51 protein-coding genes, 11 tRNA genes and 1 riboswitch (1 of these 63 running past the window's edge) are annotated in these 57,671 nt (G+C 33.0%); of the genes, 52 read left to right on the top strand and 10 right to left on the bottom strand.

Features of this window, described 5'->3' with window-relative positions:
• From glmM to AN960_RS24655, 11 genes are all read left to right on the top strand, one after another.
• Positions 1-851, top strand: partial view of a phosphoglucosamine mutase gene (gene glmM, locus AN960_RS21455; RefSeq protein WP_056476153.1) — the 3' portion only. The gene continues 493 nt to the left of window position 1, outside the view; only the last 851 of its 1,344 coding nucleotides appear in the window; its start codon lies off the left edge, out of view; its stop codon occupies positions 849-851.
• 535 nt (positions 852-1,386) lie between these two features.
• Complete coding sequence (gene glmS, locus AN960_RS21450; protein WP_056476150.1) at positions 1,387-3,189, top strand: glutamine--fructose-6-phosphate transaminase (isomerizing); 1,803 nt, start codon at positions 1,387-1,389, stop codon at positions 3,187-3,189.
• A gap of 705 nt (positions 3,190-3,894) precedes the next feature.
• The gene (locus tag AN960_RS21445) at positions 3,895-5,184 is read left to right on the top strand and encodes a spore germination protein (protein WP_056476147.1); all 1,290 of its coding nucleotides are present in this window, start codon (positions 3,895-3,897) and stop codon (positions 5,182-5,184) included.
• 17 nt (positions 5,185-5,201) lie between these two features.
• Complete coding sequence (locus AN960_RS21440) at positions 5,202-6,287, top strand: GerAB/ArcD/ProY family transporter (RefSeq protein WP_056476144.1); 1,086 nt, start codon at positions 5,202-5,204, stop codon at positions 6,285-6,287.
• 14 nt (positions 6,288-6,301) lie between these two features.
• Positions 6,302-7,372: a Ger(x)C family spore germination protein gene (locus AN960_RS21435; protein ID WP_286131776.1), complete on the top strand. Its 1,071-nt coding sequence runs from the start codon at positions 6,302-6,304 to the stop codon at positions 7,370-7,372.
• Positions 7,373-7,530: 158 nt separating this feature from the next.
• Complete coding sequence (locus tag AN960_RS21430) at positions 7,531-7,944, top strand: hypothetical protein (protein ID WP_056476138.1); 414 nt, start codon at positions 7,531-7,533, stop codon at positions 7,942-7,944.
• A gap of 1 nt (position 7,945) precedes the next feature.
• Positions 7,946-8,614, top strand: coding sequence for a PspA/IM30 family protein (locus tag AN960_RS21425; RefSeq protein ID WP_056476135.1), 669 nt, complete (start codon positions 7,946-7,948; stop codon positions 8,612-8,614).
• A gap of 340 nt (positions 8,615-8,954) precedes the next feature.
• Positions 8,955-9,629, top strand: coding sequence for a response regulator transcription factor (locus AN960_RS21420; protein WP_056476131.1), 675 nt, complete (start codon positions 8,955-8,957; stop codon positions 9,627-9,629).
• On the top strand, positions 9,619-11,046 hold the full coding sequence (locus AN960_RS21415) for a sensor histidine kinase (protein WP_056476128.1): 1,428 nt from the start codon (positions 9,619-9,621) through the stop codon (positions 11,044-11,046). Before AN960_RS21420 ends, AN960_RS21415 begins: the two co-directional genes overlap by 11 nt.
• A 143-nt stretch (positions 11,047-11,189) precedes the next feature.
• Entirely contained in the window at positions 11,190-11,606 is a 417-nt protein-coding gene (gene mgsA / locus AN960_RS21410) for a methylglyoxal synthase (protein WP_056476125.1), read from the top strand.
• Between the two features lie 88 nt (positions 11,607-11,694).
• Entirely contained in the window at positions 11,695-11,859 is a 165-nt protein-coding gene (locus tag AN960_RS24655) for a hypothetical protein (RefSeq protein ID WP_156339746.1), read from the top strand.
• A gap of 55 nt (positions 11,860-11,914) precedes the next feature.
• Here AN960_RS24655 and AN960_RS21405 read toward each other — a convergent pair whose 3' ends face one another.
• Both AN960_RS21405 and AN960_RS21400 read right to left on the bottom strand, forming a co-directional pair.
• Positions 11,915-12,997 (bottom strand): CopD family protein, encoded by a 1,083-nt coding sequence (locus tag AN960_RS21405; protein WP_056476122.1) that lies wholly within the window; start codon positions 12,995-12,997, stop codon positions 11,915-11,917.
• Positions 12,994-13,536 carry a copper resistance CopC family protein gene (locus tag AN960_RS21400; RefSeq protein ID WP_056476120.1) on the bottom strand — a complete coding sequence of 181 codons (543 nt, stop codon included), beginning with the start codon at positions 13,534-13,536 and terminating at the stop codon, positions 12,994-12,996. The genes AN960_RS21405 and AN960_RS21400 overlap by 4 nt, the downstream gene beginning before the upstream one ends.
• A 296-nt stretch (positions 13,537-13,832) precedes the next feature.
• Between AN960_RS21400 and AN960_RS21395 the strand changes: the two genes are divergently transcribed.
• Together AN960_RS21395 and AN960_RS21390 are read left to right on the top strand one after the other, a co-directional pair.
• The gene (locus AN960_RS21395) at positions 13,833-15,197 is read left to right on the top strand and encodes an alkaline phosphatase (RefSeq protein ID WP_056476117.1); all 1,365 of its coding nucleotides are present in this window, start codon (positions 13,833-13,835) and stop codon (positions 15,195-15,197) included.
• A gap of 65 nt (positions 15,198-15,262) precedes the next feature.
• A complete protein-coding gene (locus AN960_RS21390) occupies positions 15,263-15,937 on the top strand; it encodes an META domain-containing protein (RefSeq protein ID WP_056476114.1) in 675 nt (224 codons plus the stop codon).
• 43 nt (positions 15,938-15,980) lie between these two features.
• On the opposite strand, the gene AN960_RS21385 is transcribed toward AN960_RS21390, so the two are convergent.
• Positions 15,981-16,346: a winged helix-turn-helix transcriptional regulator gene (locus tag AN960_RS21385; RefSeq protein ID WP_056476111.1), complete on the bottom strand. Its 366-nt coding sequence runs from the start codon at positions 16,344-16,346 to the stop codon at positions 15,981-15,983.
• 394 nt (positions 16,347-16,740) lie between these two features.
• Between AN960_RS21385 and AN960_RS21380 the strand changes: the two genes are divergently transcribed.
• The 3 genes from AN960_RS21380 (at position 16,741) to AN960_RS21370 (ending at position 19,988) form a co-directional block, all read left to right on the top strand.
• Positions 16,741-17,943 carry an MFS transporter gene (locus tag AN960_RS21380; RefSeq protein WP_056476108.1) on the top strand — a complete coding sequence of 401 codons (1,203 nt, stop codon included), beginning with the start codon at positions 16,741-16,743 and terminating at the stop codon, positions 17,941-17,943.
• Between the two features lie 41 nt (positions 17,944-17,984).
• A complete protein-coding gene (locus AN960_RS21375) occupies positions 17,985-18,815 on the top strand; it encodes an aldo/keto reductase (protein WP_056476105.1) in 831 nt (276 codons plus the stop codon).
• 288 nt (positions 18,816-19,103) lie between these two features.
• Positions 19,104-19,988: a TVP38/TMEM64 family protein gene (locus AN960_RS21370; protein WP_056476101.1), complete on the top strand. Its 885-nt coding sequence runs from the start codon at positions 19,104-19,106 to the stop codon at positions 19,986-19,988.
• Between the two features lie 118 nt (positions 19,989-20,106).
• Here AN960_RS21370 and AN960_RS21365 read toward each other — a convergent pair whose 3' ends face one another.
• Together AN960_RS21365 and AN960_RS21360 are read right to left on the bottom strand one after the other, a co-directional pair.
• Positions 20,107-20,415 carry a magnetosome magnetite crystal formation protein family gene (locus AN960_RS21365; protein WP_056476098.1) on the bottom strand — a complete coding sequence of 103 codons (309 nt, stop codon included), beginning with the start codon at positions 20,413-20,415 and terminating at the stop codon, positions 20,107-20,109.
• 112 nt (positions 20,416-20,527) lie between these two features.
• Complete coding sequence (locus tag AN960_RS21360) at positions 20,528-21,172, bottom strand: TVP38/TMEM64 family protein (RefSeq protein WP_056476095.1); 645 nt, start codon at positions 21,170-21,172, stop codon at positions 20,528-20,530.
• Positions 21,173-21,347: 175 nt separating this feature from the next.
• Between AN960_RS21360 and AN960_RS21355 the strand changes: the two genes are divergently transcribed.
• From AN960_RS21355 to AN960_RS21345, 3 genes are all read left to right on the top strand, one after another.
• Positions 21,348-21,734: a DoxX family protein gene (locus AN960_RS21355; protein WP_056476092.1), complete on the top strand. Its 387-nt coding sequence runs from the start codon at positions 21,348-21,350 to the stop codon at positions 21,732-21,734.
• A gap of 174 nt (positions 21,735-21,908) precedes the next feature.
• Positions 21,909-22,376 (top strand): DinB family protein, encoded by a 468-nt coding sequence (locus tag AN960_RS21350; protein ID WP_056476090.1) that lies wholly within the window; start codon positions 21,909-21,911, stop codon positions 22,374-22,376.
• 226 nt (positions 22,377-22,602) lie between these two features.
• The gene (locus tag AN960_RS21345) at positions 22,603-23,259 is read left to right on the top strand and encodes a VC0807 family protein (protein WP_056476087.1); all 657 of its coding nucleotides are present in this window, start codon (positions 22,603-22,605) and stop codon (positions 23,257-23,259) included.
• 74 nt (positions 23,260-23,333) lie between these two features.
• Here the strand turns inward: AN960_RS21345 and AN960_RS21340 are convergent, their stop codons facing one another.
• Positions 23,334-24,272 (bottom strand): cation diffusion facilitator family transporter, encoded by a 939-nt coding sequence (locus tag AN960_RS21340; protein ID WP_082459629.1) that lies wholly within the window; start codon positions 24,270-24,272, stop codon positions 23,334-23,336.
• 307 nt (positions 24,273-24,579) lie between these two features.
• A riboswitch (Lysine riboswitch) is annotated at positions 24,580-24,753 on the top strand.
• 133 nt (positions 24,754-24,886) lie between these two features.
• Here AN960_RS21340 and lysA point away from each other — a divergent pair.
• Positions 24,887-26,206 (top strand): diaminopimelate decarboxylase, encoded by a 1,320-nt coding sequence (lysA, locus tag AN960_RS21335; protein WP_056476084.1) that lies wholly within the window; start codon positions 24,887-24,889, stop codon positions 26,204-26,206.
• A 212-nt stretch (positions 26,207-26,418) separates the two neighbouring features.
• Positions 26,419-27,627 (top strand): C40 family peptidase, encoded by a 1,209-nt coding sequence (locus AN960_RS21330; RefSeq protein WP_056476081.1) that lies wholly within the window; start codon positions 26,419-26,421, stop codon positions 27,625-27,627.
• An 83-nt stretch (positions 27,628-27,710) separates the two neighbouring features.
• Here the strand turns inward: AN960_RS21330 and mscL are convergent, their stop codons facing one another.
• Positions 27,711-28,100 carry a large-conductance mechanosensitive channel protein MscL gene (mscL, locus tag AN960_RS21325; protein ID WP_056476078.1) on the bottom strand — a complete coding sequence of 130 codons (390 nt, stop codon included), beginning with the start codon at positions 28,098-28,100 and terminating at the stop codon, positions 27,711-27,713.
• 150 nt (positions 28,101-28,250) lie between these two features.
• On the opposite strand from mscL, the gene msrA reads away from it, so the two are divergent.
• The 13 genes from msrA (at position 28,251) to AN960_RS21260 (ending at position 43,167) form a co-directional block, all read left to right on the top strand.
• The gene (gene msrA, locus AN960_RS21320; RefSeq protein WP_286131775.1) at positions 28,251-29,198 is read left to right on the top strand and encodes a peptide-methionine (S)-S-oxide reductase MsrA; all 948 of its coding nucleotides are present in this window, start codon (positions 28,251-28,253) and stop codon (positions 29,196-29,198) included.
• A 266-nt stretch (positions 29,199-29,464) separates the two neighbouring features.
• Positions 29,465-29,692 carry a hypothetical protein gene (locus AN960_RS21315; RefSeq protein ID WP_056476072.1) on the top strand — a complete coding sequence of 76 codons (228 nt, stop codon included), beginning with the start codon at positions 29,465-29,467 and terminating at the stop codon, positions 29,690-29,692.
• Between the two features lie 170 nt (positions 29,693-29,862).
• Positions 29,863-31,134 carry an MDR family MFS transporter gene (locus tag AN960_RS21310; RefSeq protein ID WP_056476069.1) on the top strand — a complete coding sequence of 424 codons (1,272 nt, stop codon included), beginning with the start codon at positions 29,863-29,865 and terminating at the stop codon, positions 31,132-31,134.
• Between the two features lie 232 nt (positions 31,135-31,366).
• Positions 31,367-32,467, top strand: a complete 1,101-nt coding sequence (locus AN960_RS21305; protein ID WP_056476066.1) for a D-alanine--D-alanine ligase — start codon at positions 31,367-31,369, stop codon at positions 32,465-32,467.
• An 80-nt stretch (positions 32,468-32,547) separates the two neighbouring features.
• Entirely contained in the window at positions 32,548-33,930 is a 1,383-nt protein-coding gene (locus tag AN960_RS21300) for a UDP-N-acetylmuramoyl-tripeptide--D-alanyl-D-alanine ligase (RefSeq protein WP_056476063.1), read from the top strand.
• 419 nt (positions 33,931-34,349) lie between these two features.
• Positions 34,350-35,900: a degradosome RNA helicase CshA gene (gene cshA / locus AN960_RS21295; RefSeq protein WP_056476060.1), complete on the top strand. Its 1,551-nt coding sequence runs from the start codon at positions 34,350-34,352 to the stop codon at positions 35,898-35,900.
• A gap of 125 nt (positions 35,901-36,025) precedes the next feature.
• Positions 36,026-36,991, top strand: a complete 966-nt coding sequence (gene uvsE / locus AN960_RS21290; RefSeq protein ID WP_056476171.1) for a UV DNA damage repair endonuclease UvsE — start codon at positions 36,026-36,028, stop codon at positions 36,989-36,991.
• A 25-nt stretch (positions 36,992-37,016) separates the two neighbouring features.
• The gene (gene acpS, locus AN960_RS21285; RefSeq protein WP_056476057.1) at positions 37,017-37,370 is read left to right on the top strand and encodes a holo-ACP synthase; all 354 of its coding nucleotides are present in this window, start codon (positions 37,017-37,019) and stop codon (positions 37,368-37,370) included.
• Between the two features lie 344 nt (positions 37,371-37,714).
• The gene (locus AN960_RS21280) at positions 37,715-38,734 is read left to right on the top strand and encodes a LolA family protein (RefSeq protein ID WP_156339745.1); all 1,020 of its coding nucleotides are present in this window, start codon (positions 37,715-37,717) and stop codon (positions 38,732-38,734) included.
• A 170-nt stretch (positions 38,735-38,904) separates the two neighbouring features.
• Entirely contained in the window at positions 38,905-40,071 is a 1,167-nt protein-coding gene (gene alr, locus AN960_RS21275) for an alanine racemase (RefSeq protein ID WP_056476052.1), read from the top strand.
• A 144-nt stretch (positions 40,072-40,215) separates the two neighbouring features.
• Complete coding sequence (locus tag AN960_RS21270; protein ID WP_056476050.1) at positions 40,216-40,497, top strand: CopG family ribbon-helix-helix protein; 282 nt, start codon at positions 40,216-40,218, stop codon at positions 40,495-40,497.
• Between the two features lie 4 nt (positions 40,498-40,501).
• Entirely contained in the window at positions 40,502-40,852 is a 351-nt protein-coding gene (ndoA, locus tag AN960_RS21265) for a type II toxin-antitoxin system endoribonuclease NdoA (protein ID WP_056476047.1), read from the top strand.
• A 116-nt stretch (positions 40,853-40,968) separates the two neighbouring features.
• The gene (locus AN960_RS21260; RefSeq protein WP_286131774.1) at positions 40,969-43,167 is read left to right on the top strand and encodes a Tex family protein; all 2,199 of its coding nucleotides are present in this window, start codon (positions 40,969-40,971) and stop codon (positions 43,165-43,167) included.
• Here the strand turns inward: AN960_RS21260 and cmpA are convergent.
• On the bottom strand, positions 43,157-43,267 hold the full coding sequence (cmpA, locus tag AN960_RS24650) for a cortex morphogenetic protein CmpA (protein WP_088044329.1): 111 nt from the start codon (positions 43,265-43,267) through the stop codon (positions 43,157-43,159). The genes AN960_RS21260 and cmpA overlap by 11 nt on opposite strands.
• 302 nt (positions 43,268-43,569) lie before the next feature.
• Here cmpA and AN960_RS21255 point away from each other — a divergent pair, with 302 nt between their 5' ends.
• The 15 genes from AN960_RS21255 (at position 43,570) to AN960_RS21185 (ending at position 54,334) form a co-directional block, all read left to right on the top strand.
• Complete coding sequence (locus tag AN960_RS21255; RefSeq protein ID WP_056476041.1) at positions 43,570-44,022, top strand: SprT family protein; 453 nt, start codon at positions 43,570-43,572, stop codon at positions 44,020-44,022.
• 83 nt (positions 44,023-44,105) lie between these two features.
• Positions 44,106-44,180: transfer RNA gene (locus AN960_RS21250), tRNA-Asn, on the top strand.
• A 7-nt stretch (positions 44,181-44,187) separates the two neighbouring features.
• Positions 44,188-44,278: transfer RNA gene (locus tag AN960_RS21245), tRNA-Ser, on the top strand.
• Positions 44,279-44,288: 10 nt separating this feature from the next.
• Positions 44,289-44,363, top strand: a tRNA-Glu gene (locus AN960_RS21240).
• 73 nt (positions 44,364-44,436) lie between these two features.
• Positions 44,437-44,512: transfer RNA gene (locus tag AN960_RS21235), tRNA-Asp, on the top strand.
• Between the two features lie 213 nt (positions 44,513-44,725).
• A tRNA-Gln gene (locus AN960_RS21230) sits at positions 44,726-44,800 on the top strand.
• A gap of 261 nt (positions 44,801-45,061) precedes the next feature.
• A tRNA-Gln gene (locus AN960_RS21225) sits at positions 45,062-45,136 on the top strand.
• A 126-nt stretch (positions 45,137-45,262) separates the two neighbouring features.
• Positions 45,263-45,335: transfer RNA gene (locus tag AN960_RS21220), tRNA-Lys, on the top strand.
• A gap of 13 nt (positions 45,336-45,348) precedes the next feature.
• A tRNA-Leu gene (locus tag AN960_RS21215) sits at positions 45,349-45,431 on the top strand.
• Positions 45,432-45,768: 337 nt separating this feature from the next.
• Positions 45,769-49,281, top strand: coding sequence for an SIR2 family NAD-dependent protein deacylase (locus tag AN960_RS21210; RefSeq protein WP_056476038.1), 3,513 nt, complete (start codon positions 45,769-45,771; stop codon positions 49,279-49,281).
• Between the two features lie 445 nt (positions 49,282-49,726).
• On the top strand, positions 49,727-50,185 hold the full coding sequence (locus AN960_RS21205) for a TIM barrel protein (RefSeq protein ID WP_056476036.1): 459 nt from the start codon (positions 49,727-49,729) through the stop codon (positions 50,183-50,185).
• A 24-nt stretch (positions 50,186-50,209) separates the two neighbouring features.
• Entirely contained in the window at positions 50,210-51,580 is a 1,371-nt protein-coding gene (locus AN960_RS21200; RefSeq protein WP_056476033.1) for an amino acid permease, read from the top strand.
• Positions 51,581-51,684: 104 nt separating this feature from the next.
• The gene (locus AN960_RS21195; RefSeq protein ID WP_056476030.1) at positions 51,685-52,698 is read left to right on the top strand and encodes an SIS domain-containing protein; all 1,014 of its coding nucleotides are present in this window, start codon (positions 51,685-51,687) and stop codon (positions 52,696-52,698) included.
• Between the two features lie 64 nt (positions 52,699-52,762).
• Entirely contained in the window at positions 52,763-53,545 is a 783-nt protein-coding gene (gene frlD / locus AN960_RS21190) for a fructoselysine 6-kinase (protein ID WP_056476027.1), read from the top strand.
• A gap of 60 nt (positions 53,546-53,605) precedes the next feature.
• Positions 53,606-54,334, top strand: a complete 729-nt coding sequence (locus AN960_RS21185; protein ID WP_056476024.1) for a GntR family transcriptional regulator — start codon at positions 53,606-53,608, stop codon at positions 54,332-54,334.
• Between the two features lie 49 nt (positions 54,335-54,383).
• Here AN960_RS21185 and AN960_RS21180 read toward each other — a convergent pair whose 3' ends face one another.
• Positions 54,384-55,202: a M15 family metallopeptidase gene (locus AN960_RS21180; RefSeq protein ID WP_082459628.1), complete on the bottom strand. Its 819-nt coding sequence runs from the start codon at positions 55,200-55,202 to the stop codon at positions 54,384-54,386.
• A gap of 131 nt (positions 55,203-55,333) precedes the next feature.
• Entirely contained in the window at positions 55,334-56,776 is a 1,443-nt protein-coding gene (cls, locus tag AN960_RS21175; RefSeq protein ID WP_056476021.1) for a cardiolipin synthase, read from the bottom strand.
• 579 nt (positions 56,777-57,355) lie between these two features.
• On the opposite strand from cls, the gene AN960_RS21170 reads away from it, so the two are divergent.
• The 3 genes from AN960_RS21170 (at position 57,356) to AN960_RS21160 (ending at position 57,592) form a co-directional block, all read left to right on the top strand.
• Positions 57,356-57,432: transfer RNA gene (locus AN960_RS21170), tRNA-Arg, on the top strand.
• Between the two features lie 5 nt (positions 57,433-57,437).
• Positions 57,438-57,514 (top strand) — tRNA-Pro (locus AN960_RS21165).
• A gap of 4 nt (positions 57,515-57,518) precedes the next feature.
• Positions 57,519-57,592, top strand: a tRNA-Gly gene (locus AN960_RS21160).
• The last annotated feature ends 79 nt before the right edge of the window (positions 57,593-57,671 follow it).

Genomic DNA, 57,671 nt, shown 5'->3' with positions numbered 1-57,671 from the left:
ACACAATTGATGAAGATTTCTCAGGTCTATTAGTTGCTCTAGATTGTGCACATGGTGCTACTTCTTCATTAGCGCCATATTTATTCGCAGATTTAGAAGCAGATATTGTTACCATGGGAACGAATCCTAATGGATTTAATATAAATGATGGCGTAGGTTCTACACATCCTGAAGCTTTAGCAGCTCTTGTAAAGGAAAAAGGTGCTGACATCGGTTTATCATTTGATGGAGATGGAGATCGTCTAATTGCAATCGATGAAAATGGTGAAATCGTTGATGGTGACCAAATAATGTACATTTGTGCAAAATATTTAAATGAAAAAGGTCGTCTAAAACAAAACACAATCGTATCAACTGTTATGAGTAACTTAGGTTTCTACAAAGCAGTAGAAACGAATGGGATGAAAAGTGCAGTTACAGGTGTTGGTGACCGCTATGTCATGGAAGAGATGAGAAAGAATGGCTTTAATCTTGGCGGTGAGCAATCTGGACACATCATCTTTTTAGATCATATTACGACTGGTGATGGTATGTTAAGTGCGATTCAGCTCGTAAGTATTGTTAAAGAAACAGGTAAAACTTTATCACAATTAGCTGGAGAAATGAAAAAGTATCCTCAATTATTAATTAATGTTCGAGTTACAGATAAAAATGAAGCACTTAATAATGAGCGTATTAAATCAATCATTTCAGAGGTAGAAGAAGAAATGAACGGCAATGGTCGTATTTTAGTTCGTCCTTCTGGTACTGAGCCACTTATTCGTGTAATGGCTGAGGCTCCTTCTGAAGCAGAATGTAAACAATATGTAGAACGCATTGTTGCTGTTGTAAAAGAGGAAGTTGGAGAATAATATAAATTTAAAAAATATGCATTGATGAGCACTTTTGTGTAAGTCTATGCATATTTTTATTATATACAGCTATTCTATAACTTTTTTTCAACATATTTTTGTTGACCATTTTTAACACGGTATAGTATAGTTGTTTTATTGTTTTCCTAACGGGGAAGGAGTATAGAAATAAAAAAGTATTAAAAAAGCGCCAGAACTACACTAGACGAGAATGTGTAGTTGACGAGGTGGAGTTTTATCGAAGTTTCGGCGGATGACTCCCGGTTGCTGTATCACAACCGAAATTATTTATGTAAAACACATAGGTGACTGTGTGCACAAACGTAAATAATCTGATACACCGTTTAAAACAAAAAAATGAACTCGCTAATGAGCGGAATATGAAAGGTAGGTGGATATTGCTTGTAAGTCCTCTACCATTATTAAACATGACGAGGGAATAGAAAATTAAATAGTTAAACGGTTAGGAAAACAGCGTTCCATTCCTATACATTTTTGTATGTCTTGTTTTAGGACTTACTAAGCAATAGTTATTATGTGTGGAATCGTTGGATATATTGGAAATGATAATGCGAAAGAAATTTTATTAAAAGGTTTAGAGAAGTTAGAGTATCGTGGATACGATTCTGCTGGGATATCTCTTTTAACTGATAATGGTGTAGAAGTTTATAAAGAAAAAGGTAGAATTGCAGTATTACGTAAATCAATCCCTACAAAAACGGACGGAAACGTTGGAATTGGTCACACAAGATGGGCAACACATGGTGCTCCAAGTAAACGTAATGCGCATCCTCACCAAAGCTCTACTGAACGTTTTACACTTGTTCATAACGGCGTTATCGAGAACGATGTACAATTAAAAAACGATTATTTAAATGATATTGAATTTACAAGTGATACAGATACTGAAGTAATTGTTCAGTTAGTAGAGCTTCATATTAAAAAAGGTTTATCAGTTCTTGATGCTTTTAGAGAAACACTTAAGCTTCTTAAAGGTTCATATGCAATTGCATTATTAGATAAACAAAACGATGATGTGATTTATGTAGCAAAAAACAAAAGTCCATTACTAGTTGGTGTTGGAGAAGAATTTAATGTTATTGCATCTGATGCGATGGCAATGTTACAAATCACTGATCAATTTATTGAATTAATGGATAAAGAGGTAATTATACTTACTAAAGATCAGGTTCAATTAATGGATCTTAACGGAAATGTTAAAGAACGTTCTCCATATACTGCAGAAATTGATGCTAGTGATATCGAAAAAGGAACTTACCCTCATTTCATGTTAAAAGAAACAGATGAGCAACCATTAGTAATCCGTAATATTATCCAAAAGTACCAAGATGAAAACGGTGAGCTTGTAATTAACTCAGAAATTAAAGCGGCTTTAGCAGAAGCTGATAGATTATATATTGTTGCTTGTGGAACTAGTTATCATGCTGGACTGGTTGGAAAGCAATTTATTGAAAAAATGGCTGGAGTGCCTGTAGAAGTACATGTTGCAAGTGAATTCTCTTACAATATGCCACTGCTTTCAGAAAAACCATTATTCATTTATATTTCACAAAGCGGTGAAACTGCTGATAGTAGAGCATGTCTAGTACAAACAAATAAATTAGGTCATAAAGCAATTACACTTACAAACGTTCCAGGATCAACATTATCACGTGAGGCTGATTTCACTCTTCCTTTACACGCAGGTCCTGAAATCGCTGTTGCATCAACGAAAGCTTATACTGCACAATTAGCAGTACTTGCTATTGTTGCAAATGCTCTTGCGAAAGAAAAAGGAAAAACGGTTAACTTTAACCTAGTTAAAGAACTTGGAATTGTAGCAAATGCAATGGAATCAATTACAAACCAAAAAGAAGAGTTTGAAAAAATTGCTACAGAATATTTAGCTACAACTCGTAATGCATTCTTCATTGGTCGTAACGTAGATTACTTCGTTTGCTTAGAAGGCGCATTAAAACTAAAAGAAATTTCTTACATCCAAGCAGAAGGATTTGCTGGTGGAGAGTTAAAACACGGTACAATTGCTCTAATCGAAGAAGGAACTCCAATCTTCGCATTAGCAACACAAGAATCAGTAAACTTAAACATTCGTGGAAATGTAAAAGAGGTTGTTGCTCGTGGTGCTAACCCTTGTATCATTTCAATGGAAGGATTAAATATGGAAGGCGATCGCTTCATTTTACCTAAAGTACAAGAAGAATTATCTCCAATCCTTTCAGTCGTACCATTACAATTAATCTCTTACTATGCTGCATTACATCGTGGTTGTGATGTTGATAAACCACGTAATCTTGCAAAATCAGTTACAGTTGAATAATCAAATTAGTAATCTTAAAGTTTATTAAAAAACAGATTTGAACATAAAAACTGAGCAGGGAGTGTAAAATGATGATCAAGTTTAACGATGAAAATATCATTCCTACAAAAGACGACTTTCACGTTAGTGAAGTTGATGAGCGTGTTGTAATAAGAAAACCAATTAAATAACTTTAAATATAAAATACAGGGGACTAGTGGTGCTGACCATTAGTCCTTTTTTTATTTGAACTTGACGACACATCCAATCTTCTCCACTTCTGAAGTTAGCCATAGCAAAAATTTTCAAAAACTAAGAATAAACCTATTCTAATCAAGCCAACTTAAGGATATGGAAAAAATTTGCTATTAAATAATGAGCAGGAGTGAAAACGATGATAAAAATTTACGATGAAAACTTCATTCCAACAAAAGATGACTTTCATGTTAGTGAAGATGATGAGCGTGTTGTAATAAAAAAACCAAATCAGGTTGAATTTTAATAACAAAAGAGGCTACTAAAAATTTACAGTAGCCTCTTTTTTGTTGCATTCTTATTCGCTTCATTTATCTTCTTAAATCTGACATTCTTATGCTAAACATAGTTCCGTTATCTGACCAAATGATGATATTTATAAATTTGATTTCCATACATAGTTTTACTTAATGCAAATTATTTACGAATATCCACATGATATTCGTACAAATTAGTAGAGAGGTGATGTATATGAAGTTTAAATCAATTCAAGATAATATTGATTTTCAAAAACGTAGCCTAAAAAAATTAAATAAAACGATCACTCTTTTCTATTTAAATTCAGTATGTGATGGGAATAAAATTACTGAACTTCTTATTACACCTTTTTATGAATTTGAATCGTTTGTTTTATATAAAAACTATCTTAAAACATTAAGTGATTGGGAGATCGTTTCAGAAGAATCAGTCATGATTGAAAAGATTCTAAACGGTAATATTATTATAAATTTAGATGAAATAAACTACTCAATTACGATTAGCGAATTTAGTGCAAGTTCTGTTGGAGTGTCAACCGAAGAAAATGTTCTACAAGGACCAAAGGACGGATTAAATGAAAAAATTGATGTATCTTTAAACTTGATTCGCAATCGGTATAGAAAGAGTACTTTAAAGGTTGAAAACTACATTGTAGGAAATCTATCAAAAACAAAAGTACTTGTGTTATATGATGAGAACTTAATAGATAGTAATGTATACAATCATCTCATTGAAAAAGTTAAGAGCATAAATATTGATGTAATGCAATCCTGCGGTCAACTTCAAAAATTACTAATGAATAATAAGTGGAGTTTATTTCCTCTTTTTCTAACGACTGAACGGCCAGATCGAGTGGTATTTAATCTATCAACTGGAAAAATAATTTTACTTGTTGAGGGAACGCCATGGGCGCTAATTGGTCCTGCGACTTTTTCCGATTTTTTTAAATCGATGGATGATACAGTGGAACTAACGGTAGTGTCAAAGTTTTTTCTTTCAATCCGTTATATAGCTTTAATGATTACAGTGTTTTTACCAGCTATTTATGTCGCAGTTATTTCCTATTCTCCAGAAGTTTTACAAGTCCAATTCGCTTTACTTGTTGCCGGAAGTAGAATGTCAGTACCGTTTCCTTCTTATATAGAAATTCTTTTTCTAATGTTAATGGCAGAATTTTTAATAGAAGCAAGTTTGAGACTTCCTAAATCAATTAGTTCGACAGCTACTACTGTAGGGGGATTAATTTTAGGACAAACTGCATCACAAGCAGGTCTAGTAGCAGACATCATGATTATCGTTGTTTCATTAGTTGCCATCTCTTTATTTAGTATTCCAATTAATGCGATGCATCAAGCAATTAGAATTGTTCGATACCCGATTATACTATTTGCCTCATTGTTTGGGATGATCGGAGTTATAGTAGGGACGCTAGCTATTCTTTGTCATTTATGTAATTTAAGAAGCTTAGGAAAACCATATCTGACTCTTTTTAATAAAAATTAAATAATGGGGTGTATTTTTTGCTAGGGAAAAGATATATTACATACCTATTTTATTTAAATACGGTTATTAGCATAACTGCATTCGGGCCACAAATATTGTATAGGAATAGTTTAAATGGAAGTATCACAAGTATTGGCTTGGCCATTATAGTAGGTGGCTTTTTTATTTATATTTTACAAAATTTATTTAGAAGATTTCCTGAACAAAATATTAGTCAAATCATAAAAAATGTAGTACCTGACTGGTGTCGAAAATGCTACATAATATATAACTTAATTTTTTGGTATTTGACGGGTGCTTTATTTATTATTGCATTAATTCACGTTGTAAATATTTTTATCAATCCAAATACCCCTATCTTAATAACTTATATTGTATTTCTCTTAGTCATAATTTTTGCGATTTTACTAAATACTGAATCATTGTTATATGTTACAGAAATACTCGTCATACTTCATATTCCAATTGTTTTATTTGTCCTCATAAGATTTTTGACTGATCGTTTTGTTATAGTTGATTCCCTATACCAATCTGTTAACTATTTTAAACATTTACCGAAAATCAGTGCGTTCACTGCTGCTCTATTTGTCTTTACGGGCTTCTCTAATTTAATTATTTTTAATGAAAAAGTAAATTTAAATTTTATAAACAAAAAATTTCTTCTCTGGATCTTTCTATGTGGGATGTTTATAATCAGTAGCAATTATTTAATTCCAATTGGATACTTAGGCATAAAGGGTGTTAGAAAAGAAGTATTTGTTTGGTTAACGACGGTTGATAGTATGCATTTCGACTATTTGATTGTAGAGAGAGTTATTTATATTGTACTATTTGGCCAAATCGTCATCTCATTAATATACATTATACTTAGCTGGCATACTTCATTAGAGCTTTTTAAAACACTCAATTTAAGCTATGGAGGAACTTATAAATGGATATTAATTTCCTTCTTTATTTGTGCAACCACAGTTATTCAACTACTGATAAGAGAAACAGACTTAGTAAAATATTTTACTATGTTTTTCAATTTAAATGCCTTCTCAAATTTCTTATTAATCATTTCGTTATTGTATGCGTCAATAAAAAAAAAGCACGTTATTTAAGTCTTAGTTTTTTAGTGATTGGTGCAATGCTCCTATTATCTGGATGCACCTTTAAAGATATTGATAAGAGAGCATTCGTAACTTCTATTGGAATTGATCAATCAGAGAAGCCTGATAAAAAATATAAAGTGATGATTAAAGTAGCAATTCCTAATGGAGATCCGAAAATACCGAAATCAGAATTTCTTATTCTTACAGCAAATACTGACTCGGTGTCAGAAGCTCTTAACATAATGAAGTCACAGATTGATAAAGAATTAGTATATGGACATAGTAGTACGATTGTAATTGGAGAAAAATTAGCCAAAAGTAATATACAGCCGTTATTGGAGTTTTTTGTAAGAAGACCAGATATTCAAATGACTTCTTATTTAAGTGTTGGTAAACCTAATGCATTTGAAGTGCTTAATTTTAAACCGATACAAGAACAAGTATCAGGCGGTGTTTTGAAATCATATTTTGATTTTAGTAGAACCGAATCGCCATACATAGATCAAGTTTGTCTATTCGACGCATATAGGAGAGAAACAGAAGACGGTATAGATATCGTCATGCCTATAATTGAATCAAATAAAAAAGATTTATTAGTAGATCGAATCGCATTATTTGATAAGAGTAAAATGATTATGGAACTCAGTCCAAGTGAATCAGAAACCTATCGCCTTTTAACAACTGGAATCTACGATGAAAGCTTAAAGGTCAAAAACAAGAAAGTTATGTTTGTAATGAATTTAGAAAAAGGTAAGGCAAATTACAAACTAAAACATCAAAATAAAAATATAGTTGCTTATTATACGATTAAGGTGAGAGCGGTTATAGAAGAAAAGATTGATGACCTTGATACGATTAAAGAAAGTGACATATCAGAATTGAGTAAGCATATGGAAGATAAAATTAATGCAGAGACGAAAGCTTTACTTAATAAAATAAAAGAAAAAGACATTGATCCAATTGGTTTTGGTTTAAGATACTTATCTAGGCATAGTGAGAATAGAAATTTATCATTATGGAACAAAAAATACGCTAACCTAGCATTTAAGATTAAGTCTGAAGTGAAAATTAAAGGGACCGGATTAATTAATTGAGGCCTATAAATAAATATACGTAAAAAGAGATAGGAAAGCAGATGAAAACCTGTTACCTATCTTTTTTTGATGAACAAAATTAATTTTTTGTTTTCACCATAATTTCACCATCCTCTATTAGAATTCAATTTATTAAGAAATGAGAGGAGGGAAATAACATGAATAAAAGAGTAAAGAGAATATTTACATGGGTCTCTATAACAGCAGTTTTTGTTTTAGGGGTACAGTTTTTTCTTAGATTTCTAGGTGGTTTTCATGAAAGACGTTTTGCTGATTATCAACATTCCATGTTCATGGATCGAGACGGTCGAAACGAATTTAGGTCACATCAGATGATGCATGGTCCACACCATTTTCATGATTTTTCTTGGATTGGTTTAGTATTATTCCTTTTAATCGCATTTGCGGTTGTGACTTTTATCTTTAAAAAGTTAGTTAAAAAGGGACAAGCTAGCCCGGTTAATCAAATTTCATTAGATACAACTAGTTTTAACACACCTGTAAACAGAACAAACGCAGATTTATTGGATAAATGGGAAAAAAATCTACTATCAAAAAAGGAGAATAAATAAAATGGGCATTTTTAAAAGAATGAAATCAATATCGTTGGCTAAAGTGAATGGAGCACTGGATGGTTTAGAAGATCCAATTTCAATGTTGAATCAATATATTAGAGAAATGGAAGAAGATCTTTTGAAAGGTCAGGAAGCACTCTCTCGTCAAATCTATCTAGAGAATAAGCAAAAAGCATTGATCTTGGAGACAGAAGGACTGGTAAACAAAAGAAGTGGACAAGCTAAGCTAGCAGTTGAAAATGGAGAAGATTCCATTGCAAAACTGGCTATACAGGAAAAACTTGTTCATGAAAAACAATTGAGCCTCTATACAGAGCAGCTTAATACAATTCAAAATCAAACTCAGTCACTATATGAAAAATTAGATGAACTGAAAGGTAAATATAATGAGTATCTGCATAAAAGACTATTACTAGTATCCAGAGCAAATATAGCAAAATCAATTAAACTAATTCAACAAACATCTGTTTCATTTAATTCAGAAACAATCGCAAATGGAATCGCACGTGCAGAAGATCGAATACTTATGATGGAGGCAGAAGTACAAGCTCAAAATAAATTTGCATATCATAGTAACCTATCTAATGGATATAAAGATAATGTAATGAGTGAAGAAATAGAAGAAGAACTACAAAAGCTAAAACAGCATGCTGTGGAAACTGCCTAAGGTCATGATTTAAAAGAAATATCGGGGAGCACCGTATTAATTAACGGGTGCTTCCTTTTATTATTATCCGACGGAAGACTCCTTCCTCAATTCTGTAAGGTGTGATAACACTAGTAATAGGTGGGAGATGAATGTCGGTTAGTGTGCTTAAGCTTAAAGGCTTTTTTGTTGTCTGCTTCATATCTCAATGATATGCTCAGTTCCCAAGAATCTCCCACTTCAAACAACCTGTAAAGTGTTAAGTGGTGAGTAGTTCAATTTATAATTGATTTGAAAATGGAAAAGATGAAGAAGACAAGCGAAAAATATAGAGATATAAAACGAGGGAGTATTTTTGATAATGAATATACTACTAGCTGAAGATGATTTGAAACTTGGTGAGCTAATCATTTATATGTTAAAGAAAAAAGCAGGTTATAAAGTGGAGTGGGTTACAGAAGGAGAAGAAGCTTACTATTACGCTACGAACACCCATTATGATGTATTAATATTAGATTGGATGATGCCAGGTGGAACAGGAATAGAAGTATGTCGTAGGTTACGAAAAGAAGGATATTCAGGAGCGATTCTAATCCTTACAGCTAAAGACGCCTTAGAGGATCGCATTGTAGGACTGGACTCAGGAGCTGATGATTATTTAGTTAAACCTTTTGAAATTGATGAGCTACTTGCTCGATTAAGAGCACTTTCTAGGCGTAATTATGCTCCTATACTAGAGGAAGAAATTCTTATTAGTGATATGATTCTAAATCGTACAAGCCAATCAATCAGAGGTGGAGATACTGAAATACAATTAAGCCCACGCGAATTTCAATTAGTTGATTTTTTAATACAGAATAAAGGGCAAGTATTACCTCGTGAAATTATTTTGGAGCGTGTATGGGGCTTTGATTCAGATGTTGCAATGAAAACGATTGATGCCACTGTTAAACTTCTTCGAAAGAAACTAGATTTGCTTGGTAAACAAGATTTGCTACAAAGCATTAGAGGGGTAGGATATAAATTTGATCACTAATCTTATATCTTATTTACGTGATTTTCGAAATCGCGGAGGAAAGGATGTTTTTAAGCGTACGCAAAATCGCTTAACAGTACTATATAGCGGCCTTGTCATGCTTTTTCTAATTATATTCATCATTATAGTCTTTGCAGTGTTATATGTAGTCATAATGAATGATCAAAGACGTACAGTTGAATCATTGGCTAGCCAAGAATCAAAAATTATCGAAAATTATATGATTCAAAATCAACAAGGAAACCTAAGGGACGATAACCAAGAAGTAGTTTTAGCAGGTGTGGACCAATTTTTTTATTATGTAGTTAATCCAAATGGCGAATTAATAATGGGACAGGAGGATATCCCTCAAATAAGGACTAGATTGTTTGGGCAAATAAAAAGTTGGATTCCTAAAGGGAATGAAACCCGAAAGGTAAAAATTAAAATAGAGCATGAAGAGTTTGAAAAGGACATGAGAAAATTTCATGATCATGAAATACATGTTCCTTCAAATCGAAAAGAGATTAGTTTGATGGTATCAGGTAAACCGCTATTTTATAAAGGAGATTTTATCGGTACAATCTATGTTGGAAAAGATATTTCGGATGTTTATCATTTATTCAAATTTGTTGTCATCATACTAGTTGGCTTAACAATCGTATTTTCTGGAGTTGCACTATATATTAGTTTTTTTATGTCAAAAAAGGCGATGATCCCAATCTTTAAATCATTTAATCGACAGCGCGAATTTGTTGCAGATGCATCTCATGAATTAAGAACACCATTAAGCGTTTTGTTATCGTCAATCGATGCAATGGAAATGACAATCGATACAGAGAAAGATGATTTTTCTCGAAAGCTTTTATTTAATATGAAAGACGAAGTAAAAAGGATGACAAACTTAGTCAGCGGATTATTAACATTAGCTCGTTCAGACTCAGATAAAGTTGAAATTAAATTAGAAAAGTTTGAGTTTCGCTCCATTGCAGAAAAGGCGATTGTATCTCTACAACCGTTAGCAGCATCAAAACAAATCAATTTAAACTTAACTGCTCCAGAGAATGTAATCGCCCAGGGAGACTCTGAAAAATTATCACAGCTCTTATATATATTAATAGATAATGGGATTAAGTATACACCTATTGGGGGAGAGGTCCGGTTAGTTCTCTCGGATAAAGAAAATGAACTATGCATCCAAGTAACAGATACTGGTATTGGGATTAAACCGGAAGACCATGCCCGAATATTTGACCGTTTTTATCGATCTGACAAATCAAGATCTAGACAAATTGGAAGCCATGGTTTAGGCTTGGCAATTGCAAAATGGATCGTGGAAATTCATAATGGAACTATTCAAGTAAATAGTGAAGTTGGAAAAGGAAGTACGTTTACTATTGGGATTCCAACTTCTAATATGAATAGTAAAAAGGCATAAGCTTTTAAGAGTAGAATAACCGATACAAAGAAGTAAAAAATATAAAAGGTTAATTTTTTGAATGGAGTCGTTTCCTATTGTTTAATACGAAACAATTGCTGAAATTGGAAATCCATTTTTCCTAAAAGAGAGGAATGTTGACGTTGAAAATTGCTTTCATTGCACACGATCAAAAGAAAAAAGATTTAGTAAATTTTGCAATGGCATATGAATCTATTTTATCTAAACATGAATTATATTCAACAGGAACAACTGGAACAAAAATAATGGAAAATACAAATTTAAAAATACATCGATTTAATTCCGGACCACTTGGAGGAGATCAGGAAATCGGTGCGTTAATAGCTAAGAATTTAATGGATATTGTTATCTTCTTTCGCGATCCACTAACAGCGCAACCGCATGAACCGGATATTTTGGCTTTAATTCGTTTATGTGATGTTTACTCAATTCCTTTAGCAACGAATATGGGTACAGCAGAAATTTTAATACATGGTCTAGAGCGTGGGGACCTAAAGTGGAGAAACATCGTACATGATAAACAAATTCGTGAAAGATAAACAAAATCTTAAAAAAGATAAAGTAATCGAATAATTAACTATGATGAAGGAAAAAGTAATTCTAGTTCAGTTGAAAAGGAGGTTTATGATGGATAATCAAGAATTTGGACATACACATGATACAGGTGAAACAGTAAAAATCTCGGGCTATTATACTGATAAAGACGGAGAGCATATTGAATTACAAGCAGGACAAAAGTTCCCTAACTGCCCTTCATCAGGAAAGCCAACTAAATGGAGACACGGACGGTAAAACTAGATACAAAAGAAAAAAGATTGTACTTTAAAACTAATAGTACAATCTTTTTTTATTGAACTGATACGTTATACATTAGACCAAGATACATTGTAATCACAAAGCAAAGACTAAATGCAATCGATAGCATGATTGTTGTCTTTTTCATATAGCTGATGACTAATAACACTAGGAAAATGATCGACATACTCATTAACATTGTACCTTCTACCGAAAAAGTAAAAGCTATTCTAATAGGTAAAGTAATATCAATCCCCATAATCCATTCAATCCATTTAGATGGCCCTTCATTTTGCAAAGTCAAATTAATATTATGTGGCGGTGACTTAGTACCCATTATAGCCGTAAAAAAGAACAAAAGTGTGATGGTAATATACTCTGCCTTTAACCAGCTACGAATGCCATTTGAAGAATCTTCAACGGATTTTCTCATTAGTACGCCATTGAAAAAAGCAAAAAACAATACAGGAATGATACTAATGTGCTTCAATACTAACATTTGTCCATATGGCAGTAACCAAGCATTCGTATAATCTTTTAAATTAACGACTTCTAGCATTAAGACTACGCCACTAATAAAAATAATTAACACGCAGCTGATGGCTAAAGGTGTAAACCATTTTAAGAATTTACCATAATTATTTGGATCTTTAGCTAGCCAAGTGACATTAAATAGAATTCCACTCCAAATAGAAACCATTAGAAAATGACTACTTTGAAAAATAAAACCCGTCCAAAAATGCATAGAGGTAATATGACCTGCATAACCGATACTTAAAATCATCATGAATAACCAAAAGAAATTAAATAACTTTTTCCCATCGCTATAAATATTAATGACAAGCATAATGGCAAACATACTCGAGTAGATCCATGCATTACCTATAGCTGTTTTTATGAAAACTGAATAAATGGCTGTTTTAAGTTGAACATCATCTAGGAAAAAAGTAATAATTCGTAGAGCAGGAAATAGTGAAAAGAACAATATACCGACAATAACCAAATAAACAGTACCTTTCGAAATGCTGATTGTTGGTTTTTTATCTGACGGTACAAAATCTAATACAAACTTTCCTGCCAATATCGAATAAAGGATATAGGTTATAAACTCAGTGATTGGAACGATGTAACTCATCTTCTATTCCAAAGAACAACTCCACCAACCATTAATGCAATTCCAAATAGCCCGATTGCAATTAATGGAATAAGATATTTAGATCTTTCTTTTTTAGGAGTAGCCTCTTTTTGTTCTTCTTTTGTAGGCGTTTGATCCTTAACTGCCTTGTCAGTTGTTTTATTTTCAGTTGTCGTTTTAGTTTCAACTTGCTTTAATTGCACTTTGAAAGGAATTTGACCTGTTACCGGATGACCATCTTCACTTACTACTTTCCACTCGACCTTATAATCACCATTTTCTAAACCGTTTGGTAGATCAGCAATTAATTTATTACCTTTAATAGAAACATTTGTAACAGCTGTAGCAGTTCCAGCTTTAAATAATTTGATTGTACCTAATTGCTCAAGAGCCTCTTCGAATTCAAGCGTAATTTGTTTAATTGGTTCAGTGATTACTTGCCCATTTGATGGATTAGAAGAAACAAGCTTCGTATGCGCACTCGCCATAGTTGGGAATAAAAATAGCAGTAAAATAATGATTGATAAACCTTTTTTCATATAAATCTCCTTCTTTATGTAAATATTTGTGCTTAATTTAATATAAGGTAAAAGCTTGTAATTATGAACTATTATTATCTTAGTTAAATTAGGCACTCTATTCCATTAGACATTTTAGTATAAAATTGTGAGATATTTGTGAAGTTGTCGTAACTACTCAGTTTAATTAAGAAAATTAGTTTTTTTAAAACAATTCTTTATACTTTATTTACATAACCTCCAAAGTAAATTAATAAAATTTCATTAAAATTAAGAGGTGGAATCTAATGAAATTTTAATTTATGGGAGGTTTTTTTATGTTTAGAAACAATTTTAAGAAAAAGTTAATTCCAGTGGCTGTACTTTCAACGATAGCATTTGGTTCGTTGATTGGTTCATTTGCTAATCATACAGTACAAGCTAAGGAACCAAACAAGAATGAAATTAGAAATGTGATCTTTTTAATTGGTGATGGAATGGGTGTTTCATACACGACTGCTTATCGTTATTTAAAAGATGATCCAAAAACAAAAGAAGTTGAACAAACAGAATTCGATCATTACTTAGTAGGGCAACAAATGACATATCCTGAAGATCCAATGCAAAATATTACTGACTCTGCGGCAGCGGCAACAGCCATGTCAGCGGGAGTTAAAACATATAATGCAGCAATTGGCGTAGATAATGATGGCTCAAGAGTAAAAACAGTGCTAGAGGCAGCAAAAGAAAAAGGTAAAGCGACAGGACTTGTTGCAACTTCAGAAATTACACATGCTACACCAGCGTCTTATGGTGCTCATGATGTAAGTCGTAAAAATATGAATGCAATTGCGGATGATTATTACGATGAACTAATTAAAGGTGGACATAAAATTGATGTCATGCTTGGAGGTGGATTAAGTAACTTTGTACGAGAAGATCGTGATTTAACAAAGTTATTTAAAAAAGATGGCTACTCTTATGTAACGAATAAAAAACAAATGTTAAATGATAAAAACAATAAAATATTGGGCTTATTTGCTCAAGGTGGAATGCCGAAGATGATCGACCGTGATGATTCGATGCCATCATTAAGCGATATGACAAATACAGCAATTGAAAAATTAAACAGAGATAAAGATGGATTCTTTTTAATGGTAGAAGGTAGTCAAATTGATTGGGCTGGACATGATAACGATATCGTTGCGGCAATGAGTGAAATGGAAGATTTTGAAAAAGCATTTAAAGCTGCAATCGCATTTGCTAAAAAGGACAAGCATACATTAGTCGTTGCAACAGCAGACCACTCAACAGGTGGCTATTCAATTGGAGCAAGAGGTGATTACAATTGGTACGGAGCACCGATTGCTGCTGCTAAACGTACTCCTGATTTCATGGCTGAACAAATTAGTAAAGGTGCAGATGTAGAAAAAACATTAAAAGCGAATATTAACTTAGAATTGAAGCCTGAAGAAATTCAATCTGTTAAAAAAGCGGCAGATTCAAAAAATATGTTAGAGATTGATAATGCAATCGAAGCAATCTTTGATAACCGTTCAGTAACTGGTTGGACTACAGGTGGTCACACGGGTGAAGACGTAAATGTTTATGCGTATGGTCCTGGTAGCCAATTATTTGCAGGAAAAATTGATAATACTGACCAAGCTAAAAACATCTTTAGAATTTTAAAGAATGGTAAATAAGTAAAAAATCAGATCCCGTTAAATGACCTTTATTTAACGGGATTTAAGGATGAAAGGGGATTTAAATGAAAAAATTGATTCCATTTATTTTACTATCTTTAATGCTTTCAGGATGTAGCTTAGTTCAGAAGGAGAAAACAACTACTGCTTCAGCAGAAAACATAAAAAAGGTCTCTACAATAACCAAAAGCAAAGCAAAGTCTTTAAACGATATATATGTGCCAAACCCACAGGTTTCAGATGATACAAGCTTACGCCTTAAAGGTCAAACACTCAAAGACGAGAAGGGTGAAGTAACTTTAGAGGGTATTGCTTCATTAAATAAGTCTTACTCAATTGGGCCGATTGAAATGAAAATTAAACAGATTAAGCTGATCAAAAACTTACCGACGTATTCTTTAATGGATTATTTTCATTATTATACTGAAAGCTATGAAAGCTTTCGATTCATTAAGGTAGAGGTAGAAATCATTAACCACTCCGATAAACAATTACACTTTGGTCCAGTTGCCCATTTGATGACAAGTAATAATGAAGTAAAAGAATTTAAAGATGACTTCTATATTGAATATTTAGGTGGGGAAATCAATCCTAATGGTTCAAAGCAAGGTGCAATGGGATTTATAGTAGAACATACTGATCCTAGTCTAAAATGGATCGAGTTAACAACTAGTGATGTATTAGATGATCAACATAAAGTAATTGCGAAAGCACAAAAAGTAAAAGTAGATTTTAAATAGATTGCAGAAAAAAACTCCTTTCTGAAAAAGGAGTTTTTTTATTTTATAGGGTTATCTCATCCTCAACTGGTGGAAGAAGTACGTCATTTTTGTCAGGGTACATACATTCAATATGATTTTCTCCCCAAGAGCACAGTAAGTCTAATACTTCTTTTAAAGACCATCCGTAATCAGTTAAGGAATATTCCACTTTTGGCGGAACCTGATTAAATACTTTTCGGTGAACAATATTATCTTCCTGTAATTCCTTTAGCTGCTGAGTTAACATTTTTTGAGTAATGTTCGGCATTAATTTTTTTAATTGAGAAGTCCTTTTTGTACCTTTTGTTAAATGACAAAGAATCACAACCTTCCATTTGCCACCGATTACATCTAAGGAAGCCTCAACTGGGATATTGTATTTTTTCATTTTCGCCTCTCCTTCTTTCATATTTACTTACGCAACATATTTTTAATGATTAAAATATCATAACATTCTCTTCGTAAACTGTGTAGTTTCAAGTCTGGTTAAAAATTTTTTTATAAATTTTCTCTGTTTTAATCCTTTATTCACTTAAATGTTACTAAAAAGTAACTATATCACTTCAAAGTACATACTTCTTTTAATCAATCCTATCGCGCATAATGACAATAGTTAATTGATTAACAAACATTTATAAAAAGTAAACGTACAGATGAAGACGTTAATCTTTTACTATTTCATTTCATTTATGTTTTGAATGACGAAGAGACTTTATTCAGGCGCCATGTCTCTTTGTATTCAAACTAATAATAAAAATAACGATAACACAAGGAGGAGTTTTATGAGTTCGACTGCTGCTTCGATTAAAATACAAGAGAAAAAAAGTGGCACACCTGCTTTAATGGCTCTTGCCATTAGTGCATTTGGTATCGGAACAACTGAATTTGTTCCCGTTGGTTTATTATCAACTCTAGCTGGTGATTTAAAAATTTCAATTACATTAGCAGGATTATTAATTTCTGGATATGCTATGGGTGTTGCTTTTGGAGCACCAATTTTAACGGCACTAACAAATAAGATTGGTCGAAAATCGTTATTAATGCTTTTAATGATTATTTTTATAGTAGGTAATAGTGTTGCTGCCTTTTCGACTAGTTTTGGACTGTTGTTAGTTGCTCGAATCATTACTTCATTTTCACATGGAGTGTTCTTTTCAATCGGTTCAACAATTGCAGCAGATGTAGTTCCTGAAAACAAACGTGCAAGTGCGATTGCATTTATGTTTACTGGCTTAACCGTTGCAACTGTAACTGGTGTTCCATTAGGCACATTTATTGGTCAGCATTTTGGATGGAGATCTACTTTTGGAGCTGTGGCATTATTAGGTGTAATTGCAATCATTGCTATTGCAATATTAGTTCCGAAATCAATTAAACAACCGCCAGCATCAAAATTAAGTGATAACCTGAAAGTTCTAAAAAATGGACCATTACTTTTGGCTTTTGCCATTACAGCATTAGGATATGGAGGTACTTTTGTAGCATTCACTTACTTGTCACCAATCCTTGAAAAAATTACCGGCTTTGCTCCAAACTCTGTAAGTATTATCTTACTTGTTTATGGAGTTGCAGTAGCACTTGGTAATACGATCGGTGGGAAGGCTGCTAATAAAAATCCTTTAAAAGCATTAACATGGATGTTTGCTATTCAAGCAATTGTGCTCATCATTCTATCGTTTACAGCACCATTTAAACTAGTAGGAATTGTAACGATTTTCTTCCTAGGCTTACTTGCTTTTATGAATGTACCTGGTCTTCAAATTTATGTTGTGAAATTAGCAGAGAAGCATGTCCCATCAGCTGTAGATATTGCATCAGCGCTAAATATAGCAGCATTCAACGTAGGTATTGCAATAGGAGCATTTATTGGTGGTTTAGTTGTAGATACAATCGGCTTGATTCATACACCTTGGATTGGTGGAATCATGGTCTTTGGAGCGGTTTTGCTAAGTATCTGGAGCGCTTCATTAGAAAAGAAAAAGTAAATTTTTAAAAAATATTATATAAATAAAAGGAGAAATAAAAAATGAATAAATTAGTTAAATTAAATAATGGTTTAGAAATGCCAGTAATTGGGTTAGGAGTATTCCAAGTAGAAGATGGACAAGTCGTAATTGATTCTGTAAAAGCGGCAATACGAAATGGTTACCGTAGTATCGACACTGCAGCAATCTACCAAAACGAAGAAGGCGTAGGACAAGGAATTAGAGAAGCTCTTGAAGAAAATGGACTTAAACGTGAAGACTTATTTATTACATCAAAAGTATGGAATGCTGATTTAGGCTACCAATCAACTATTGATGCTTTCGAATTAAGTTTGAAAAAACTAGGTCTTGATTATTTAGACCTATATTTAATCCACTGGCCAGTAGAAGGTAAATATGTTGAATCATGGAAAGCACTTGAAACGCTATACAAAGACGGTAAAGTAAAAGCAATCGGAATGAGTAACTTCCAAATTCATCACCTGAAAGAAGTAATGGCGAATGCTGAAATAATGCCTATGATCAATCAAGTTGAATTACACCCAATGCTAAGCCAAGTTGAACTAAGAGAATTTTTAAAAGAAAATTCAATTCAAGTAGAAGCATGGGCTCCATTAATGCAAGGACAATTATTTGAAAGTGAAACACTATCACAAATAGCAAACAAACATAATAAATCAATTGCTCAAGTTGTATTACGTTGGCATTTACAAAATGGTATTGTAATCATACCAAAATCAATCAAAGAACATCGCATTCAAGAAAACGCAAATATTTTCGACTTTGAACTAACAGAAGAAGATATGAGCCAAATCAACTCCCTAAACCAAAACCACCGAGTTGGTCCAGACCCTGACAACTTTGATTTTTAATTAAATAAAAAAAGTAAACGACTGTCAAATCTTTGACAGTCGTTTTTATTTCTAATCATACAAAAAAATAATAAATTCTATCTAATTCATAGAGGCATTTTGTATTAAGAGTCGAATATTCGAATATAACAATTTTCATTTACAAAAAACTTCCTCACCGTAAGACTTAAGACTTACTAAGTTTAATACTTAAGTTCGTTTCAAATTATTTACCGTTTCATTACTATAAACATAGTAGCGAAAAAAATATTGGAGAACGGTCAAGCTGTTGTAGAGGAGTTGTTTACTTTGAAGAAAGAGAAAAAACAGTTTAATACGATGAAAGAACTTACGATACACATCATATTAGCTACAATATCGATCTTAATATTAGTCATTAGTTTACCTACTGTCGTGACGATCTATAAAATATCATTTATTTTGGCAATCATGGGAATTCTGTTGCTAGATTTCTATTTGATTGTATCGAATCATAAAAAGTTTTTAAAGGTTACAAAAATAGCGCTAATTAGTTTACTACTTTGTATATCGGTAGTGGGAATTCTATTTTATGCCAGTCAATTTCTAGTATTCGTAGATAAGTACGGAGTTGAGCGAATATTAACCAATCATATTACAACTGCAAAATTATTATTTTTCTTAATCTGTTTATTTCAACCAATTTTTTTACCTTTACCAGAAGCACTTACTATTCCTGCAGGCAGTGCTGTAATCGGAACGTTTTCAGGAGCGTTAATCGGATTTTTAGGTTCAACTTTAGGTATTGTCATTATGTATTTCTTAGCAAGAATAGGTGGACTTAAATTAGTTTCTAAGTTTGTAAAAGAAAGACAGTTAAAAAAATATCAGGAATATATCCAAAAAAATGAAACAATTATTTTAACTTTAATGTTTATCATTCCGATTTTACCAGATGAAATTATTTGTGTCGGGGCAGGAATTAGCAAAGTATCTTTCAAAAAGTTTCTATTAATTGCTTCGATGTCAAAATTAATTACATCATCTCTCCTATCATACTCTGTCTATTTGGCTAAATTTTTCTCTTTAACAACATCGCAAATAGCTTTAACTAGCTCCATTTTAATTGCCTGCATCTTATCTTTATCATTTATGATTAAGAAATCAATTAAACGAACTAATTCAAAAGAAGTTTACGTAGCTCAAAGTGAATAATAAAAATGGCAATGTAATGGTTAAACCTTACATTGCCTTTTTACTCATTAAGTAAGTATTAAATTGCTTTTGTCGAAATTAAAAATTTCCTGAGAAATAATGTAGAAAAAAAGACGATTTACATTAAAACTTTAATACCTTGAACAATATTCCATATAAAGACAATTAAATTAACAATGAATGCTAAAACAAATCCACCAATAAGAGCAAAGCCTGCACCATCACCAAAAGTATTAAAAGTGAAAAGAGAAATAACCGCCAAAATAATAATTGTTAGAAATGGGAGTATATGTGAAAAAAGAGCTCGTTTAGAATGCGATTTTAGATGGTGATCCTTTGCGACAAAATAAACAATTATAGGGAATAAGAAAGGTGCGAAGAATACACTGAAATAACATAATGAGGACAAAATCTTATTTGTTTCCATCTTTTTACCTCGATTTCTTAAAGAATTTTAATTAATCTTAGTATAGTTTAATTTATATATAAAAATCGATTTATTTATTAATAATTTTTGAAAATATTTAAATTGAAAAAGTTTAGGCTGAGTAATGTGTATCCTTTTTTTGTCTCTTTTTTAAAGAAATGTAAATGAAAAATCCAACTAAGATAGTAGCGGTTATACAGATTGTAATCCATGGCGAGCCAAGCAAGAAATTTCCGTATAAAGTATAAAGAACTGCAATCGGGATATTACCAGCAAAAACAATTGCTATATAGGACAAGTATTTCATATTAGTTGAGGCTGCGATAAAGCATGCGCCATCTGTCGGCGCTAGGGGAGTTGCAACTGTTAAGAATAAGTATCTCTTTCTGTTCAAAATTATCTCTTCAAATAGAGATGGATATTTATTCTCCATGAATTGCTGGATCGAGTCACTTAAAATACTTTTACTTAATAGGTAAATAATTGTTTCTGTGATGGCCATTCCGATTAATGATAAGAGAATGGTTTCAAACGGGTGAAAAAACAAGCTACCTACTACAATTAATACAGAGCTAGGAATGAATAGAAAGATTCTTGCACAGAAAATAGCGACAAATAATAGCATCGGATTGATAGAAGAATTAGCAATAAAATGTTTTATATCTTGCAATGATAAATGAAATAAATGATATCGAATAGCGAGTAGTAGCATTAAAATCCAAAAGCCGATTATAGTTAGTGGTACGACTTTTTTCATGATTTATGCTCTCCTTTTACGTTAGAAAATCTTCTGTTATAGTATTCTATTCCTCAAATACAAGAAAACTGATTCATTTTTAAAAATTAATAATAAAGGTCATAAACATGTCAAAAAATGAATAAAAATAATTATGCACTAAATATCTCAAATTAAAGAGAATTGAGGTGGAGATATGCTTGATGAAGGCCTATTAGTTATTAGACTAGTTTTAGGTATTATTTTATTAGGTCACGGGGTGCAGAAAGTATTTGGTTGGTTTGGTGGTTACGGTATTAAAGGAACTGGACAATGGCTAGAGTCGATTGGAATCAAACCTGGTGCATTTTTTGCTTTTATAACGGGAGCGGCAGAAATTGTAGGTGGATTCTTTGTAGCGGCTGGTGTATATACAGAAATAGGTGCATGGTTAATAATTGTAGTAATGGCAGTAGCGGTAATAAAGGTGCATATAAAGAACGGATTCTGGAATACTTCGAACGGATTTGAGTTTAATCTATTAATTATTGCAGCTGCAGTAGGGTTATTGCTCACTGGTCCAGGATCAATGGTTTTATTTTAAGAGATTGATAGATTTGCATATAATAGGAATGGAGGAAGTCTCATCTATTGAGGCTTCTTTTTTGTTTCTCTAAAACGCTTTTCTGTATATAGAGAGATAAAATCTTTTTCATGAAAAATCTCTCTCATTCATGATACGATATTATTAATAATGACATTAATTGGAGGGATCAAGATGGCAGATGCTATTTTTGAACAACTTAGGTTTACAAGGGTTTATACTTTGAAAGTTCTTAGTTCTGTTTCAAAAGAAGTTGTAGATGTAGTACCAGCAGGATTCAATAATAATATTCTTTGGAATGCTGGTCATGTACTAGGGGCATATGAGCAATTACTTTATGCTAACACTGGTGATGTTGGTCATCTTTCAAAGGAATTCATTGACTTTTTCAAAGGTGGGACTAAACCAAGTGACTGGCAAGAGGAGCCACCATCATATGAGGAAATTGTTACATTATTAGAACAACAAGTTGAACAAGTTATTTCTACATATGAAGGACGTTTAGATGAAAGTATTCTAAAAGAGATTAAGCTAGGTAGTTTTGAAATTAAGACTGTTCGAGACATGATTAGCTTTAACATTTTCCATGAAGGGCTACATGCCGGATTAATTAATGGTTTAAAAAAGTCACTTGGCCAATAGAGTTAATTTTTCGCTTTTGTCCACACACTAAATCTAGGAGTTTATGCTCTTAGATTTTTTTGTTATAATCATGTTTAACAATTTGTTAATTTGATAGTTTGAAAATTGTGGTAATTCAAAATAAAATATGGCTCTTTCTAATTGATTTTTGTTTTTAGTAACATTGATCATACAATTAAATAGCAACGATTATGACGAAAACAGCCTAAAAAAAGAGGTTATATAAATGAAGAAAGAAAGTAATTTAATTATTTACGATCTAATTTTGTATTTAGTATTTCCGCTTGTTTTATATAAAGTATTACAACACTATTTTAGTGACTATTGGGCGATGCTTTTACCGACGGTTCCTGGGATTTTATATACTTTATTTCGTTTTTGGTATACTAAACAGTTTAATGTTACTGGTATTTTTATTATCTCAACATTAACTGTTAGTACTGCTGTAGATTTAATGGCATTAGGTTCTGCAAAAAACTTAATTTTGTACAATGTGTATTATCACTTTGGGGTTGTAGTGGTATTTTTAATTTTAATGGCTATGAGAAAGCCGTTACCATATTATTTTATGATTGATATTGCTGCAATACAGGGGCAAGATCGTGAAGAAAGTAAAAAATTATATAAACATCCTTCACTATTTAAAGTGTTTCAGTATTTGTTTGTCGCATGGATTATTAAAGATATACTATTTGCTATTGCACAATGGTGGATGGTTGATACGTATGGATTAAAAGCATATTACTCACGTACAATTATCTTTACAGTTGGTGGATATGTTTTTGGCATAATTATGGCAATCGGCTATGCAATGGTTACGATGAGAGCTCAAAAACTAAAAGGAGACGACTCAGAGCAACCTTCAGATGAAATTATTATTTAGTAAAAGTCCTTTCAATAGAAAGAACCCCACAAAGTATAAAATCCTTGTGGGGTTTTTTAATTTCTGATTTCAAATTATCCTTTTAATGAATTTCCTACTCCTTGTAATTCCTGATCTTCTCTAGAAGAAGTATTTAGGAAATCAATTTTTTGTATTCTTTCATTTTCTGGTTCGACATGAATTAATATTTTAGGATCTACTAAAACCTTTTTTATTTCATCTTCTATTTTGTCACATAGTAAATGGGCTTCTTCAATACTCATGTATGATGGTAATACTAAATGAAAATCTATATGTTCCTCAGCACCCGAACGTCTCGTGCGTAAGTCATGGTATTCGATAAATTGGGATTTAAAAGAATTTAATACATTTTCGATTTGTTTTAATTCATCTGTAGAAAGCCCAGTATCAAGTAGGGGAGTAAACGATTTACGTCCAAGTTCGATTGATTCCTTCATTATATAAATTGCGATTCCAATTCCGATCAATGCATCGAGAAATTCCCAACCAGTAAGACTTACTAAAATTAAACTTACTGCAACTCCGAGTGATGAATAAACGTCTGTTAATAAATGCAAAGCGTTTGATTGCATTGCAACAGAATGAGTTTCATTTCCTACTTTTTGAACGATTTTTCCTACTCTCCAATTGATTAACGCTCCAATTAACATGACGAATACACCGATAATTGGCATTTTTATTGGGGTAGGATGAAGTAACTTTTCAACAGATTCAATGATAATCCAAATACCAGCTACAAATATTAAGATTGTTTCGACTGTACCTGAAATATTTTCAAACTTACCATGACCATAAGGATGCTCCTTATCGGGTGGTCTGTTTGAAATCCTTACAGAGAAAAAGGCAATGACTGAAGCAACTAAGTCCAATAAAGAATGAATTGCTTCCGAGATAATTGCTACGGAACCTGTAAAAATCCCGACTATTAATTTTAATAAAACGATGAATGTGTTACTACATATTGAAAGTACTGCTATTTTGCTTGAACGCAATCTATTCACCCCTGTCCAATTTTTTCTACTTCAGTTAAGAGTGTTGTAATAAGGCAACAAAAAAGAAAAACCACTAACAGTTTGTTAGTGGTTTGTTTTTTTTAGATTTAATTTATATTTATTTAAATGATTTTTCATTTTTGAATCACCTTTTCTCTCGCATAAAACATATTCTATATTATAGATATTATTTTGAAAAGGAAAAGCTGTGTGTATGAAGTGAATATAAATCGACAATATTATTCAGAAATGGTTTGACATCTATTTTTAGACTGTGTTATACATAGACTAATATAAAAAATAACAGTCTATTCGTAGAGGTTGCATTGTATATGAGTATCATTTTAGAGAACTGTGGGTTCTATGACGAAATGAGAAAGGATCCTATGCCGAAGAAATAAATTGCCACACATTTTATTTCTGGGACTACATTTAATAAATGTAGTACTGTCACATGTGTTTGTGAAGAGCTATTGAAGAGATGTGATTGGCTAAGTCCTTTTTAAAAGCGATAGGCACATGAACATATCCTTCATGTGTCTTTTTTAATACACTAATACATTGAAGCTAGCTTCTTAGAATGATCTTACATTTGATTTGAAGGGAGAATACGAATGTATTTACATGGTAATAGTCGAATTAATAATGAAGGACATTTAGAAATCGGAGGTTGTGATACTGTAGATTTAGTAAAAAATTACGGTACACCTCTATACATTTATGACGAAGCATTAATTGAATCAAAATGTAGGGAATTCCATGAAGCTTTAAGAGAAACGGGAATGAAATATCAGGTTGCTTACGCGAGTAAAGCGTTCCTATGTGTTGAACAAGCCCGCTTAATAGAAAAAGAAGGTCTTTGTCTAGACGTTGTTTCTGGTGGAGAGTTATATACAGCTTTGCAAGCAGGTTATCCAGCTGAGAAAATTCACTTTCACGGAAACAACAAAACAATTGAGGAAATTGAAGAAGCTTTAAATGCAAAAATCGGTTGTTTTGTAGTCGATAATTTCTTTGAACTAGAAGTATTACAGGCCTTAGCTGAACAACGTAATGAAGAAGTATCAATATTATTACGTGTTACACCAGGTGTTGAAGCACACACACATGAATATGTAATGACGGGCCAAGAAGACTCTAAATTCGGATTCGATATTATGTCTGGTCAAGCTAATGAAGCAGTGGGAGTTTCATTAAATTCAAATAACCTTAAATTATTAGGAGTACATTCACATATAGGATCTCAAATTTTCGAACCAGACGGATTTGTTCATGCAATCAATGTATTAATGAACTTTTTAAATGGACTTAAAAACGATTTAGGATTTACAGCTGAAATATTAAACGTAGGTGGAGGCTTTGGTATTCGCTATACTTCAGAAGATGAGCCTTTAGCTGTTGCTATTCATATAGAAAAAATTACTACTATTATTAAACAACAATGTGAAGAGCTAGACTACAAGTTACCAGAATTATGGTTAGAACCTGGACGTAGTATTGTAGGTGAAGCTGGAACAACACTTTATACGATTGGTTCAACAAAAACTCTTCCTTCAATTCGTAAATATGTATCTGTTGATGGGGGAATGACTGATAATATTCGTCCTGCACTATACGGATCAAAATACGAAGCGATGCTTGCAAATCGAGCAAATGATGAGAATAAAGAAGTTGTATCGATTGCTGGTAAATGCTGTGAAAGTGGCGATATGCTAATTTGGGATTGTAACTTACCAGTTGTACAAAACAATGATCTATTAGCTGTATCTTGCACGGGTGCTTATGGGTATTCAATGGCTAATAATTATAACCGTATCCGTCGTCCAGCAGTAGTGTTTGTGAAAGATGGTGTTTCAAGAGAAGTAGTTCGTCGCGAAACATATGAAGATTTAGTTAGAAATGACAGAGTTTACATCGAAAACTCTCGTAGATAGATAATTAACGTTTTTGTGTTATTTGTATCAATACTGACACTTCTATATAATATAGAAGTGTTTTATTTCGTTTCCTTTAATAAAAGATGATAATTTATCGACATATAAAGACATATTTATCATTTATATTACAATATTGTAACAATTGCGACTCTCTTCGGAAATCTATGGTATAAATATTTACGTAGATTAGCGAGAGGAGAAACGCTGAAATGTTAAGAAAAAAACTAGCAGTGCTGGCGATGGCAAGTACAATAGTATTATCATTAGCGCCAAATGCTTCAGTATTAGCTGATAGCAAAGTTGAAAAAAAGCAAGCTGAAGTAGATAAGTTCCAATCACAATTTAAAGAATTAAGCAACGAGATAGAGAAAATAGATCAACAAATTAAAACAACTAAGCAAAACATAGAAGCAAAAAAAGCAGAAATTTCTGAAACAGAAGAAATCATTAAAGATAAAAAAGCAAGAATTACATATTTAGAAGACAGAATTCAAAAACGTAACGATTTATTAGAGGATCGTTTAGTTGCAATGCAAAAGCAACCAAAAGTTAATCTAGTAACAGACGTTTTATTTAATTCTGATTCAATCGTAGATTTCTTTAATCGAGTAAACTCAATTTCAACACTTTTTCAAGCTGATGAAAATATCATTAAAGAACAAAAGTCTGAACAAGCAGAAGTAGTAAAAGAAAAACAACTTGTTGATCAGAAGAAAGAATCTTTAATAACAGCAAAAGAAGATTTAGTTGCGCAACAAAGTGATCTTTCTAAATCACAAGCTGAAAAGCAAAAATCATTAAATACAGCTGAAGCTAACTTAAAGTTAGCAGTTAAAGAACTGGAGAATGCAAAAGAAGATGAAAGAGTTCAACGTCTTGAGCAACAATCTCTTGAACTAGCTGCTTTATCTAGCGATGATGAAGAAGATGACAGCGTTAGCACTCCAGCTGCTAAAACTAGTTCAAATTCTGATTCGAAATCAAGTTCAAATTCTAGTTCAAATTCAGATTCAAATTCAGATTCAAAACCTAAATCAGATTCAAATGATGATGGTCCAGTAGCAACTGGTTCACTTGTAGATTATGCTTTACAATTCCAAGGTGTACCTTATGTATTTGGCGGAACGTCTCCAAGCGGTTTCGATTGCAGTGGTTTCATCTGGTATGTATATTCACATAATGGATATGGCATCTCTCGTGGAAATGTAAAAACATATTGGAGCAATGCTACAAAAATCAGCTCTCCACAACCTGGTGACCTAGTATTCTTACAAAATACTTATATTAATGGTCCTTCACATATGGGTATTTACATTGGTGGAAATAAAATGGTTCATGCCGGAAGTAAAGGGATTAGCGTAATCAGCTTAAGCAATAGCTGGGTTCGTTCTCACTTCTTAGGCTATGGAAAATTCTAATAGTTTATTAACCTCGTATTATTATTAGTATAGTACGAGGTTTTTTATATTTTCTTACGGAAAAATCAAAAAGGTATAAGCTTTTAGCTTATACCTTTTTGATTTGAAACCTGTTCTTTTAATAAATCACGTATTTCAATAAGTAGAGCTTCTTCTTTAGTAGGAACAACTGGTTTTGCTTCTTCTACTTCTTTCTTTCTAAATGAAAGTCTATTAATTAATCGAACAAAGAAAAATACCGAGATTGAGATGATAAGGAAGTCGACTACTGTTTGGATGAATGAGCCATATTTAATCTGATGATAATGCCAAGCAGTAAAGTCTTGTTTTCCTATGATCAGTGCAAAAATTGGCATCATTATATCTCCAACTAAAGAAGATACGATTTTACCAAATGCACCACCAATAATTACCCCGACTGCTAAATCTAGTACATTTCCTTTTAAAGCAAACTTCTTAAATTCTTGTAACATCTAATTTCCTCCTGTGTAATTATCGTATAATTTTACATACAAATCTTAATTCTTTCAAGTTAGCAATTGGTCTTTTTAAGCAAAAATATTTATATCGTCTTTTAGATATGGTAAATATAATTAATGACAATTTTTAGGAGGAGTAAAGGTATGGGCACAGAATTGGCTACATTTGCTGGTGGATGTTTTTGGTGTATGGTAAAACCGTTTGATCAACAGGACGGAATAATAAAAGTTGTGTCAGGCTATACAGGTGGGGAGAAAGAAAACCCAACATATGAAGAGGTATGCACGCATTTAACAGGTCATTATGAAGCTGTTCAAATTACATTTGATCCAGAAGTCTATCCGTATGAAAAATTATTGGATTTATTTTGGCAACAAATTGACCCAACAGATGTAGGTGGGCAATTTAATGATCGTGGTAGTTCATACAAAACTGCAATTTTTTATCATAATGAAAATCAAAAAGAGCAAGCTCATGTATCGAAAGATAAACTAGAGAAAAGTGGCGTTTTCAAGAAACCAATTGTGACAGAAATTTTATCTGCAAAACCATTTTATGAAGCAGAAGAATATCATCAGCATTATTATAAAAAGCACCCGATTCGTTACCAGCTTTACTTTAAAGGATCTGGTCGTCAAAAATTTTTAAAGGAAAACTGGAAAACGGGCCAAGAGGAGTTAAAGAAAAAACTAACACCAATTCAGTATGCTGTTACTCAAGAAGATGCAACTGAACCACCATTTAGAAATGAGTTCTGGAATCATAAAGAAAAAGGAATATATGTTGATATCGTATCAGGACTTCCTTTATTTAGTTCATTAGATAAATTTGATTCAGGCTGTGGATGGCCAAGTTTTACAAAGCCAATTTTAAAAGGTGAAATTGAAGAGAAGAAGGATTATAGCCATGGGATGTTGCGTATTGAAGTAAGGAGTTCTGAAGCTGACTCGCATCTAGGGCATGTTTTTGATGATGGACCTGGGCCTGAGGGCCTGCGCTATTGTATAAACTCTGCTGCATTAAGATTTGTTCCATATGAAAAAATGGATGAAGAGGGCTATGGTAATTATAAGAGTATCTTCCTTAAATAGACTTTAAGGATATTTAACTAAATTAAAAAAATTTAAATTTGAACCGAGATGGCTATTCGTCTCGGTTTTTTATATTTGTTAATTTAGTAGGGGAGGTTGTTTATGTTACTTATTAGTTTTAAAAGATTGTCCTAAATATTTACGAAAAAAGTTTTCTGAAAATATTTACAATTGCGAAATAAGTGTGTTAATATAAAAGTGTCACAAAGTTGTCACAAATTAGGTATTGCAATTCACAAAAAAGACGAAACGGGAGGTTAATCATTATGAAGCGCACTGATAATGAAATCGTTGAAACATATACTCAATATTCTGGTATTGCCTTTTTTATCGGTCTTATTCTTTTTTTACTATATTTCACTGGAAGCGGTTTCTTACATACGGGCATAAGCCTAACGGTGAGCATAGTATTGATGGGCTCTTGTTCAACCTTATTTCTATTAGGTACTTTTTTGGGATTGATGTTCTCAGTTTCTTCAAAAGAACAAGTTTAAAAGTTTAAAAAAAGAGTGGGTGTTCAGATGACAAAAAGTCAATCTGAACGCCCTTTTGTTTTGTATAACATATTTTATCGGATACGTGTATAAAGTAATTTGTAACTTAAAATTCTTCCGATACGATTTAAATATGGAAGTTATGATGCACTAGGAGGTGTAGCTTAAGGATGAATTTTTTTAAAAAGTTAAAAGGTATGGATCGTAATGTGTGGGTTCGAGTAATTGGAGAAACGATTACAAGTAGTGCGATGATGATGCTTATGCCATTTTTTGCTCTATACCTAGAAGGAAAAGTTGATTCAATGCTAAAGGTAGGATTTATTATGTCTATTTCACCTATAGCATCTTTATTTGGTTCAATGGCAGGTGGTAGACTCGCCGATTTATATGGTCGAAAACGTATGATGGTTTTTTCGACGCTTGGAACATCTCTTATTTTAGTATCCTTTGCTTTAGCAGAAGGTTATACAGCATTTTTAATTTTATCGATTTTACTAGGTATTAGTAACTCGTTTTTTAGCCCGGCAGCTTCTGCAATGGTAGCTGATGTAACTGAACCAGAAGAAAGAACTGAAGCATATGGTTTATTAAGGGTTGGAAGTAATGTCGGTACTGTGATCGGTCCATTATTAGGAAGTTCAGTTGTTTACTTTTCTAAAGACAGCTTATTTTATATTGCAGCAATCGCTTTAGGACTTTATAGTATTGCACAATTAATTCTATTAAAAGAAACACTTCCTGCAGATATGAATAATGAAGGAAAGAATGATGTAACGAAAATACCATTTAAAAAGGTTATGAAAATCATTGGATCTGATAAATTATTACTTTTTTATGTAGCAACAGGTGTGATTATTTCAACGGGTTTCTCACAAATTGAAGGAATGCTACCACTTTATTTTAAACAAACCTTTCAATCGCAATTTGGTATGTGGAATCCTTACCCATTTTTAATGTCGCTTAATGGATTGTTAGTTGTTCTTTTGCAATTTCCAATTTCAAGTTATTTATCGAAGCGTTCAATCGGAAAGACGATGTTTTATGGAACCATCTTATTTGGCCTAGGTATTTTATCGATCGGCCTTGCACCACCATTTTTCCTCTCAGTTGGGTTAGGTAAGTGGATGATTCTATTTTTATTGGCAATTATCTTTATATACTATACCTTTGGAGAAATGGTGATGTCGCCAGTTCAAATGACATTTGTGGCGAATATTGCACCTGAAGATTTAAGAGCGACTTATATGGCGGTTGGTAGTATGAAATGGACGATTGGTGGATTTCTTGGACCTTTACTTGGGGGCTTTTTATTTGATTTAAAATTAGGAATATGGCTTTTTGTTATTCTTGGATCTGGAGTTGTATTATCAGGAATAATGTATCGCTCACTTGATGAAAAAGTAGCGATTAGAGATAGTCAACAGGGTATAGCGCAATAGTTCTCGCGACACTTGTTTTCTTTGTTACTTTGTCAACAAATGTGATTCTTATTATTCTCGTCCACACACTAAGTATAGTTCATGTAGAGCTATGCTTTTTTTAGTTGTAAAGAAATCACAAAACAGCTATCATTGCATATGTTGTAAAGAAAAATAGGTTTCTACCCATAAAAGCTTATACACATTTGTATAAAGTGGTACAATAGGTAGAGCAAAAAATAGTAGGGGGAACATCATGAAGATTAAGTTAGGATTATTATATGGCGGTAAATCTGCTGAACACAAAGTATCATTACAAACAGCTTTTGCCGTTATTTCTGCTTTAGATCACACAAAATTTGATGTGTATCCAATTTATATAACAGAACAAGGCGAATGGTTACAAGGGAAACAAATTGAGGGGAAAGTAGAAAGTGTTGCAGCTTTAAAATTCTCAAATGAGGATCAACATGTAAATGAAATCGCTCCTGTCGCGTTAACTTCATCAATTATTCCTGCAGCTTCAAATCAAGATTCAACTGGCCCAGTTGACGTTATTTTCCCATTATTACATGGACCAAATGGTGAAGATGGAACAGTTCAAGGTTTACTTGAACTATTAAATATTCCTTATGTAGGAAATGGTGTATTAGCATCAGCAGCTGGTATGGATAAAGTGATTATGAAAAACTTGTTTGCTCAAGCTGGAATTCCTCAAGCTAAATATGTACATTTCTTAAAAACTGAGTGGAAAGCAAATGCAGAGACTTGCTATGAAGCAGTCGAGAAAGAATTAGGCTATCCAGTATTTGTTAAACCTGCAAACTTAGGTTCAAGTGTTGGTATTACGAAAGCTAAAAATCGTGAAGCATTAATGGCTTCATTTGAAGAAGCATTCCAATTTGACCGTAAAATAATTATTGAAGAAAACATTGTTGGACGTGAAATTGAAATTGCTGTATTAGGTAATGATCAAGTTGAATGTTCTGTTGTTGGGGAAATCAAACCATCAGTAGAATTTTATGATTATACTGCAAAATATGAGAGTGGCGATACTGGTCTAATTATCCCAGCTCCTGTTGAAACTGAAACATATGAAAAAATTAAACATTATGCAGAAGTTGCGTTCAAAGCAATCGATGGCTCTGGCTTAACACGTGCTGATTTCTTCGTAACTGAAGATGGTGGCGTATTAATGAATGAAGTTAATACAATGCCTGGATTTACTCCGTTCAGTATGTATCCTCAATTATGGCAGGCTACTGGATTAACATATCCAAAATTAATTGAAAAATTAATAGACCTAGCGATCGAACGTTACGAACAAAAACAACAAATTAAATATAATATTTAACAATTGAAAACACTATTCATGGTTGAATAGTGTTTTCATGTGAATAGAAGAAAAATGCTATAGAAGAGGAGTGGGTGACAATGTCAATCGTACGTACTTTATCTCAAATCGTTAATATGATCCCTGGTAGCCAATTAAAAGGTGAAGATTTAACTATCAACGGAGTTTCAACAGACTCTCGTGTAGATTTAAATGGAAAATTATTTATACCGCTGATCGGTGAAAAATTCGATGCGCATCAATTTTTACCTCAAGTAATTGAAAACGGTGCTAGCGCAGTACTTTGTTCTAGAGAATTTTCAAATGTACCAACAAACGCATCTGTCATCTTGGTTGATGATACATTAGAGGCTTTACAAAAGCTGTCTAAATCATATTTAAGTGAGTGGAATGGTAAAATAGTTGGTATAACAGGAAGTAATGGGAAAACATCGACAAAAGATATTTTAACTAGCATTCTTTCAGCAAAATATAAAGTACATAAAACTCAAGGGAACTTTAATAATCATATTGGACTTCCATTAACAGTATTAGCGATGGCAGAAGATACAGAGGTTGCTGTGTTAGAAATGGGTATGAGCAATTTTGGAGAAATTGAATTTTTATCTAATTTAGCTGAGCCTGACGCGGCAATAATTACAAACATTGGCGAGTCTCATATGCAAGAACTAGGCTCAAGAGCTGGTATCGCAAAGGCGAAGCTTGAAATTGCTAGTGGACTATCAAAAAGTGGATTACTTGTCATTAATGGCGATGAACCGTTATTAATCGAAGGAACAAAAGACAAAAACCTAATCTATACAATCGAAACTTTTGGTTTTAGCGAAAGTAATGATGTATATCCAACATTTATTGATATGAATGAATCTGGCAGTGAATTTGAAATAAATAAAGCTAACGATGTCCGTTTCAAATTGGGTGTACTAGGCAAACATAATATTAGTAATACATTAGCAGCTATTGCAGTTGCGAGAAAGTTTTCGTTAACATGGGATGAAATTAGTTCAGGTATGCAGAATTTAGAAATGACAAAAATGCGTATGGAACTAGTAAAGAATGAAAATGGAATAACAATTATTAATGATGCCTATAATGCAAGTGTTACATCTATGAAAGCGGCTCTTTTATTTGCTTCAGAAATAAAGGGTTATAATCGAAAATTTGTTGTATTTGGCGACATGCTAGAATTAGGTGATCAAGAAATTGCTTTTCATGAAGAAATTGGAGAAGAAGTCGTAAATCTTCATTTCGATTATCTTTATACTTTTGGACCATTAAGTAAATTTGCAGCAAAGTCAGCTTTTGAACAAATGGACTCTTCAAAAGTAAAAAGCTTTGAAGATAAAAATAAGTTAATTGAAGATTTATTACAACAGGTAGGACCAAATGACCTAGTATTAGTTAAAGCTTCTAGGGGAATGAAATTAGAAGAAGTTGTAAATGCACTAGTAAATCAGGGATAAGTATATAATCAAGAGAGGGGAAGGCAGGAGAAATAGGGATAGAAGTATTCCTTTTTCGCTTAGTTTTTCTCTTCGCTTAAAGCGTGTAAAAATATATGAAGTGAAAATTTTATACGCGTAATTTAACAAATGAAAACTGTTCGTAATATAAGGGATGAAGAAGGCTATAAACATGATTTTATAGCGAATTTAAAGATAATTTAAGGGTAAAATATAGTTTGGAAACCAAATTGTTAGAATATAACTTCATTTGCTTTTTAGATAGAATGTCCGTATAATGGGTAGATATTGTTTCCTTTTCATGATACTTCGGACTATTGTTTTCCACTAAAAACGAACCTTCCATATGAAACAGTCACGAAACATATAATATTTTAAATTTTTATAGATCAATTGAGATACAAAGGAGATTAACCAAATTGACAACATTTCAAGAATTAGGATTAAGTAGTAAAATCCTGTTTGCGATTGAAAAATTAGGCTTCGAGGAAGCTACACCAATTCAAGCGCAGACTATTCCATTAGCAAAACAAGGCCATGATGTAATTGGTCAAGCGCAAACTGGTACTGGTAAAACAGCCGCTTTTGGTATTCCATTACTAGAAAAAATTGATGTAGATAGTAACAATGTCCAAGGACTTGTTATCGCTCCTACACGAGAACTAGCTATTCAGGTTGGCGAAGAATTACACAAAATCGGTATGAATAAAGGTGTAAAAATCCTTCCGATATACGGTGGACAAGATATTAATCGTCAAATGCGTTCTTTAAAAAAATTCCCACATATTATTGTTGGAACTCCTGGTCGTATTCAAGACCATATTAACCGTCGTACAATTCGCCTAAACAATGTAAATACAGTTGTATTAGATGAAGCGGATGAAATGTTAAATATGGGATTCATTGAAGACATTGAAGCGATCTTAAAAGAAGTTCCAGAAAACAAACAAACACTTCTTTTCTCTGCAACTATGCCTGACCCAATTCGTCGCATTGCAGAAACTTTCATGACAAATCCACAAATCGTAAAAGTAAAAGCAAAAGAAGTTACAATGCCTAACATTGAACAACATTTTATTGAAGTTCAAGAAAAGAAAAAATTTGACGTTCTTACACGTTTATTAGATATTCAAACACCAGAATTAGCGATTATTTTCGGTCGTACAAAACGTCGTGTTGATGAATTATCAGAAGCATTAAACTTACGTGGATATGCTGCAGAAGGTATTCATGGTGATTTATCACAAGCGAAACGTGAGCAAGTACTTCGTAAATTTAAAGCTGGTTCAATTGATGTTTTAGTTGCAACTGATGTAGCAGCTCGTGGATTAGATATTTCTGGAGTTACACATGTATACAACTTTGATATACCACAAGATCCTGAAAGCTATGTTCATCGTATTGGACGTACAGGACGTGCTGGAAAATCAGGTATAGCGATGTTATTTATTACTCCTCGTGAGTTTAATCAATTAAAAAATATCGAACGTACAACTAAACGTCGTATGGAACGTATGACTGCACCTACATTAGACGAAGCAATTGAAAGTCAACAACGTATCATTGCTGAAAAATTAACTTCGACTATGGAAAGTGATAATTTAGCATTCTACAAACGTATTGCAGAAGAATTGCTTGAAGAGCATGATTCTGTAAGTGTTGTAGCTGCAGCTTTAAAAATGCTAACAAAAGAGCCAAATGAAACACCAGTTCGTTTAACTGATGAGCCACCAATGGTCAAACGTGACCGTGGCGGACGCGGAGGAAACGGTGGCGGTGGCGGCGGATACCGTCGTGGCGAAAATAGACGTGGCGGTGGAGATGGACGTCGTAGCGATAATCGTCGTGGAGATGGACGTCGTGGAGACCGTGATAACCGTGGCGGAGGAAACTTCCGTGGCAAACGTAACGAAGGTTCTCGTGATAACAACCGTGGTGGACAACGCAAACCACAAGACAGCAGTAAATAAGTAACTAGTTAAGGTACATGGTAAAATCCATGTACCTTTTTTGTTTATAATTTTATTTTCTTGTAATGCGTGAATTTGGACAGATTCCATACACTAACTAAAAACATATGAGAGTTGGAATGATAATGTTGGTAAGACTTGGATATGTCGCAATGAGTATGAATTTACAAAACGCCTCGCCATCAAAGACAATGACGGTTGCTCAGTTTTTAAAACAAAAGGATAAAGATGCGGCTATTCGTAAGCTAGAGCAAATTGCTAATACTAATATAAATAACTGTCTAAGACTACTAAAGCACAACAAAGCACATGATATATCTTTTTTTCGCCTGAGTAGTAAATTAGTCCCTTTAGCAAATCATGAAGAAGTAGCAGATTGGAATTACATAAAGCCATTAAAGGAAAGTTTACTTGAGTTAGGTAAATTTGCGATTACGAATGAAATGAGGATTGATTTTCATCCGGATCATTTTGTTATCTTGAACTCAACTGATGAAGAGTTATTAAAAACATCAGTAAAAACCTTAAAAATGCATTATCAGCTTTTAAAAGCGATGAAGATTAATACAGAACAAAGATGTGTACTACATATTGGTGGAGGGTATGATGATAAGGAAAAATCACTGGAGCAATTAATAGAGAATTTCAGCCTTGTTCCTGCGCAAATTCAAAAAATGCTAATGTTTGAAAATGATGATACTACCTTTACGTTTGATGAAACATTATTTGCCTGTGAAAAATTAGGAGTACCGCTTGTATTTGACTATCATCATCATCTAGTTAATCACACAAATGAAGATTGGGTTAAAAACTGGAGTTTTGCAGTCGATACATGGAAAGTTTCGAGCTTGCCAATGAAAATGCATATATCAAGTCCTAGAGATGAGAAAGACATACGTGCTCATGCCGATTTTGTGGACCCGAACATGTTTATTACATTTTTAAATGATATTTATGGCTCGGTTAGGCAAATTGATTGTATGATTGAAGCGAAACAAAAAGATAATGCATTATTTCAATTAATGGATGATCTGAAAGCTCATCCGTCTATTGAAATGATTAATGATTCAAGTTTTTATTTTAAACCGTAGTACTCGAAAGTTAGGGTGAGGAAATATGATCGTAGGTATTGGATTAGATTTAGTAGAAATTGAACGAATGAAAGAAATTACTAGCTCGCAGCCCCGGTTTGCGAAAAGGATTTTAACTGAAGCAGAATATGAAATATACGAAAACTTATCAGAACGAAGAAAACTTGAATTTTTATCAGGAAGATTCGCCGCAAAAGAAGCTTGTTCAAAAGCTTTTGGCACAGGAATTGGGAAAGAATTAGGATTTCATGATATTGAAATCTTAAATGACGGAAAAGGTAAGCCTGTATTAAGCGTTGATTTGCCGTTTATACCGTTTTTATCAATTACGCATACAGAACATTATGCTGCTGCTCAAGTGGTCTTACAGCAAATATAATACCCTTTTAAACAGTCACTCATTTGAGTGACTTTTCTTTTTTTGTATACGACGTAGTTGCTAAATTTTAAGGATTAATTAATATGTGTAACTACACCATTGGCTTCACTAACAGGCTCTCCAATCAGAGAGTTTTCTTTAAATTTTTTAAATTAGCTTGTCATGCTAGTCTGCATATTTTAGAGCTTGACCTCATATAGTTTCATGAGGATATAAGAAGCAAGGTTGCAACGTGCATGAATAAATCTAGATTTTACTTCTAAGCTACTCGCGCACATTTATTCATAAGCCTTTGCATAAAATTCTCTTTTTTACAATTTAAGAGGAATAAAGGAGCTGGGGAGATGAAGAAAAAGCTTGTAGCGATGCTTTTGACAATCATGTTAGTACTATCATTGGCTGCATGTGGCACGAAATCGAAAGATGATGTTGTAGGTTCTCTTAGCAATCAGATGGAAAAAATGAATGGCTATAAGGCCGATGCAACATTAACAATTAATAACGGGAATGATCCTCAAAAGTATGAAGTAGTCATTTGGCATAAAAAGCCTTCTTACTACCGTGTACAACTAAAAAATGCTAAGAGTGATCAAAACCAAATTATTTTAAGAAACAAAGAGGGTGTGTTTGTTTTAACACCAGCATTAAATAAAAGCTATCGCTTCCAAAGTGATTGGCCATCAAACAGCAGTCAGCCATATTTACCGGAATCATTGGTTAATGACCTAGTACAAGATAAGAATGCAACGTTTAAAACAACAAAGCAAGGATATGTGTTTGAAACAAAAACAAATTACACAAATAGACAATTGCTCCCAACACAAGAAATTACTTTTAATAAAAAAGGTCTGACACCTGAATCAGTAAAACTATTAGATACAGATAAAAATGTTGTGTTGGACGTTAAATTCGATAAAGTACAATACAATGCGAAATTTGATAATGATGCTTTTGATGTGAAGAAAAATATGACAAGCGCTCGTTTAAGTGTACCTACTTCTACAAATCCAGAAAATGATCCTGATTTATTAGTTACACTTTACCCTAATTATTTAATGAATGGTGTAGTGTTAGATGATCAACAAGAAGTAAAAACAGATAATGGTGTTCAAGTTATCCTTTCATATAAAGGTGATAAAAAATCGTTTACTTTAATAGAGCAAAAAGCACGGATTTCAGAGTCTGGAACAACGATGGAGATCACTGGTGAACCAGTCGATTTAGGTAAAACAGTAGGAGCATTATCAGATAAGATGATTACATGGTCATACGGTGGAACAGACTTTACGATTGTTTCTAAAAACTTAACTCAAGGTGAGTTAATTCAAGTTGCCCAATCAGTCGGAGATACAGGCACAAAATAATATTTTTTTTTCAAACTTAAAAGGGCGTGATGATGCTTTATCACGCCTTTTTAAATTTTAAATAAACTAAAATTGAGTAGTATATTGGTTGACATTTATAGTAAAATAAGCAAATAATTTTACACATATAAAAAAAGAGTAATGGGTAAATCGATAAGGAAGTGTAGTTCATGACAGAAACATCATTTTATCGCGACACATGGGTAGAAGTAGATTTAGATGCTATTGAAGAAAACATCAAAAATATTGTATCGCTTTACCCTAATCATCAAGAAATATATGTAGCTTTAAAAGCGAATGCATATGGACATGGTTATGTAGAAGTAGCGAAACAAGCATTAAAGTCTGGTGCAACAAGATTATTAGTTGCTTTTATTGATGAAGGGATTTTTCTGCGTAACGCGGGAATAGAGGCGCCGATTTTAGTGTTGGGGGCAACTAGACCTGAGGATATTAACGTTGCAATCAAGAATAAATTAACTTTAACGGCATATAATGTTGATTGGTTAGAAGGTATTTCTAAAAATCTAAAAAGCACAGATCGTACAATGATTCATATTAAATTTGATACTGGGATGGGTAGATTAGGCCTGAAAACAAGATCTGAATGGGAGCAAGCTGCATCGATCTTACGAAAAAATCCATCAATTATACTGGAAGGTTTGTTTACACATTTCGCTACTGCTGATGAGCTAAATAGATCTTATTTTAATGAGCAAGTAGACAAATTTTATGAATGTATAGAATGGGTTAAAGGCAGTGGATTCGCTCCTGAGCTAATTCATTGTGCAAACAGTGCAGCGGCTGCATTAGAAACTAACCTATTTAATACTGTACGTGTTGGTATTATCATGTATGGTTTAACTCCATCTTTAGAAATAAAACCAATGCTACCATTTACATTAAAGCCAGCACTATCGCTTTATACGAAAATCTCACATATTAAGCAATTACCAGCAAATAGTGGTGTAAGTTATGGTGCAACGTATTTTACTTCTGATTCAGAGTGGATTGCGACGTTGCCAATTGGCTATGCGGATGGCTGGCTTAGAGATATGCAAGGATTTTCTGTGTTGGTTGAAGGTGAAAAGGCAGAAATAGTTGGTAGAGTTTGTATGGATCAGTGTATGATCAAGCTTTCTAAACATTATCCTGTTGGTACAAAAGTGACTTTAATAGGAGAAAGTAAGGATGGAGCAGTAACGGCTGAGGAAGTCGCTGCACATATGAATACAATCAATTATGAAGTAACTTGCCTTATAAATCATAGGGTACCAAGAGTATATAAAAAGAATGGAAATATTAAGTCCATAAGTAATTATCTAGTATCAGATTAATTGTAATTTGATGTATTAAAGTATGAAACACTGTATTTTGGTTAAGATAAGCGAAGATATGTGTCTTTCCAATCACTGAAAATAATGGTATGATGTAGTATAGGGAGATATATGGGTAATAGTTGATTCTGGAGGTGCTGAAACTTGTCCGAACTAAATGCGACAACTGAAATAACAGTACGTTTACCAAAACACGTAGTAAGCGAACTAGATGGATTAGTAAAGCAAGAAAACGGTAATCGAAATGAGTATATTTATCAAGCGACTAAGATGTTTTTAAAAGATCGTAAAAGACGCCAAAGTCGCGAACACATGCGACGTGGATACATGGAAATGGCTAAAATCAACTTATTAATATCTTCTGAGTCATTCTATGCTGAGTCTGAAGCGGATTCTAAAGTGGAGCGCTTAGTTAGCGGGGGGTAATCACTTGATAGTAAAACGTGGCGACGTATATTTTGCAGACCTTTCCCCTGTAGTTGGCTCAGAACAAGGTGGAGTTCGTCCGGTTCTCATAATACAAAATGATATCGGTAATCGTTTTAGTCCTACCGTTATAGTCGCTGCGATTACAGCACAAATCCAAAAAGCAAAGCTTCCAACACATGTTGAAATCGATGCTAAAAAATATGGATTTGAACGTGATTCGGTTATACTACTAGAACAAATTCGAACGATTGACAAACAACGATTAACCGATAAGATAACACATCTTGATGATGAGATGATGGATCAGGTTGATGAAGCGTTGCAAATCAGTTTAGGACTTGTTGATTTTTAAAGTTGCTTTTATAGCAGCTTTACCTACATAGATTATAATAAATGTTTTGTAACCCTTTCGTCTTGAAAGGGTTATTTTAGGTCTTATATAATTCCCAAAAATTGGAGGCGTTATTTTTGTCACAACAATTGATTAATAAAATTGCATCTGATTTAACAATTACTTCGAAACAAGTAGCTACCGTAATTGAATTGAAGGAAGAAGGAAATACGATTCCCTTTATTGCTAGGTATCGAAAAGAAAAAACAGGATCTCTTGATGAGGTGCAAATTCATTCCATTTTAGAAAAATATGAGTATGCTGTAAATCTTCAAACGAGAAAAGATGAAGTAATCCGTTTAATTGAGGAAAAAGGGAAACTGACTGATGAATTACGTAAAAGTATTACATTAGCTACAAAGCTACAAGAAGTTGAAGATTTATACCGACCATATAAAGAAAAAAGAAGAACTCGCGCTACAGTTGCTAAAGATAAAGGGTTAGAACCTTTTGCAGAATGGTTATTTTCAATGCCAAATGAAGGTTCACTTGCGGATGAAGCGTTAAAATACATAAATGTTGAACTGGAAGTTAATACAGTTGATGAAGTTATTCAAGGTGGAAAAGATATAATTGCGGAATGGATTGCAGACGATGCTACGTATCGAAAGTGGATTCGTGAAGTTACCTTCAAAAAGGGAACGATTGAAAGTACTGTAAAAGACTCTGAAAAAGACGAGAAAAAAGTATACGAAATGTATTACGAATACTCTGAACCAATTTCAAAGATTGTTCCACATAGAATACTAGCAATGAATCGTGCTGAAAAAGAAGATATATTAAAGGTTGCAATTCAATCTCCTTTTGAAGAGATTATTTTATATTTAGAAAAAAGGGTTATTACAAAGGACACTTTTGTACGATCAATCCTGGTGGAAGTCGTTGAAGATGCATATAAAAGATTAATTCAGCCTTCAATTGAAAGAGAGATTCGTAAAGAATTATCCGAAAAAGCTGATTCACACGCGATTAATATTTTCTCAGAAAACTTGCGTTCATTATTACTGCAACCACCATTAAAAGGGAAAATCGTGCTAGGAGTAGATCCTGCATTCCGTACAGGTTGTAAATTAGCAGTAGTAGATGAGACGGGGAAAGTTCTTAAAATAGGTGTGATTTACCCTCATCCTTTCAAAGGTGAAAGGGAAGAGGTTCAAAGAAATAAAAGAGAACAAGCAGTTGCAAAAATTAAAGATATTCTTATCGAATATAAAATAGAAATGATCGCAATTGGAAACGGTACAGCTTCGAGAGAAACAGAGCTGTTTATTTCTGGAATTTTAAAAGAAATGAAAAATAATACTTATTATGTAATCGTAAATGAAGCTGGTGCAAGTGTTTACTCAGCATCTGAGTTAGCAAGAGAAGAGTTCCCTGATTTCCAAGTTGAGGAACGAAGCGCAGTATCAATTGCAAGACGACTACAAGATCCGTTAGCAGAACTTGTGAAAATAGATCCTAAATCTGTTGGGGTAGGATTATATCAACATGATGTATCTCAAAAGAGCTTAAATGAATCATTATCATTCGTAGTTGAAACATCTGTTAACCAAGTTGGCGTAAATGTAAATACAGCTTCAGTTTCACTACTTCAATACGTATCGGGCTTGTCCAAGACAGTAGCGAAAAATATTGTTAATTACCGTGACGAAAAAGGGAAAATTACAAACCGAAAAGAGCTTAAAACAATACCTAGATTAGGCGCTAAAACATATGAGCAATGTATTGGATTTTTACGTGTTCTAGAAGGAGATGAGCCTTTAGACCGTACAAGTATCCACCCGGAAAGCTACGTACAAGTAAAAAAATTATTAAAGCAATTAAAATTCTCAACGAGTCAAATTGGTTCAAGTGAATTGAAAGAAAAGTTAAAGACGATTAATTTAAAAGAAGTATCAGAGCAACTAGATATTGGTGAAATTACGCTAAAGGATATTTTAGCATCATTAATGCAACCTGAAAGAGATCTACGAGATGAATTAGCAGCACCAATCCTTCGCCAAGATGTTCTTCAAATTGAAGACCTAAAAATAGGAATGGAACTTGAAGGAACAGTAAGAAATGTAGTCGATTTTGGTGCGTTTGTTGATATTGGGCTAAAGAACGATGGCCTTGTTCATATTTCTAGAATGAGTAGTAAATTTATTAAGCATCCGCTTGATGTTGTATCGGTTGGTCAAGTAGTCAAGGTATGGATTGCTGAAGTAGACCAAAAGAAACAAAGAGTAGGTTTATCTATGCTACCAATTGAATCGAAAGAAATCGTCAAAGCTTAATTTTTTGATAATAAAACCAACATTGATTTAATAATTTAATTTGATAACGGTTTTTTTCATAAAATGCTTTTTGAATTTGAGTTTTAAGCCAACTAGGCATTACCATGATGAAAACCTCCAACTTAAAAATCTTCGCCCATCTTTTTTGAGGATGGGCGATGAAATAAATGAGTGAGGGGTAACCTTCCGATACGTTGTATAAAAAGGATAACTGTATTGTTCATTTTGGATAGTAAAAATTACGCCGTTGTAGAGAGGTTTACTAAGAGCAGCCCATTTAGCATAAATCGTACTAATAAGATCTTTTAAAATTCTCATTTGTAAGTTTAATGTATGCGCATACCCAAGAATTTGTGAGTTGTTCAGTTATAATAAAGTAGAAAAAAGGATGGCGATTCATAATTGGATAATGAGGAGATACAAAAACTGGTTGAAGAACTATCAATCACTTATTTTGAGCGACCATTTCTCCACCAAGCTTCTTTTAATACTAGATTAAGGACAACTGGTGGTAGGTATTTATTAAAAACAAGCAATATCGAATTAAATAAATTTTATTTAGAAGAACACGGAATTGAAGAGCTAAAGGGGATCATATTACACGAGCTGTGCCATTATCATCTTCATATTATGAAAAAAGGATATAAGCATGAGGATAGAGACTTTAAAGAACTATTAAAAAAGGTAGGTGCACCTAGGTATTGCAAACCACTAAATTCAATAAAAAAAAGAACGCATTCCTATAAGTATAAATATAGATGTTCAGGGTGTGGGCAAGCTTTTTTAAGAAAAAGAAAAGTGGACACTAGTCGCTATGTATGTGGAATATGCAAAAGTCCATTAAAACTATTATAAATAGTGTTGACATCTAATATGCATTTAGTTTATATTAATACTTGTCATCACGTTACAAAACTTGATGAAAAGATTAGTATTTTTCCGCAGTAGCTCAGTGGTAGAGCACTCGGCTGTTAACCGAGTGGTCGTAGGTTCGAACCCTACCTGCGGAGCCATTATTATAGAGAAGTACCCAAGTGGCTCAAGGGGCGCCCCTGCTAAGGGTGTAGATCGTTTACGCGGTGCGAGGGTTCGAATCCCTTCTTCTCTGCCATATTTTTTTTGGCCCGTTGGTCAAGCGGTTAAGACACCGCCCTTTCACGGCGGTAACACGGGTTCGAGTCCCGTACGGGTCACCATTNGGAGAGCACCTGCCTTACAAGCAGGGGGTCGGCGGTTCGAGCCCGTCATCCTCCACCATTAACTTCATATGGTCCCGTGGTGTAGCGGTTAACATGCCTGCCTGTCACGCAGGAGATCGCCGGTTCGATCCCGGTCGGGACCGCCATTCATTACTACAAATTGTAGTATTTTTTTCTTTATTTGGAGAAAAATAGTAAGAGTGGGTTTTTGGAGTTAGACCTTAAATATTTTAAATGTCGGATTGTTTTTTATCTTGATGAGTTAATTCTAGAAGTGGAAGCAAAACAACATAAAAAAAATCCTGCGGAGCGGGTTCATGAAGATTACTCGGAGAAGTTGATCCTTGATGTTACATCAATGGGCTATAGCCAAGCGGTAAGGCAACGGATTTTGATTCCGTCATGCCCTGGTTCGAATCCAGGTAGCCCAGCCATTTGTTTTAGAAGATTGAGGTGTTAGACTGTTTTACTTTGGAGTAGTTTCTGGAGGATAAATATTAAAACACAAATAATCCTATAGTGTGGGTTCTTGAAGGTTACTCGAATTTTAGGTAAAGAAGTATATTGAAGTGTCGGATTGTTTTTTATCTTGAGAGGTTGATTCGAGAGGTAAAGGCAATACAACATAAAAAAAAATCCTGCGGAGCGGGTTCATGAAGATTACTCGGAGAAGTTGATTCATGATGTTACATCAATGGGCTATAGCCAAGCGGTAAGGCAACGGATTTTGATTCCGTCATGCCCTGGTTCGAATCCAGGTAGCCCAGCCATTTTAGTTTTTTATAAGTATGTTTAAGGTAAGGGGATTTGCTTTTATCTTAGACGCGATCGTGTAGACAGTAAGTTGGTTTAAAAATATTTGGTATTTAGTTATACTTGTAATATCTTTATATTATGAGCCATTAGCTCAGTAGGTAGAGCATCTGACTTTTAATCAGAGGGTCGAAGGTTCGAATCCTTCATGGCTCACTTTTGTTTATTCGCGGTCGTGGCGGAATGGCAGACGCGCTAGGTTGAGGGCCTAGTGGAGGTTTCTCCGTGGAGGTTCAAGTCCTCTCGGCCGCATCAATGAATTTTGAGAAATTAACGAATGTTAAAATATTTAAATATACTCCTTTTTACTCCATTGATTATTGAAATTCAAGACGTTACATAAAATTGTAACGTTTTTTTGTATTCTGCCTTTTATTGATGTAAACAGTAAAGAAAAATTATTATTATTAATTTTTTCAATATAGTCAATATTATTTAGATTCTGCAAGTAAAAGAATAATGATATGAACAAAAATTATTCTGAATTTATGAATCAATTTTTCTCCGAAGAATTATATAAAGGACTATTAGGATAGGGGTTTTTTAATGAAAAGCTTCCACAAATATAAGCAAGAAAGGTTGTTTTATTTTGGACAAAAAGGATATAAACAAATTTTTTCAAGAAAAGTTAGATATGTATCCTCACTTGAAAAAGATCAGGGATAATTTATGGTCGAAAGATGGAAAAAGTCGTGTTTCAGTAATGGTTGGAGCAGGGTTTAGTTTGAACGCTAGTAAAATTGAAGATAATTTTCCAGGAATGGCTTTGTGGAATGATCTCAATAAGATGATGACTGAAAATCTAAGTCATCGTGCGGATCTTAAAGATAAAGATGTACTTGAAATTGGACAATTATATGAAGAGGAATATGGGCGAGCTAACCTTGATGAAATTTTAAAAGAAGCTATTCCAGATGACAATTATGAGCCCGATTTTTTACATAACGAATTACTAAACCTTCCTTGGGCAGATATTTATACTACAAATTATGATACTTTATTGGAACGAGCTAAAAGAAATGTATTTGATCGTAATTATCAAGTTGTATATGACGTAAATGATATACCGAATTCAACATCACCAAGAATAATAAAATTACATGGTAGCTTTCCATCCAATAGGCCATTTATATTTACTAAAAATGACTATTTGAATTATCCTGAAAGATTTAGTCCATTTGTTAACATGGTTCAGCAATCAATTATGGAAACAACATTTGTTTTATTGGGATTCTCTGGTGACGACCCTAATTTTGAAAGGTGGACGACTTGGGTTAGGGATAACTTAGGTGAACAGATGCCAAAAATATATATGATTGGGTATAAACAAAAGAACAGAAAAGAATACTTGAAATCCAAAGGGATAACTTTAATTGATTTTGAAGACTTATATTCATTAGCTAAAAATCCATTTCAAGAAATGTTTGCAGAGTTGTTTGAGTTTCTTGCTTATAAAAATAGAGAAGAGAAGATTAAATGGCCATACAGACCTTACGGAAGAGGTAATGTAAGTGATTTTAAGTATAACAGAGAGACTTATCCAGGATGGATTGTTATGCCAGATGATATTAGACGTTCTTATTCCGAAAATATTAGGTTAATAGCAAATAATAAAATTGCAGATATAACTTCTTTAAATGATAAAGTTAACCTTGAATACATAAATGAATTACTCTGGTGTTTTGAACATTTTTATATTCCATTAGAATACAATACTTTTATTAAACTGGAAAAATTAATTGAAGAAAATATTAACAATTTAGATAGTAATGATAATAATATTTTATTGTTGTTGTTAAAGGAAGCTAGGCTAGATTGTAAAAAAGAAAAGTTTTATAAATATAAGAGTTTGTTAGAAAAAACAGATTTGGAGAATTCACAATATCATAAGATAATCCATGAGGAAATCCTCTTCAATTTGGCATTTAATAATATAGAAAATGTTAAGGAACAATTAGATTTATGGCAAGTTGGAGAGAAAGAGATAGAATGGGGAATTAAAAAAGCAGCGATTCTTATAAATATATCTAGAAATGCGGAGGCAAAAGAAACTCTTGAAAAGTATCTTCATATGATAAGAGGTTTATTAGCTATTCAAAGCGATGAATATCGATTATTGTCTTTAGAAAGTGTTGTTTTAAGTCTTTTAAGAAAAATTGACTATAAATTAGATTATGGTGAAGAAAGACTTAGAAATTTAAACTTGAAGAAATGTAACTCAGATAAAGAATTTAATCTAACACTAATCTCTGTTAAAAAATATGAATATACATTAGGCACAAAAAAAATCCCTGGTTTTGATCCTGGTAAAAGTAGAATTTCTTCCAGTTTTGGAGATTATTTTAAATCTGAACTTTTGGATTCATTTGCAGTTTTGCAAATTCAAGAAAATTTCAATCTAAATATAGGAGATAGAACTCAATACGAATTAGCATTGAATAATATAGAAATACAATATCCGTTATATTCATTTATTAAGGGAATTCACTATTTTCCGATTAAGAAAATAGATGAAATATTTTCGAGAGCTTTTGTGTATAAATTAGATGATTATAATTTGGAAATTCTTATAGAGATGTTAAAAGATACAATAGCACAAAAAAAACATTCTATTATAAATGTAGAGATAGCATTAGAAATTATATCTCGTATTTATTTTGCATTACCGATAAAGTTGAAAGTAGACCTTGATTTAAAGATAATTAACTTTATTAAAAATAAAGCTAATTTTAAATTTAATAGAAAAGATATTTTATATCACCTAATAGAAAGAGTTATATTTGACAAGGATAATGAGGAACAAAAGTTATTCTATGAACAATTATTAGATTCTCCAATACATAGTCAACTGGATTCAAATAAAAATTTCGATGTAAATGATTTCTTTGAGCCATTTTTAGCTATACTTTCTAAGAGAAAAAATGTTTCTAATGTAAATGTTTCAGAAAGTAAAATCTTAGAACTACTTGGCTACTTAAAAAATAATGAAGATCAAAGTAAAAAGGAAAGTGCATTAATAAGAATGTTCTTCCTTGAAAAAACAAATAGTTTATCTACTATTAAAAGAAATAAATTTGTTGAAGCATTGAAAAATTTAGAAACTAATAGACAGCAAGGGATAAGTGATTTTATATTCCAATCGGAATTAAATAAAATTATGAATTCAAGTTCTATATTAAGCGATGAAGGCATGGAATTTATATTATCTAAAAATATTCCTACATTCTATAATAATGGATCGTTATCCAGTACTCATGCTATCGAGGATTATTTTAATGAGTTAAGTGGAATATTTCCAAATTATATAGAATCGAAAACAAAGACGCTCCCTAAAAGTGAGTTATATAAGGAATGGCTCGAAAAGTTTTTTACTTGGTGGGATGACCAAGAGAAAGGACTACTCAGAAGTATTCCTGAGGAGATAGAGTATTTCCCTATGCCAGATTATTTGAAAAGAGCGTTGTTCTTTTTAAAGGATAATATCTTAGGTGTAATTCCTTCCGATTTTCTAAGTGAAGATGAAATTGAGAAGTTCCAAGGAATTTTTGAGAAGATTGATATTGAAAGGCCTACTTTATCTATATTTTTAATTGCTAGTTTTGAACAGTTACAAATACCAATAAAGTATGATTTAGATACTGTTCTAGATACTTTAAAATCAAAAGAAATAGATAAAATGGAAGCTGCAGCATATACTATTTTTGATTATTTGCTATATATTGAAGAGAAAAAGATAGTGAAGAAAAGTAATTTAATTAAAAATGAATTATTTAGTATGATGTATTATGGCTCAGAAGATATTTTTAAAGTAGCGATAAATATTTTAGAAGTATGTATAAAAAATATACCTCGTATTTTCATTGAAAATGAATATATGTTATTAATAAAATTCTTGGATAGCTATCTAGACGCTATTAATAGTGAAAAAATTATTATTACAACCCTAAAAGATTTTGAGAAAATCTCGAGTGTAGCAGGTTTAATGGCAAATTTATATCGAAATCAAAATATAATACCAAAAGAAGATTTAAAACATTGGAAAGAATTTATAGAAAGTCACCGTTTGCCTGAAGTTAGAGTGTATAGGGAGTTATTAAATTAAATATCATTTCAAGCATTTATCTTAAATAACAAACTAATGCCAAAAACCATACCTTATCCAATAATAGGTTTTTTAATATTATTTATAAGCATTACTGTTACAAAAATTTTTGATTTTAAAAAAGGACGTAACAACATAAACTAGGTTCAAGTCCTCTCGGCCGCATCAATTTATATATATATAAGTAATAAGGCTTCTACGTAATGTAGAGGCCTTTTTTGTGTTTAAAATTTGTATGACTTTTATAGGCTAGTTGGTCACATTATTTAATTTTAGAAGTATTGGAAAACCGTTTCTCTGTATCATTGTTTGATTGGGAACCTGGACTTTGTAGTATTTAAAAATGAATATTAAAAATTCTTAAAATTCATTGTATTTTATGTTATTCTTGATTATAATACAAAGCATAACAAATAAGATAACTTTAAGAGAAAGGAGGTAGTTAATGAAAGTAGCAAGAATGAATATCACATTCAAGCATTATCCTATCCAATATTTTTTGGATTGTATGGATCAATTGGGCATCAGTAGCATTGAGTTATGGGCTGGTGAACCGCACCTCTATGTTTATAGAAACTTGCTTTGCAATTTGAGAGAGATAAAGAAAGAAATTAAAGCTAGAAGTATTGAAATAGTCTGCTATACTCCTGAACAATGCATCTATCCTTACAATCTTGCTGCTTCAGATTCGAATTGGCGAAAAACGAGTATTGATTATTTTATTGAAAATATTCACTCCGCTGTGGAATTGGAAACGGATAAGATGCTAATTACTTCAGGGATTGGTGATTTCTCCCTAACAAAAGAAGAATCGTGGAAATATGCAAGTGAATCAATATATCAAAATCCATTAGATGCTGTTAAAAAATCCTTAGATAAACTAAATGAATTAGGAATTGTATAATCTAAAAATTTGGAGGAGCCCTTTATGAGTAATACTACGCTTACACGAAAGCTCGGATTTTGGTCGGCATTAGCAATTGCTGTTGGTACGACCGTAGGATCAGGTATCTTTGTCTCGTCTGGTGATGTAGCGAAAGCAGCGGGAACACCTTCTATTTCTATTTTAGCTTGGATTATTGGTGGGGTTATCGCTATTCCGCAAGTAATGGTTCTTGCTGAGCTATCAACTGCTTATCCTGAAAATGGAAGCGGTTACGTATATTTGAATAAAGCAGGCTGGAGGCCATTAGCCTTTTTATATGGATGGGCAACATTTTGGGCGCTTGATCCACCATCTATTTCTATTATGGCTTTAGCAGTAGTTTCATATTTGGCAAGCTTTTTCCCGTTTTTCTCTGGAGTTGCAGGCAAGTTGTTAGGGGTTGCGATAATTTTAATCATAACTTCAATTCATTATCGAAGTGTAAAAGAGGGCGGGCTTTTTCAAGTGATTATTACTGCCGTGAAAATCATTCCGTTCATTATTGTTATTGTTTTAGGTTTAATGTATATGCACCCAGGGAACTTCTCTTATACGCCACATGGGGAAGTTGTAAAAACAAGTCTAATCGGTGGTGTCTCTGCCACAACCTGGGCTTATACCGGTATGGCCGCCATTTGTTTTATGGCAGGTGAATTTAAAAATCCCGGAAAAACGTTACCTCGTGCTCTGATTAGCTCTGTCTTTATTGTATTAATCTTATATACTTTGCTAGCAGTCTGCGTAATTGGATTAATGCCTTTTAGCAAATTGATGAGTTCTAGTGCAGCTGTGTCTGATGCGGTTAAGTATATACCAGGACTATCTCATATTGCTTCTTCGTTTGTTGCGATTACTGCAATTATCGTTATTTTAGGATCATTAAGTTCTTGTATCATGTTTCAGCCTAGGTTAGAATACGCGATGGCGAAGGACGGGCTATTTTTTCAACGTTTTGGGCGTGTTCATCCAAAGTATGAAACACCAAGTTTTTCAATTATTGTTCAAGTTACCTATGCATGTATTCTAGTTTTTGCAACTAATTTAACGACTTTATTAGGTTATTTTACATTAATCCAATTAGTGATTAATATTTTAGATTTTGTAGCGGTTTATAAATGCCGTAAAAGGGAGGACTATAACCCGATTTACAGGATGCCAATGTGGAGACTAACGACGATTTTAGCAATTATGGGAGCTTCTTGGCTTGCTTGGGGTACGTTTACTTGGGCTCCATGGCAAGGGATGGTAGCTGCATTTATTGTTATTGCTACCGGACTACCTGTTTACTATTACTGGGAAAAACGATACGGGCCGAATAAGAAAAATGACGGTAATCTAGTAACAAAGAAGAATTCAATTATATCAGGAAGCTAGTGAACTTTTACTAGCTTCTTAATTTTTTGAAAAAGCAATTGCTTTAATTGTTATGTTTAATTATAATACAAGACATAACAAATAAATTTTAGGGGGATCTAACCGTGTTAAAATTTGATGAAGCGTTATTTTTAAAACTTGTAGAAAAAGAAGGACTTGCATTTAGAAGTAAAATTGAGGATATCGTCGATTCAATCTGTCAAAAAGGTTTCAGCAATCTTTTCCTGATTGGTGCTGGTGGAACAATTGCAATGATGTATCCTTATAAATATATTTTAGAATCAAACTCAACGATTAATGTACATGCTGAAATCGCTGCCGAGTTTATGGTCATGAACAATAAGCAATTTTCAAAGGATTCCGTATGTATTTTCACCTCAGTTTCAGGGACAACACAAGAAACTGTTGCAGCGGCAGAGTTTTGTAAAGAAAGAGGGGCTACTACAATTGCTTTAGTAGCGGAGCCGAATACTCCATTAACGCAGGTAGTAAATTACTGTATTACAACCGGCTCGGAAAAACATTCCTTTGATACGTTCTTTATGCTGTTGTACATGGTAGTATTTCGCTTCATGTATAATAATGATGAATTTCCGCAATATGAACAGTTCACAAAAGAAGTTTCCTTGTTGCCACAAGCGATATTAGCTGCCGTAAAAGACTTTGATAAAAAAGCTGAGGAATTTGCTATTAAACATAAGGAAACAGATTACCATATGATGGTGGGCTCAGGTAATTTATGGGGTAACACTTATTCATATGCAATGTGTATTTTGGAGGAAATGCAATGGATTCATGCAAAATCCATCCATGCAGCGGAGTTTTTCCATGGTACGCTTGAGCTAGTAGTTGAAGATACTAGCGTTATTTTACTTAAAGGTGAAGATGAAACAAGACCATTGATGGATCGTGTTGAAAGGTTTGCTGAAAAAATTACGAATCAATTAACTGTTATTGATACAAAAGACTTTGAATTGTTAGGTATTAGTGAGGAATTTAGAAAACACTTCTCTGTTAGTATTAATTGGGCAGTTTTAAGTCGAATCAGTGTTTATCTTGAAAGGGAAAGAAACCACTCATTAGACCTAAGAAGATACTACCGCAAAGTAGAATATTAAAAAAATTTAGTGAGCACTACATGGTAGTGCTTGTTTCTTAGATTAAAAAGAAGGTTGGGATTAGATGAGAATTGTTACAGTCGGCGATAACTGTATGGATGTCTATCTTGCAAACGAGAAAGTGTATCCTGGAGGAAATCCGGTAAATGTTGCTGTCTACTTAAAGCAATTAGGAGCAGACTCTTCGTATATCGGCTGGGTTGGAAGTGATTCCTTCGGTGATCAAATGATTAAGTCGATTCAAAGTAAGGGTGTTGATACATCGTTTATTTCTAAAAAGATAGGAAAAACAGCAGTTACCCATGTTGAATTAGTTAATAATGACCGTCATTTTAGAGATTACGATGAAGGAGTAATGGCTCAGTTTACTTTAACTAATGAAGAACAGGAGTTTATTCAAACACATCAACTTGTCCACGCTGGGATATGGGGACATGTTGAGGGATATTATCCTCTTTTTAAACAAAATGGGTTGCTTACTGCATTTGATTTTTCAGACCAGTTAGAGCACGATTTAGTAAAGACATTACCTGGTTATGTGGACTATTCCTTTTTTTCTTATAAAAAGGATGATGAATTTATCAGAGGATTTTTAAAGGATGTAAAAACACAAGGTTCCAAGGTGACTGTTGCTACGCTTGGAGAAAATGGGTCATTAGCTTTCGATGGCAAACATTTTTATCAATTTGGGGTATTGGAAGATAATGTTGTAGATACGATGGGAGCAGGAGATTCTTTCATAGCTGGTTTTCTTTATGGTACTTTACAGGGTCTTTCGATCCAACAGTGTTTGGAATTGGGGACTAAAACGGCTGCAAAAACAATTGGCTATTTCGGTGCATGGTGACGATGACTAGTCGGCAGTGTATAATAATGTTGAAAAACATTGACGGATAGGATGAAAATTATGAACCTAAATTCTTCAACTCCACAGCCTCTCTATATGCAGATTAGGCAAATGCTACAGAACGATATTCAACAAGGGAAATATAAACCAGATCAACAGATTCCCACAGAAGCTGAGCTTTGTGAAACGTATAATGTCAGCCGAATCACTATTCGAAAGGCCATTGAGGAATTAGTGAAGGATGGTGCATTGACACGTATACCACGCAGAGGGACGTTTGTGGCTTCGAATAAGTTTAATAATGAACTGTTATCTGTAAGCGGATTCTCGGAGTTTAGCCACCAACTAGGGATGATTCCAAATTCCCGAATCCTTAGAAGTGAAGTTATCCCGGCATCAAAGGATGTTGCAGAACATCTCAAAGTTGAGGAAGGAAGTCGCGTTCTAGAGCTGGAGCGACTCATGTATGTAAATGACCGTCCACTTTTTTATGATATTGCACATTACTCACTAATTCGTTTTCCAGATTTGGAAAAGAAAATTGCAACTGATGAATCTACATATAAAGTTCTCTCAAAGGAATATCATACAGAAATCTTAAGCAACGATAAAATCATCGACGTAATCGGTGCGACAAAAATATATGCCAATTACCTTGAATGCGATATAGGCGCCAATCTATTTAAAATACTAAAAATCGCCTATGATTCAAATGAGGAACCTGTCCACCTTTCAACGTTTATGTGTGAAACAAGTAAAGTAACCTTAACCGTACATCGAACAAAATAGAGATAATTACAAAAAACTCACTTTTATTATTCAAAAGTGAGTTTTAGCATTAATAATTTGCAGGATTTACCTGTATAGCTTTAAAATTTTGATTTTTATCTGAGTAATGCCACCATTCTTTAGAGTAGCCTACAAAACCAACTTCTCTCATTGCCTTATCCATAACTTGATAACTATTTTCCTGTTCACTGCTTCGTTTATAGCTTCGAGATGCACGTGAAGAAAAATCATCGAATTTAGATTGCATTTGTACTTCTTTTCCATCTAAAGTACATAGTGTAATATCCACCGTTGCGCCAAGTTGGTGTCCACGGATATTTTTTGAATCAGGTTTAGCTACATAATTCGAATTAGGATATGCGTTCCAAAGTGATTGTTGTGCAGAAAAAGGACGATAAGCATCCCATACTTTAATTGTATATCCTTGTTCTTTAAGTATTGCGTTTGCTTTTGCTAATTTTTTTGCTGTACTTGCCCTAAGTATTGCTTGACTAAAATTATAAATGCGTTTGCCAGTAAAGTTATTGGTAGTGTTATATTTCAAGTCAACAATAATACTTTTATCTAATGATTTAACGTTAGTGAACTCCGCCGTTACATATTTTCCATTTATAAATCCAGTTGTTTTTTTAAATTTAATTTTATACCATCCATTGGATTGTTTTTTAATAACCGTTAAAAATTGGCCTTTTTTAACAGCACCGATCAACTTATAGGACGTACTAGGCCCACTACGGACATTTAATTTACTTGCAGATACAGTATAAACTTTATCTGCTGCATAGGTAGAAGTTGGATTTGTAAAGAAACTTATCGATAGTAATGAAAGAGTTAAAAAAACTACAAATATCTTTTTAATAATACTCATATTTCACCTTCTTTGATTTTTTAATAATCTGTTAACTATAACCATTATTCTACAGAAAAGTTCACATTACCTTTCATTTTGAAACTATAAAGATAAAATAAAAAACATTACCGTTAAGTAATGTTTTTTATTTACAATATTGGAGATAAGAGGCGCGAGATCGCTTCTTTTAACTTGATTATGACTGATCGCTCTTGATATTTTTCAATTGTAAGCTCACTACTATGATTACTATCAAGTAAAAAAAGATTTTGTAGCTCAGAAGCTTTTTCATCAGAATAGGTAATCGCGTTTATTTCAAAATTTAATTTAAAACTACGCGTATCAATATTTGTAGTTCCTACCGAAGCTACTTCGTGATCAACAACGATTGTTTTAGCATGTAAAAAACCATTTTCATAAAGTAATATTTTTGCGCCATATGATAAAAGTTCTCCAGCGTACGATAGAGATGCCCAATACACGAATGGGTGATCAGGTTTACTTGGAATCATTATCCTTACATCGATACCGGATAAAATTGCGATTTTGCATGCGTCCATAATACTTGCATCTGGAATAAAATACGGTGTTTGGATATAAACACTTTTTTTAGCAGACATAATTAACTTAACGTACATGTTTTTTAAGTGCTCTGTTTCTGAATTTGGGCCACTTGCTACTATTTGGATAGGGGTGCTTCCAATATTCTTTTCATTATTAAATGAGAATTCTTCTATATTATGTACAGGCTGATTAGTAGCTTGTTGCCAGTCTAAAATAAATCTACCTTGAATTTGGTTTACTGACTCTCCCTTTATACGAAAATGAGTGTCTCTCCAATAACCAAATTTCTGATCAATACCAAGATATTCATTTCCAATATTGAATCCTCCGATATAAGCAATTCTTCCATCAATAATACATAGTTTTCTATGATTCCTATTATTTAATCGAAAATTGATGAGTCTTAAGAATGAAGGGAAGAAAGCTTTTACCTCTCCACCATGTTTAACAAGTTCTTTGAAAAAAGAGGGTGTAATTCTTTTGGAACCAATGTCATCATACAGGACTCGTACTTTTACACCTTCTTCTGCTTTTTTTGAAAGTTCATCTCTAAGTTTTTTTCCTAATGAATCACGCTGAATGATGTAGTACTGAATATTAATCTCCTTTTTGGCAAGTTGTATATCTTTGAATAGTGAATTAAATTTCTCGTGTCCATCTCGAAACGTTTGGATCGCATTATTTGTCGTTAATAATGCGTTAGCTGACTTTAAATTCATCATAATTAAGTGTGAATGTTTTGATAGTAGCTCATCTTGATGGAAACTTTGATCAGTATGAATTTTATTAGCTTGTTCCGTAACCGCCAATTGAAGATAAGTTTTTTCTTTAGTCGATAGGTGGTAGAAATTCTTTTGTTTTAGCTGCCTACCTAAAAATAAATATAGTAAAAATCCTACTATAGGTATAAAAAATAAAATCATTAGCCACGCCCATGTGGCGACAACATCTCTTTTTTCAATAAATACTAGTACTCCCGCTAGTAGTATATTGATGATAAGGAGGATTGTAAGAAAATTAATATCCATTTGTCACACTTCCTATTAGTTAGATTACCTTATTTTAGTTTAATATCTTTTTTAATGCTCATTAATAATATTCTTTAGTTAAAAGAACAAAGTATTCGAAAGCTCATCATAGTTACTCTAAAATAAAGACATATTATTTATACCAAATCTATCTAGTTAAAATAATAAAAAACTGAAACAAAGAACTGTTTGTTGTATAGAAAAGGGAGGAGCTCTACTTTTATCGGAGCCTGTCCTTAAATTGTACTATAGTAATTCAGTTCTTGTTGCGTAGTACTATGTCAGAAATGATAAATATGTATTGATTAAAGTTGAATTAATAACTTATTAAAGCTCTATAGGTACAGTAAAATCAAATAAGTAAATAAACTAGTGATTTTTTTATTTGAAAAGTGTTGACATTAGTTGTCCGATGCTTTAGTATAGTTTAAGTCACGTCAGACAGGTTAACGAAGTCAACGAAAGCTTATCGTAGTAAGTATTTAAAGTTTTAAAAAACTTTTAAAAAAATGTTGACATAAACAGTTAGATGTTATAAACTGTAAAAGTCGCTAACGAAGACGACACACTTTACAATATGCGCCCGTAGCTCAATTGGATAGAGCGTTTGACTACGGATCAAAAGGTTATGGGTTCGAGTCCTTTCGGGCGCGCCATATTACGGGAAGTGGCTCAGCTTGGTAGAGCACCTGGTTTGGGACCAGGGGGTCGCAGGTTCAAATCCTGTCTTCCCGACCATTTCGCGGGTGTAGTTTAATGGTAAAATAGAAGCCTTCCAAGCTTCGGTCGTGGGTTCGATTCCCATCACCCGCTCCATTATGAACTTTGAAAACTAAACAAAACATGAAGTAAACGTCAATTATTAGTTTTTTGAGCAATACAAGATTTAAACTTA

Origin of the sequence: Bacillus sp. FJAT-25509 (genome assembly GCF_001420605.1) — a bacterium.
In the GTDB taxonomy this organism is placed as follows: Bacteria; Bacillota; Bacilli; order Bacillales; family Bacillaceae_G; genus Gottfriedia.
Note: the sequence above shows the minus strand (reverse complement) of the source record. Positions and strands in the feature narration are given on the sequence as shown.

Excerpts from the sequence above, each read along its gene's own strand:
- AN960_RS21205 (WP_056476036.1), top strand. The coding sequence starts at position 49,727 with ATGAAAGTAGCAAGAATGAATATCACATTCAAGCATTATCCTATCCAA.
- AN960_RS21200 (WP_056476033.1), top strand. The coding sequence starts at position 50,210 with ATGAGTAATACTACGCTTACACGAAAGCTCGGATTTTGGTCGGCATTA.
- AN960_RS21365 (WP_056476098.1), bottom strand. The coding sequence starts at position 20,415 with ATGGAAACAAATAAGATTTTGTCCTCATTATGTTATTTCAGTGTATTC.
- AN960_RS21185 (WP_056476024.1), top strand. The coding sequence starts at position 53,606 with ATGAACCTAAATTCTTCAACTCCACAGCCTCTCTATATGCAGATTAGG.
- glmS (WP_056476150.1), top strand. The coding sequence starts at position 1,387 with ATGTGTGGAATCGTTGGATATATTGGAAATGATAATGCGAAAGAAATT.
- uvsE (WP_056476171.1), top strand. The coding sequence starts at position 36,026 with ATGTTGGTAAGACTTGGATATGTCGCAATGAGTATGAATTTACAAAAC.
- lysA (WP_056476084.1), top strand. The coding sequence starts at position 24,887 with ATGTATTTACATGGTAATAGTCGAATTAATAATGAAGGACATTTAGAA.
- mscL (WP_056476078.1), bottom strand. The coding sequence starts at position 28,100 with ATGTTACAAGAATTTAAGAAGTTTGCTTTAAAAGGAAATGTACTAGAT.
- AN960_RS21375 (WP_056476105.1), top strand. The coding sequence starts at position 17,985 with ATGAATAAATTAGTTAAATTAAATAATGGTTTAGAAATGCCAGTAATT.
- AN960_RS24655 (WP_156339746.1), top strand. The coding sequence starts at position 11,695 with ATGGATAATCAAGAATTTGGACATACACATGATACAGGTGAAACAGTA.
- cls (WP_056476021.1), bottom strand. The coding sequence starts at position 56,776 with ATGGATATTAATTTTCTTACAATCCTCCTTATCATCAATATACTACTA.
- AN960_RS21445 (WP_056476147.1), top strand. The coding sequence starts at position 3,895 with ATGAAGTTTAAATCAATTCAAGATAATATTGATTTTCAAAAACGTAGC.
- AN960_RS21310 (WP_056476069.1), top strand. The coding sequence starts at position 29,863 with ATGAATTTTTTTAAAAAGTTAAAAGGTATGGATCGTAATGTGTGGGTT.
- AN960_RS21425 (WP_056476135.1), top strand. The coding sequence starts at position 7,946 with ATGGGCATTTTTAAAAGAATGAAATCAATATCGTTGGCTAAAGTGAAT.
- AN960_RS21405 (WP_056476122.1), bottom strand. The coding sequence starts at position 12,997 with ATGAGTTACATCGTTCCAATCACTGAGTTTATAACCTATATCCTTTAT.
- AN960_RS21400 (WP_056476120.1), bottom strand. The coding sequence starts at position 13,536 with ATGAAAAAAGGTTTATCAATCATTATTTTACTGCTATTTTTATTCCCA.
- alr (WP_056476052.1), top strand. The coding sequence starts at position 38,905 with ATGACAGAAACATCATTTTATCGCGACACATGGGTAGAAGTAGATTTA.
- AN960_RS21395 (WP_056476117.1), top strand. The coding sequence starts at position 13,833 with ATGTTTAGAAACAATTTTAAGAAAAAGTTAATTCCAGTGGCTGTACTT.
- msrA (WP_286131775.1), top strand. The coding sequence starts at position 28,251 with ATGGGCACAGAATTGGCTACATTTGCTGGTGGATGTTTTTGGTGTATG.
- AN960_RS21330 (WP_056476081.1), top strand. The coding sequence starts at position 26,419 with ATGTTAAGAAAAAAACTAGCAGTGCTGGCGATGGCAAGTACAATAGTA.
- AN960_RS21180 (WP_082459628.1), bottom strand. The coding sequence starts at position 55,202 with ATGAGTATTATTAAAAAGATATTTGTAGTTTTTTTAACTCTTTCATTA.
- frlD (WP_056476027.1), top strand. The coding sequence starts at position 52,763 with ATGAGAATTGTTACAGTCGGCGATAACTGTATGGATGTCTATCTTGCA.
- AN960_RS21360 (WP_056476095.1), bottom strand. The coding sequence starts at position 21,172 with ATGAAAAAAGTCGTACCACTAACTATAATCGGCTTTTGGATTTTAATG.
- AN960_RS21385 (WP_056476111.1), bottom strand. The coding sequence starts at position 16,346 with ATGAAAAAATACAATATCCCAGTTGAGGCTTCCTTAGATGTAATCGGT.
- AN960_RS21280 (WP_156339745.1), top strand. The coding sequence starts at position 37,715 with ATGAAGAAAAAGCTTGTAGCGATGCTTTTGACAATCATGTTAGTACTA.
- acpS (WP_056476057.1), top strand. The coding sequence starts at position 37,017 with ATGATCGTAGGTATTGGATTAGATTTAGTAGAAATTGAACGAATGAAA.
- AN960_RS21345 (WP_056476087.1), top strand. The coding sequence starts at position 22,603 with ATGAAGAAAGAAAGTAATTTAATTATTTACGATCTAATTTTGTATTTA.
- AN960_RS21300 (WP_056476063.1), top strand. The coding sequence starts at position 32,548 with ATGTCAATCGTACGTACTTTATCTCAAATCGTTAATATGATCCCTGGT.
- AN960_RS21350 (WP_056476090.1), top strand. The coding sequence starts at position 21,909 with ATGGCAGATGCTATTTTTGAACAACTTAGGTTTACAAGGGTTTATACT.
- AN960_RS21420 (WP_056476131.1), top strand. The coding sequence starts at position 8,955 with ATGAATATACTACTAGCTGAAGATGATTTGAAACTTGGTGAGCTAATC.
- AN960_RS21430 (WP_056476138.1), top strand. The coding sequence starts at position 7,531 with ATGAATAAAAGAGTAAAGAGAATATTTACATGGGTCTCTATAACAGCA.
- cmpA (WP_088044329.1), bottom strand. The coding sequence starts at position 43,267 with ATGCCTAGTTGGCTTAAAACTCAAATTCAAAAAGCATTTTATGAAAAA.
- AN960_RS21315 (WP_056476072.1), top strand. The coding sequence starts at position 29,465 with ATGAAGCGCACTGATAATGAAATCGTTGAAACATATACTCAATATTCT.
- AN960_RS21355 (WP_056476092.1), top strand. The coding sequence starts at position 21,348 with ATGCTTGATGAAGGCCTATTAGTTATTAGACTAGTTTTAGGTATTATT.
- AN960_RS21380 (WP_056476108.1), top strand. The coding sequence starts at position 16,741 with ATGAGTTCGACTGCTGCTTCGATTAAAATACAAGAGAAAAAAAGTGGC.
- AN960_RS21390 (WP_056476114.1), top strand. The coding sequence starts at position 15,263 with ATGAAAAAATTGATTCCATTTATTTTACTATCTTTAATGCTTTCAGGA.